The sequence below is a fragment of the Ruegeria sp. BG9 genome (assembly GCF_056538305.1).
This window is the reverse complement of sequence record NZ_JBQFSY010000012.1, coordinates 1-53,047: the sequence shown is the minus strand read 5'-3', so window position 1 is coordinate 53,047 and position 53,047 is coordinate 1. Positions and strand designations below refer to the sequence as shown.

The following is a 53,047-nucleotide window of genomic DNA, read 5'->3' as shown; positions in this document are numbered from 1 at the left end:
CGGGATCGGGCAGTAACTGATCCTCGTAGGCCACCAGATCCAGGTCCAGCGTCCGCATCCCCCAGCGCTGCACCCGTTCACGACCGAACTTGTGTTCGACCTCATGCAGAACCTCCAGCAGCTGTGCCGGCGGAAGGTCAGTCTCGATCAGAAGGGCAGCATTGACATAGTCGGGGCCCGCGCCCGGAGGGAAACAGGGGGTTTCAAAAAACCGGCTTTCAGCGCGAATCACCACACCACGGTCCTCAAGCGCTGTTATTGCGTTGCGAAGTGTCACCTTGGGCCCTAGTCCGCTCAGATTGAGATTTGCGCCCATCGCAACAACTGCATTTGACGTGGTTTTGCCCATTAATACCCCCATATTCGGCCAAATGCATACTTGCGATGCGCATTAAAAGCCCTAATTATAGGCACACTAGCACGCTTAATTTTACACCACTCACTCTTAAACGCGCAGCGGGCTGGATTATACCGGAAGGACCTATTTATGTTTTATAAGGACGAACGGCTAGCGCTGTTCATCGACGGCTCGAATCTTTATGCCGCCGCAAAAGCACTTGGCTTCGACATCGACTACAAGCTTCTGCGGCAGGAATTCATGCGCCGCGGTAAGCTTCTGCGTGCTTTCTACTACACAGCGCTGCTGGAGAATGACGAGTACTCTCCGATCCGACCACTTGTTGACTGGCTGCACTACAATGGCTTCACCATGGTGACCAAACCGGCCAAGGAATACACCGACAGCATGGGGCGTCGGAAGGTGAAGGGTAACATGGATATCGAACTCACCGTCGATGCCATGGAACTGGCGCCACGCGTTGATCATATCGTACTGTTCTCGGGCGATGGGGATTTCCGCCCGCTGATTGCCAGCCTGCAACGTCAGGGCGTACGTGTTTCGGTCGTGTCGACCATCCGCAGCCAGCCGCCGATGATCTCGGACGAGCTGCGCCGCCAGGCCGACAACTTCATCGAACTGGAGGATCTGCGCGACGTGATCGGCCGCCCGCCTCGGGAAATGCCGACCGAACCACGCAGTGTTGCTGCCGCCGGCGGGCACTAGCCCTCGGCGTCACGATTGGGGATGAGATTAGCGCGGTCAGGGTATGAAACCCTGGCCGCGCTTCTTTAACTAAGGTTTGGTACTGAAACACCTAACGGCTATCAGTGATTCATGTCAGATCAATGACGCCGCCCTGTCTGGACCAAGGCCGTGAAAAGACCTACCTGTGGCGCAAGGAGACAGCGACATGACCAAGCCGCCATTGACTTTGTACCTGGCCGCGCCGCGCGGGTTCTGCGCGGGCGTGGACCGTGCCATCAAGATCGTCGAGATGGCGCTGCAGAAATGGGGCGCGCCGGTCTATGTCCGGCACGAGATCGTCCACAACAAATTCGTGGTCGACGGGCTGCGCGCCAAGGGGGCCGTGTTTGTCGAGGAACTGGATGAGTGTCCAGATGACCGGCCGGTGATCTTCTCGGCTCATGGGGTCCCCAAATCCGTACCTGCCACGGCCGCTCGTCGCGAGATGATGTATGTCGATGCCACCTGCCCTCTGGTCTCGAAGGTCCATGTTGAGGCGCAGCGCCACTCGGACAACGGCCTGCAGATGATCATGATCGGCCACAAAGGCCACCCCGAGACCATCGGCACCATGGGACAACTGCCCGAAGGCGAGGTGCTGCTGGTCGAAACCGTCGAAGATGTCGCCACCGTTCAGGTCCGAGACCCGGATCAGCTGGCCTTTGTCACCCAGACCACCCTTTCGGTTGATGACACCAAGGATATCATCGCAGCGCTTGAAGAGCGTTTCCCCAAGATCGTCGGCCCGCACAAGGAAGACATCTGCTACGCCACCACCAACCGGCAAGAGGCCGTGAAAGCCGTTGCGCCAAAAGCGGATGCGCTGCTGGTGGTGGGTGCGCCGAACTCTTCCAACTCCCGGCGATTGGTCGAGGTCGCCTCGCGCGCCGGATGCAACTATGCGCAGTTGGTTCAACGCGCCACCGATATCGACTGGCGCGCGCTTGAGGGAATTTCGAGCATTGCAATCACTGCCGGGGCCTCAGCCCCCGAGGTACTGGTGAATGAAGTCATCGACGCGTTCAGCGATCACTACGAGGTAACCGTCGACCTTGTGGAAACCGCCGTCGAAAACGTCGAATTCAAAGTCCCCCGCGTGCTGAGGCAACCAGCATGAACGGCGTCCCCAAATCTGCGCTCTATCTGGGGTTGGCGGGGCTGATCCCGTTCATTTGGGGGGCGCTGACCTATCTGAACTCGGACCTGCACGATCTGGGCATGCGTGAGCTGGGCTCTCGTTTCGTTGGGCCTTACATCCAGCTGTTATATGGCTCGGTTATCCTGAGTTTCATGTCCGGTGTTTTGTGGGGCTTTGCCACCAAGACCTCGGGCAGCAAGGCGACTGTAGGCTACACCCTGTCGGTCCTTCCCGCCCTTTGGGCCTTCTTCATGACAGGCGGCGGGCCGATCAGCGCCGGCACCAATCTGATGATCGGCTTTGCCGGGCTTTTGGTGTTGGACGCCCTGTTCTGGTATTGGGGCCTCGCGCCGCGCTGGTGGATGCGATTGCGTATCCTGCTGACGGCAATCGTGCTGTTATGCTTGGCTGTCGGGGTATACCTATGAGCGATCGTGAGACGATCTCAGTCTACGACGAACAGGCCGCGCGCTATGCCGACCTGACCGAAGAGGCCAACACCGAGGACCCACAACTGACCCGTTTCATTCAGGCGGTACCAACAGGCGGAAAGGTGTTGGATTTGGGCTGCGGCCCCGGTGCCTCGGCGGTGATCATGGCGCAGGCGGGGCTACGGGTTGTGGCCATGGATGCCTCGGCCGAGATGGTCCGGCTGGCCTCGGCCCATCCTGACGTTTCCGCCCGCCAGGCGGCGTTCTCGGACCTGAAGGACGAGGATGTCTATGACGGCATCTGGGCCAATTTCAGCCTTCTGCACGCCAAGCGCGCGGATTTCTCGAACCATTTGGCGGCCATTCACCGGGCGTTGAAACCCAAGGGCGTCTTCTATATCGCCATGAAGCTGGGACAGGGTGAAGGGCCGGATCGTTTGGGGCGCTTCTACAGCTATTATTCCGAGGAAGACTTGAAAACCTATCTTCAAAAGGCGGGCTTTGCCGTCACCGCACGACGACTTGGCAGCGGAACCGGGCTGGATGGCTCGGTCTCGGACTGGATTGGGATTGCCGCCCATGCCTGAGCTATTTGCCTATACCGATGGTGCCTGTTCCGGCAATCCCGGCCCCGGTGGCTGGGGCGTGCTGCTGCGCGCGATGCAGGGGGACTCGGTCCTGAAAGAACGGGAACTCAAGGGCGGTGAGGCCGAAACCACCAACAATCGCATGGAACTGCTGGCTGCTATCAGCGCGTTAGAGGCGCTGGAGCGCGCGTCCAAAATCACCGTTGTGACCGACAGCGCCTATGTGAAGAACGGCGTGACGGGCTGGATTTTCGGGTGGAAGCGGAACGGTTGGAAAACCTCGAACAAGAAACCCGTCAAGAATGTCGACCTATGGCAGCGGTTGGACGAAGCGCAGGGTCGTCATGATGTGACATGGGAATGGGTCAAAGGCCATGCGGGCCATGCCGAAAACGAAAAAGCGGATGAACTGGCCCGTGCGGGCATGGCCCCCTTCAAACCCGCAAAGGCGCAGGAGTGAGCGCGCTTGCCCTGCTGGACTATGCCTCGGTTCTGGTCTTTGCGCTGACCGGGGCGCTGGTGGCCAGCCGGGCGCAGCTTGATCTGGTCGGGTTTGCCTTTATCGCCTGCCTGACTGCGGTCGGAGGCGGCACCGTGCGGGACCTGCTGCTGAATCGCCATCCCGTCTTCTGGGTCGGCCAGCCGGACTACATCCTGATTGCGGTCGGGGCCGCCGTTCTGGTGTTCTTCACCGCGCATCTGGTCGAAAGCCGCTATAGCTGGCTGATCTGGCTGGACAGTTTCGCTTTGTCCATTGCCGTTGCTGCGGGAACTGGAGCAGCGCTTTCGCTGGATCAATCCGGCATCGTCGTGGTGCTGATGGGCGTAACCACCGGATGTCTGGGCGGATTGATGCGCGATGTGGTCTGTAATGAAGTCCCTCTGGTGCTTAAACAGGGTGAGCTTTACGTCTCATGCGCGTTTGCAGGTGCGTTGACGGCGGTGGTCGCGACACGACTTGGGCTAGAAGGCCTGCCCGCGCTGGCGCTATGTGCCGCGATCTGCTGGGCCTTGCGCGCCGGATCGCTTATCTTTGGTTGGAGGCTTCCTGTCTACAAAGCCCGCCCGCCGCGCCAATAGGGCGTATAACACCGAAACAAACCTAAGGCCCGCTTGTGAAACCTGCCCTGTCTTTGCTCGCCGCCAGTGCGCTTTGCCTCGTCGCTTGCGCGGAACCCTACAGCCCGACCCAATTCGTAGCCCAGGGCGATCAGATCGTTGTCACCGGAGCCATCGACCACACCACCCTTGGTGCCTTTCGAGTGGTGGCCGCCGACAACCCGCAGATCAAAACGCTTGTCCTGCAAAACATAGAAGGATCGGTGGATGACGATGCCAACGTGATCTTCTCGCGCGAGGTACGCAAACGTGGTTTTGACACGGTCGTGCCGTCCGACGGCATGGTCGCCTCGGGCGGGACGGACCTGTTTCTGGCGGGCAACAGGCGCACCTTGCAGCCGGGCGCCTGCGTCGGCGTTCATAGCTGGGGAGGAGGGGGCATCATCGCCACCGAGCTGCCCGAGGACGACCCCGAACACGACCGATATCTGGACTATTATGACGATATCGGCGTGTCCGAGGATTTCTATTGGTACACGCTAGAAGTCGCCTCGGAGGACGAAATGCACTGGATGACAGCCGCCGAGGCCAACAGCCACGACATGGCCACCACTCGCGCGACGCGGCTGGGGTCAGCCTCAACCTGCGATGCGCGCTGAATTCAGCGCGACAACAGCCGCGCGCCGATCTCTTTTACGAATTTCGCGGCCACCATTGCGGTCATGCCATAGGGGTCGCGATGGGGGTTTAGTTCGACAATATCCGCACCGACCAACTGCCCCTCGAACCGATGGATCAGGTCAATCACCTCACGCGTGCTGAGCCCACCGGGTTCGTGATGTGACACACCCGGTGCAAAGGCCGGGTCCAGCGCATCCAGATCCAGCGACAGGTAGACCGGCCCGTCAAAGTTGATCTCCAGATCGGGACGCCAATTGCGCATATCGATCACCTCGACCCCGAACTTGTCCGCCTGCTCCTGTTGGTGCTTGTTCATGGTGCGGATGCCGACCTGCACCAGACGTTTGATCTTGCCGGTCTCCATCACCCGCGCGAAAGGGCAGCCATGGCCCAGCGGGCCGATATCCTGCGTGTCATACAGGTCGGGATGCGAGTCGATATGCAGGATGTTCAGCCCCTCGTACCGCTCGGCATGGGCCTTGATCAGCGGGAAGGCGACCGAGTGATCACCGCCCAGAGACAACAGCCGCGCGCCAGTTTCGATCCGTGCGGTAGCACCGGCCTCGATCCGGTCGATCGGCTCTTGCCCGCGCATCTCGAACACATCCAGATCGCCGGTATCCTTGAACCGATCCGTGGCCCCCAGATCAGTGCCATCCTCGGCCGTCAGGTTGGCCGCACCGGAATGCAACGCCTCGCGAATGCGACCGGGCGCGAAGGCCGGACCCTGCAGAAATGAGGAATGCAAATCCAGTGGAATGCCCATGAGGGCAACATCACCAGCGTTCAGATCATAAGACATGGGTCACCTGCTTGAAAACTCGGCTTGATCTGGCGGCGACCCAAGGGAAAGGTCAAGCCTTAACGGCGCTTTAAACTCTGCCATATCCAGATCACCAGCAACGCGCCCAGCACCGCCCCCACAAAACCGGACAACCAGCCGGAAACGGTGATCAGTGCACGCAACAGGAATCCGCCGACCAAGGCACCGACGATACCGATCAGCATGGTGGTGGGGATGTCAGCCTCAATCCGCATCAGGCGGGTGGCGAGGAACCCTGCGGCGGCTCCGATCACGACAAGGGCAACAACTGGCATGTCATCGCCTCCAATGGGTCGGCACGATGATCAACGCACCGATTGAGGATAGAACCGCGTCCAACCCAGGCGGGCCAAAGCTGATACCGAACATGATGCGCACGAAGTAGAACAGGAATGCTCCGCCGACACAGATGATGATGGACTGCAGGTAACCATTATGGGTGAATTCCGTCTTCTCAGAGAGGTAGCCGACTATCCCGGCAATCACGACGGTGCCCATCAGGACCATGAACATCTGTCTCTACTCCGACGTCAGGCGAGTGCCGACCGGGATGGGCCAGCCCCGTAGAAAGGTTTCCCTATCCTGCGCGCCTTTGCCTGCCCGTTGCAAGCGCAACAGTTCAACCGCGCCCTGCCCGCAGGCGACATGCAATTCGGGTGTCAGGACCTGTCCCGGAGCGCCCTGCCCCTCGGCCACGCGCGAAGCCAGCAGCTTGAGGCGCGCGCCCTCCATCTCGGTCCACGCGCCGGGAAAGGGTGAAAGGCCCCGGATCTGGCGGTCGACCTCAAGCGCGGGGCGGGTCCAGTCGATCCGCGCCTCGGATTTGTCGATTTTTGAGGCGTAGGTGACGCCCTCTTCGGGTTGTGGCTGGGGGGTGAGGTCCGGCAATTGAGCCAGCGCCTCGGTGATCAACGCGGCCCCCATGGTCGAGAGCCGGTCGTGCAGCAGCGCGGTGGTTTCCTCAGGTTCAATCGGCGTGGCCCGACGCATCAGGACGGGACCCGTGTCCAGACCCGCCTCCATCTGCATGATGCAGATGCCGGTTTCCGCGTCGCCCGACATGATCGCGCGATGGATCGGCGCGGCCCCGCGCCAGCGTGGTAGCAGGCTGGCATGGATATTTAGGCAACCCTGCTCGGGTGCGTCCAGAATGGTTTGCGGAAGAAGCAGGCCGTAGGCGACAACTACCGCCACATCCGCGTTCAAGGCGGCAAACGCTGCCAGTTCTTCGGGCGATTTCAGCGAGACTGGGTGCCGGACCTCTAGCCCCAACGCCTCGGCCCGCGCATGCACGGGTGTCGGGCGGTCTTTCTTGCCCCGGCCAGCAGGGCGCGGAGGCTGGCAATAGACGGCGGCGATCTCATGCCCCGCATCGACCAAAGCGTCCAATACCGGGACCGAGAAATCGGGCGTGCCCATGAATATTAGTCGCATGTTCCGCTCCGGTACGATTTCCGGGTGCCGGTCTGAAGCCCGACCTACCCCTGTTTCTTGGCTTTGCGCAGCAGCATGTCGCGTTTGACCTTGCTGAGGCGGTCGAAATACATCCGGCCGTTCAGATGGTCGATCTGGTGCTGCACGCTGGTGGCCTCGATCCCCACAAAATCACGGCGGTCAATAATGCCCTGTTCGTTCAGGAATTTGACCGTCACGGCCCGAGGGCGCTTTACCTTGGCCGACACGCCCGGCAGATTCGGGCTGGCCTCATCATGTTCGCGCAACTCGATCGAGCTGTGCAGGATTTCCGGGTTCGCCAGTCGTACCACCCGACCGCGCTCAGCCGAGCCATCGACAACGGCCAGACGCAGCATCACCCCGATCTGAGGCGCGGCGAGACCTACACCCGGCATCGCCTCCATCGTATCGATCATATCGTCCCAGATGGCGCGGATCTCATCGGTGATCTCGGGCACATCCTCGGCCTTGGTCCGCAAGCGTTTGTCCGGCCATGGCAGGCAGATGCGGACGGTCATGTGCGTGCCTTCTCGCGCTTGAGCTTTTGCATCTTGCGCGTGATCATCTGTCGTTTCAGCGGCTTGAGGTAGTCGATGAAAAGCTTGCCATCCAAGTGATCGATCTCATGCTGCACGCAGGTGGCCCAGAGCCCATCAAAGGTCTCCTGCTGTGCGCTGCCATTCTGGTCCATCCAGGCCACGTCGACGACCTTCGGGCGCGTGATCTCGGCATATTGATCCGGGATCGACAGGCAGCCTTCCTCGTATACATTGGTCTCATCCGAAGAGGCGATGATCTCGGGGTTGAACATGACCAGCGGACGAGGGGCCTCGCCTTCTTCCTTGACGCAATCGAGAACGATCAGGCGATCCAGCACTCCGATCTGCGGCGCGGCCAGACCAATGCCGGGCGCATCATACATGGTCTCAAGCATGTCATCGGCCAGCTTGCGCAGATCATCTGACAGATCGGCAACCGGGGCGCAGACCTTTTTCAGGCGAGGATCGGGATGGATCAGAATAGTGCGTTTCATGAGGCTGATTTAGGGCATCCCGCCCGTCGCCGCAACGCCCCCCTTGCACCCGCCTGATTTGTAGTTAGCTTTCGCCTCGACAGATGGAGCAGACATGACTTTCAATACCCCAACCGACCGCCGCGGCACCCACAGCTCAAAATGGGACAAGATGGAGCAACTCTACGGCGTATCCCCCGAGGATGGGCTGGCGATGTGGACGGCAGATTCCGACTATCAGACCGCGCCTTGCGTGATTGATGCGGTGCGCCGTGCAGCCGAACATGGGGTCTTTGGCTATTCGTGGAAACACCCAGAATATCTGGCTTCGGTTCAGTGGTGGATGCAAACCCGCCATGACTGGCAAATCGACACCGATTGGGTGCTGACCTCGCAGGGCTTGGGCAATGCAATCGCTCTTTGTCTGGATGTCTGGAGCGAACCGGGCGATGGCGCTGTGATTTTCACGCCCGTTTACCATGAGTTTGCCCATAAGGTGAACAAATCCGGACGCCGCGTGGTGGAATGCCCGCTGGTGCGTGAGGGTGACAGCTACGCGATTGATCTGGACGACGCGCAATCGCGCTTGGACGGGTCGGAAAAGCTGCTGCTGTGGTGTTCGCCGCAAAACCCGTCGGGCCGGGTTTGGACGACCGACGAGCTGCGCTCGGTGGCTGAATTCGCCGGGCGCAACGGGCTGATTCTGGTCTCGGATGAGATCCATCATGATCTGGTTTACCCAGGGGCGAAGTTCGTCCCGATGGACGTCGCAGCACCCGAGGCGCGGCCTTGGACCGTGACCCTTACGGCAGCGTCGAAGACGTTCAACATTGCGGGACAGCGCACCGGCAACATGATCATCCCCGACCCGAAGCTGCGCGCGGCCATGCGCCACCGGCTGGATACACTGGACTATGAACCAAGCGCCCTCGGCGTGGCCATGATCACCGCCGCCTACACGCCCGAAGGGGCGGAATGGGTGGATGCTCAGGTCGCGCATCTGGATAAAAACCGCCGGCTATTTGACACCACGATCGCCGAGATTCCCGGCCTTTGGTCGATGCCCCTACAGGCGACCTATCTGGCCTGGGTCGATTTCTCGGGCACCGGGATGAGCCATGATGAGTTTGTTCGACGCCTGCGTCAGGACGCGCGGATTGCGACCTCGTCAGGCCCCGGCTTTGGTGCGGGCGGCGAGACGTTCGAACGCTTCAACCTTGCCACCCAACACGCCCGCGTCGAAGAAGCTTGCGTGCGGCTCAAACAGGCGTTCGGGGATCTGCAATAGCAGATGCGCCTGCTGGCCCGGATCACGCTGGTCTTTCTGATCGCGGCCCTTGGCTGGTTCGGCTGGCAGAGATACGGGCCGCGCCCTCCCGCGCCTGCCATGGCGCCTGACGCCGCTCAGATCGACCACATCCTGATCGAGAAATCTGCCCGCCGTCTGACCGCAATGTTGGACGGCGCCATCGTACTGCAGAGCGAGATCGCACTGGGCTTCACGCCGGAAGGAGACAAGGAGCAGGAAGGCGACGGTAAAACGCCCGTCGGGGTGTTCACCATCGACCGGCGCAACCCGAACAGTGCGTTCCACCTGTCACTTGGGATCGACTACCCGCAACCCGAAGACATCGCCCGCGCACAGCAGCAGGGCATAGACCCCGGCGGAGACATCTTCATTCACGGGCAACCAAACGGCGTTGTTGGCCTCACCCTGCCCGGAGACTGGACGCTTGGCTGCATCGCTTTGTCTAATGAAGAGATGGCCCGGCTTTGGAGCCTGACGCCGACCGGAACAACCGTCGAAATTCGACCCTAGATCGCTTTGCGTTTGATTTGAGGCGACATATGCGGCCTCTCCTTGCGGACGAACGCGCCTTTCGGTGGTCTAGCCTCAGGCAAAACGCAAAACGCTTCAATCCTCGTGCCCCAGCAAGGCAATCGGAGCATCTGGCGCTCGGTAGAAATCCAGCGGCGCCTTGTCGGAAGCAGCGGTGTTGCGCTTGAACTCATAACGCATTTCGCCTGCCTCTTCCTCGTCCGCGACGATCAGGCATTGATATAAATGGTTCGCGCCGTCATGGATATCGACTAACCCGCGCAAACGCGGCGTGGTCTCGGCCTCGACTGTAAAGCCATTCTTCCACAATCTAAGAATTTTGAAGTAATTGTCGCCCATTTCCACCCGCAAACGGCTGGTCTTTTTCAAAGTGGCGATTCGCGCGGCCTCCAACTCAGCGCTCATTTCCTTGGAAACATAGGTACTCATCAAATTTCCCCCCTTCGATATCTCTTATTGTGGAGGCAAAACTGTAAAAATCCAGTGAAGCCGACCACATAACATCACAGCACACGCAGATGTTGCGCCCACATCTCAAGCCGGTGATGTGCGCAGGTGCAGGCTGGATGCGCGCGGGCTGCCATAGGAAGGCCGGGTTCTGCGCCCTATCTTTGCCGAAATTCAGATACGGAGGACGCAACATGGGCCTGTTGGTCGACGGAACCTGGCACGACACCTGGTATGACACCAAATCCACCGGCGGCGCATTCAAGCGCAGCGCCGCTCAATTCCGCAATTGGCTGACGGCTGATGGCAGCGCTGGCGCGTCCGGCAAAGGTAGCTTCAAGGCCGAACCGGGGCGCTATCACCTCTATGTCAGTCACGCCTGTCCTTGGGCCCATCGGACGCTGATCTTTCGGGAGCTCAAAGGGTTGACCGATCTGATCTCGGTTTCGGTGGTGCATCCGGACATGCTGGACAAGGGCTGGAGTTTTGAAACCGATGATCACGGCGCGACCGGAGATGATCTTTACGGCCTGGACTACGCCCATCAGGTCTACACCAAGGCCGACCCTGCCTATTCCGGTCGGGTTACGGTGCCGATCCTGTGGGACAAACAGCAGGAGACGATCGTCTCGAACGAAAGCTCGGAAATCATCCGCATGTTCAACTCGGCCTTCAACGAGATCACGGGCAACTGCGATGACTACTGGCCCGAGGCAATGCGGAACGAGATCGAAGAGATCAACGCGCGGATCTATTCGGACGTCAATAATGGTGTCTACAAATCCGGCTTTGCCACCTCGCAAGAGGCATATGACGCCGCCGTCCACCCACTGTTCGAGACGCTGGATTGGCTCGAGGACCGGCTGGCCCGGGACCGATACCTGATGGGCGACCGCGTGACCGAGGCTGACTGGCGTTTGTTCACAACGCTGATCCGGTTCGATCCGGTCTATCACCTGCACTTCAAGTGCAACAAACGCCGGCTGATCGACTACCCCAACCTCTGGGCCTATACGCGTGAGCTATATCAATGGCCCGGCGTCGCGCAGACCGTGAACATGAACCATATCGTGCGGCACTATCACTACAGTCACGACAGCATTAATCCGCATCGGATCATCCCGGTGAACCCGACGCTTGACTATCTTGAACCGCACGGACGGAATCAGCGCCCCGCTGCGTAGTGTTCCACCATCGCCGCCAGATCCTCGGGCGGGGTGCCGCTTTGCACATAGGCGCAGGCATTGGGACTGTGTGCAAAGATTGACCCGTCCGAGAAGAAGGTGGTGTTGGTGACAAAAATTACCCGTGCATCAGGACGACGGTAGCTGGCGAAATCAGCCACGGCCAAAGCGCTGCCGGTTTCCAGAACCAGATCCAGCACGATGATCTCGAACTCCGAGCCATAGAGCGCCAGTATCGCGGCCTCTTGCCCGGCCACAAGCGTCACCTCGGCACCTTGTCGTTCAAGATGCCTTTTCCAGACCCGACCCAGATCGGGGTTACTCTCAACAATCAAAACTTTCATACTACAACCTCGGCACTTGGTGTGGTGAGTGGTGCCGACCCCCAAGTCCCGTGATCACGTCATTTCCTTAACAAAGTGTTAACTCTGCCTACTGACGGCCCTGATCACCCGGATTTGCTTGTCAAAACGGCGAAAATCCGCTTGAAGCGGGGCGAATACGTCATTTGGGACATGCGGTGGGATGAACGATACCGAATTGAATCCTCGTGCGAAACGTGACCATGGTGGCGGTTTGGATGGGGCCATCGCGCAATATGGCGGCGCACGCAGCGATTGGATCGACCTGTCCACCGGCATCAACCCGCATCCCTACCCGATCGCAGGGCTGCACCCCTCGGATTGGACCGAACTGCCCGATCATGGGGCGTTCGAGCGGCTCAGCATAGCCGCCCGCAAATTCTGGAATGTCCCGGCGGAGGCGGCGATCCTGCCCGCGCCCGGAGCTTCGGCTCTAATCGCGCGCATTCCCCCACTGGCGGCGCAAGGCCGGTTACAGATCACGATGCCCACCTATAATGAGCATGCCGCTGCCTTTCGTGCTCAAGGCTGGTCGGTGCAGGGAAGCGGTCCTGCTGATGCGCGGGTGATTGTACACCCGAACAACCCGGATGGCCGGGTGTGGCAGGCCAGCGACGCCACCGCGCCTTTGACGATCATCGACGAAAGCTTTTGCGACGTGATGCCCGGTGCCTCATTGATCCATCTAGCTGGACAGCCCGGCGTGATCGTTCTGAAAAGCTTTGGTAAGTTCTGGGGGCTGGCCGGGATGCGGCTGGGCTTTGCCATCGGTGCATCGGAACTGATTGCCAGACTGAACGACCTGACCGGCCCGTGGGCTGTCTCGGGTCCTGCTTTGCGGGTCGGAACAAAAGCCCTGCAGGACACGGATTGGGCGAGCGAGACCCGCGTGCGTCTGGAGGAAGAGGCCACCCGGCTGGACGCCATGGTTATTGATAAAGGCGCGCGGCTGGTCGGAGGCACAAGCCTGTTCCGCCTCTACGAGGTCGATGATGCAGCCCTCTGGCAAGACCGTTTGGCGCAGGCACTTATCTGGAGCCGCATCTTCCCCTACTCCGAACGTTTTCTGCGCCTTGGCCTCCCTCCTGCACACGGGTGGGATCGGCTGGAGGCCGCGCTGTGAGCATCCCCTTTCTGTTGGTCTGCGCCATGTGTCTGGACGCGGTATTTGGCGAGCCGGACTGGCTCTGGTCCCGCATCCGGCACCCTGCGGTGGTGATCGGCAATGCCATTGGATGGCTAGACAGACGGCTGAACCGCGGCGCGGCGCGGCGCGCCAAGGGTGTCTGCACTCTGATCCTGCTGGTCGTGGTCGCCCTAGGTGTCGGCTGGGTACTGGCACAGCTGGGCGGAGTTGTTGAGATTCTGGTCTGTGCGATCCTGTTGGCGCAGAAGTCGCTTGTGACCCATGTCCGCGCTGTCGGCGACGGGCTAAGCGCCTCGCTTTCCGAGGGGCGCGCACAGGTGGCCATGATCGTCTCGCGCGATACGCGCGACATGACCGAGGAACAGGTCGCCCGGTCCGCGATCGAAAGCGCGGCCGAGAATCTCAGCGACGGCGTTATCGCGCCCGCTTTCTGGTTTCTGGTGGCGGGTCTACCAGGGCTGTTGGTCTACAAGGCTGTGAATACCGCTGACAGCATGATCGGCTACCGCACCGAGAAACACCGCGATTTTGGCTGGGCCTCGGCCCGGTTCGACGACCTGCTGAACCTGATCCCTGCGCGCCTGACCTGCTTGATGATCGTGGCGCTGTCAGGTCGATGGGCACGTTGGAACGATATCCTGCAGGATGCCCACCGCCATATCTCGCCCAATGCAGGCTGGCCCGAGGCCGCCATGGCCCGCGCGCTCGACGTCGCACTGGCAGGGCCGCGCAGCTATGACGGACAGTTGCGCTACCTGGCCTGGGTCAATGGCGATGCGCGCCGTGAAATCGGCGCGGAAGAGGTTTTCCGCGCATGCGACATGCTCTGGCGCGTCTGGGGGCTTGCGCTTGGCCTCGTCTCGGTGTGGGTTGGGATCAACGTGATCTTCTAGAGGACGCCCCATGCGCTTTCTGTCCGGCCTTTTCGCCGCCGCCCTGATGACCTCACCCGCCTTTGCGCAATGCGGCGGAGGATTCAATTCGTTCGTCAAGGGTCTGAAGGCCGAGGCCGTCCAACAGGGGTTCGACAAACCGACTGTCGATGCTTTCTTCAAGGGCGTCCAGCAGGACAACGCCGTTCTGAGAGCCGACCGCGCGCAGGGCGTGTTCCAGAAACCCTTCATCGACTTTTCGCGCCGTCTGATCTCGCAGAACCGGATCGACCGGGGCAAGGCTATGTCGCAGAAATACGACGCGGTCTTCGACCGGATCGAACGCGAATATGGCATCTCACGCGGGGTCCTGCTGGCCTTCTGGGCGTTCGAGACCGACTACGGCGCGTTTCAGGGTGACTTCAACACCCGCAACGCGCTGGTGACCCTAGCCCATGATTGCCGCCGCCCCGAGCTGTTCCGGCCCCAGATCTTCGCTGCGATCGAGCTGTACAGTCAGGGCAATTTCGACCCTGCCCGCACTACTGGCGCCTGGGCCGGAGAAATCGGCATGGTCCAGATGCTGCCCCGCGACATACTGGAAAACGGCGTGGATGGGGATGGGGACGGCAACGTCTCACTAAAAACCTCGGCCCCGGATGCGCTGATGTCGGGGGGTAAGATGTTGTCCCATCTGGGTTGGCAACCGGGCCAACCCTGGCTGCAAGAGGTGACAGTACCCGCGCAAATGGATTGGTCTCTGTCAGGGCCGGGCAAACCGCGTTCCGTCTCTGACTGGCAAGCGATGGGTCTTCAGGCCCGCAGCGGTTCGTTGGCCAACCTGCCTGCCTCACTGATCCTGCCGCAGGGCCACAAGGGGCCGGCCTTTCTGGCCTACCCGAATTTCGACGTCTATTTCGAATGGAACCAAAGCTTTGTCTACGTCTTGACCGCCGCCTATTTCGGAACACGGCTAGAGGGTGCGCAAATTTACAACGCGGGCAATCCCGAGACGGGCCTGAACGGTGCGCAGATGAAGCAGTTGCAGAGCAAGCTGCAGGAGCGTGGCTATGACGTGGGCAAAATCGACGGGATTCTTGGGGCTGGCACCCGAGCAGCAGTGCAGGCCGAGCAGAAACGATTGGGGCTGCCTGCGGACGCCTGGCCTACGCCTGACCTACTAGACAGACTTTAGAATGCCCGCGCCCCTGCTGACTGAACAGAACGTCAGCCGAGGCGCGTGATGGGCTATTTTCCACCGGTCTGATTTTGTGCGGGAACCTGTTCGGGGTATGATTCCCTATCCATTGCGAAGGAGTTCATTGATGAATATTGAAATACTTCAGCCCCAACCCTTCGACATCGTCGGCCAGACAATCATGATCGCAGGCAACGCCGTTGGCTTTGAAGGCCATCTTTCGATCTCGGTCACCGAAGGTCATGTGGAATTCAATGGAGCCGCGACGGCTGGGGCAATTGCGCTTCGCCAGTTTCAGGCCACGCTGGAAGTCCCTGACAATCCGAATTTCCAACTCGACCGTCTGATCCTGACGGTCAAGGATGACAGCGCCGGTGGGGAGGGCGGGATTCCGACCGTCCATGTTCCGATCTTTTTCGGTCCGCGCATTCTGCCGGGATATGTCGGGTATCGGAACTACACCGTCGCGCCCGGAGATACGCTGACGGCGATCTCTGTATCGCAATACGGCAATGCCGGACAGGTGTCGGTGATCCAACGGGCAAACGCGCATTTTATCAGCGACCCGAATGTGATCTTCCCCGGTCAGGAGTTGAGGATTCCGATCGTCTGATCGCGCGTGAGTAGCGGCAGACAGCTATCGCGCTTCGGGTCTGATCGGATACCGATCGCCTTTTTGATCGATCAGAATCAACCGATCGCCACTGCGCACATAGAGATCGCACCGGCTGAACCCGTTGTGATAGGCGATACAAACGCTGCCATCCTCGGCAATGGAATAGGTGCCAAAGGCGGATTCTCCGCTGGCGTAGGTGTAGGAATAGGCCCCTCCGGCCGAGTATTTGGACTGACCGTCGTCAAAAAAGGTCAAAGTCCGGCCAGCCAAGCCGTTCAGCTCTTCAAAGGTCAAAGGCACGTCTCCGGGCTTTAAGGCCCATTCGGCGGCAGAAAGCGGGCTGGCGGATAGCAGGGCGAGCAATAGAAAACGTATCATGCGGCCACCCTAGCCCGAAGCGGCGTGAAACAGGTATAACGTTGCAGTGAGGGGGTCAGGCGACCATCTGCTCGGCTTTTTTCAAATCGACCGAGACCAGTTGGCTGACGCCCTGTTCCTGCATCGTGACGCCGAACAGCCGATCCATCCGAGCCATGGTCACCGCGTGGTGGGTGATAATCAGGAACCGTGTGTCGGTCTGGCGGCACATCTCGTCCAGCAGGTCGCAGAACCGGGTGACGTTGGCGTCGTCCAGCGGCGCATCGACCTCATCCAGCACGCAGATGGGGGCCGGATTTGCGAGGAAGACGCCAAAGATCAGCGCGGTCGCGGTCAGAGTCTGCTCACCGCCCGACAATAGGCTGAGGGTCGAGAGCTTCTTGCCCGGCGGCTGGCACATGATCTCAAGCCCGGCATCCAGCGGGTCATCGCTTTCCACCATGACCAGATTGGCCTCGCCGCCGCCAAACAGGTGCTTGAACAGCATGGCGAAGTTCGAATTCACCTGTTCAAACGCGGTCAGCAGTCGCTCACGCCCTTCACGGTTGAGACTGGCGATGCCGCTACGCAGAGCCTTGATCGCCTCTTCCAGATCGGCCTTTTCACCGTTCAGAGTATCGAACTCTTCCTGTACTTCCTTGCTGTCTTCTTCTGCCCGCAGGTTGATCGCGCCCATCGCGTCACGTTGACGTTTGTGGCGGTTGACCTCTGCCTCAAGCGCGTCGGCGGCGGGCATCTGATCCGGGTTCACGTCCAACTGGTTCAGTAGCTGGTTCGGGGTCAGCTGCTGATCCTCGGCAATCCGTTCCGCCGCCGCGGTTACGCTTTCCTTAGCCGCATCACAGCGCGCCTCGGCCGCCGCACGGGTTTCGCGCGCCTCCGAGGCCAGACGTTCGGCTTCGCGCTCGGCCAGAACCACTTCTCGCTGCTGGGTTTCCGCCTGAGCCAGCTTGTCGGCGGCCTCGGCCCGGCGGGCTTCGGCGGCTTCGATCAACTCGTTCAGCTCTTCCCGCGCTTCGGCGATTTCTGCGGGGGCGGCCATGGCCTCGGAGAGTTCCTCCTCGGACCCCTCCTTGCGGTCGGCCAGTTCGGAAACCCGCTTTTCGGCGGTCTCCAACCGGTGCTTCCACCCGCTGAGGTCTTTCGTCACCTCCTGGCTGCGACGTGTCCGAGCCTCGCCTTCGCGGCGCAGTTCATCATGGGTCGAGCGGTGGGTCAGCATGGTGATCCGCGCGGCTTCGACCGTTTGCTTGATGTCTTCGACCTGCGCGCGGGCACTGTCGAGGTCGCCCAGTTCGGCCAGCGCGGCTTCGGCCTCACGCAGTTGCGCGCGGGCGGACATGGCGTCGTCCTTGTGGCGATCCACAGACAAGGTCAGAGTTTCCAGCTTGCCCTGCGCCAGATTGCGATCCGCCTCGGCGCGCGACAGGGCACGGGCGGTTTCGGCCATCCGCTGATCCGCAGCGCGGCGGGCTTCGCGCGCACGGCGGTCGGCTTCGGTGACATCGGCCAATTGCTGCGACAGGGCCTCATGCGCGGCGCGGGCGCCTTCGGCCTGCGCCTCGGTGCGGGCGAGTTCCTGTTTCAAGGCTTCCAGCTTGTTCAGCTGCTCCAATCGCAGGGCGGCAGCGCTGGGGGCATCTTCGGCCCAGGCGCGGAATCCGTCCCAGCGCCACAGATCACCCGAACGCGACACCAGCCGTTGCCCCGGTTTCAATGACGCCTGCAACCGCGCGCCTAGCTCTGCATCCACCAAGCCGATCTGCGCGATCCGGCGGCTGAGGCGATCCGGCCCTGACACATGCAGCGCCAAAGGTTCGGCCCCTTCTGGCAGAGGCTGATCCGCGTCGTAGCCCGCGACCTTAACCCAACCCGATGGCCCATCGCCCTCAACCAACGGCGCGCGTAGATCGTCGGCCAAAGCCGCACCCAGCGCCTTTTCGAAGCCCGACGCGACGCGCAGCAGGTCCAGCACCTGCCCGCCTTCGGCGGTGTCTCGTTCGACCAGCTTGGCCAGCGCGGTGGTTTCGGCTCGGATGGCCCCCAACTCACCCTCGGCCTCGGACCGTTGGGCCCGTGCCTCAGCCTCGCGCGCCTGCGTCTCGGTCCGCATCTCATCTGCGGCAGCCAGCGCTTCCTCGGCTGCTTCCGCGGCTTCCCGGGCCTCTTCTTCACCTTCTTGCGCCGCTTCAAAAGCTTCATCCGCGCGCGTCAGGGCAGACTTGGCTTCGTCCACCGCCAGCCGCGCTTTCTCCTCTTCGCCCTCAGACCGGGCTAGGGTCTTGCGGCTGTCTTCAACCAAGCGCTGCGCCGACTGGTGGCGCGCGACCAGGCGGGCCATATCCTCGGTCTGTTGAGACAGGTGGTCTTCGCGTTCCTGCAGGATCGAGGCCGCTTCGCGCGCCACCTCAGCTGCCTCGGCAACCTTTTCATCATGACCTTCCGCAGCCTTGATCAGCTCGCGGGCTTCCCATTCGAGGCGCTCAATCATTTCGCCTGCATCGCGGTTCAGGCCCGTTTCGCGTTCGATATCGTTGCCGAGTTGCTGGATGCGGTTGGTCAGCGTCTCAATGGTCTGGCGCGCGCGGGTTTCCTGATCCGAGAGTTGATCGCGCTGTACCTGCTGGCGTTGCAGGACGGCGGCGGCGATGGCCTCTTCTTCGCGAAGGGGCGGTAAGGTTTCCTCAATCTCCGCGCGTTTGGCAGCGGCCTCTCGAGCAGCGGCTTCAGCGCGTGAAGCCTCTGTGATCCGGTCGCGCAGCTTGTCTTCGGCAACCTGGCGGGCGATATCGGCCTCTTTCCATCGCCGATAAAGCAGCATCCCCTCGGCCTGCCGCAGCTGTTCTCCGATCTCGCGGTAGCGCGCGGCCTGACGCGCCTGACGCGCCAATTGCGCAAGTTGGCCGCCCAACTGTTCCAACACATCATCGACACGGGTCAGGTTGGCCTCAGTGCCTTTCAACTTCAACTCGGCCTCATGCCGCCGCTGATAGAGGCCTGAGATCCCGGCAGCCTCTTCCAGAATGCGGCGTCGAGCGCGGGGTTTGGCGTTGATCAGCTCGGCAATGCGGTTCTGACCCACCAGTGCCGGCGAGTGCGCCCCGGTCGAGGCATCGGCGAACAGCATCTGCACATCGCGGGCGCGCACGTCCTTGCCATTGGTCTTGTAGGCGCTGCCGACATCGCGGGTAATGCGGCGGATGATCTCCAACTGGTCGCTGTCATTGAAGCCCGAAGGCGCCAGACGTTCCGAGTTGTCCATGGTCAGGACCACTTCGGCAAAGTTGCGCGCAGGTCGCGTAGCCGCCCCGGCGAAAATCACATCCTCCATCGCGCCGCCACGCATGGATTTGGGACGGTTTTCGCCCATCACCCAGCGCAGAGCTTCAAGAAGGTTGGATTTGCCGCAGCCATTGGGACCCACCACACCGGTCAACCCGTCCGCAATGATCAGATCGGTCGGATCAACAAAGCTTTTGAAGCCGGTCAGTTTGAGTTTGCTAAAGCGCAAAGGCCGCCTGTCCCATGATTCCTAATACAGGGAAGTCTGCGCAACGGATTGGGGCCGAGTCAACGGATATGCGCAGGATATGGGCGATGGACCCGAGTTATCCACAACATCTTGGCAGTTTCACGCGCAATGCGGCGCGCGCTAATAGGGCGTACACTCAAAGACCTGATAGCCGGAACTGCCGGAATAACCGTAGTTGACGCATTCATAGGGCCGCAAAAGCAGCGCACCAAAGATCAGCTTTTCCCCAAGTTCCTGATCACAGCCCAACACGCCCACCGTCACCGCCGCATCCCCCAACACATCCATCAACGGACAGCCCGAGACCTGCGCCATGGCTAGCGCCGCCCGGTCGCGAACCGGCCCCAGCCGCGGCGCGTATTGAGAGTTCACTCGCACCGCCTCGGCCAATGGGCCGCGCACACGCACGTCAAAGACACTACCATTCACTGCAACCCGCGTCGCAGGCATATCACGGAAATGAGGCGAGCCACCCGAACAGGCAGCCAGCAGCAGGATAGGAAGTAAGCGCATCATGCTGCCGTTCTAACGGCGATATGGTTAACGAAGCCTTACTGACCGCCAGCACGCAGCACCTGCCCAAGGCGCCGAATGCCCTCGCGGATGGTGTCCTCATCGGAGTTTGAGAAACTCAGCCGAAGGGTGTTTTCACCACTGCCATCCGGGAAAAACGCCTGACCGGGAACAAAGGCCACTTTGACCGTGTCCAGAGCTCGGGCCAAAAGCGCAGCACCGCTGGTCCCGGCGGGCAGCGTCAGCCACACGAACATCCCACCCTCGGGTTTGGTCCAGGAGACACCGTCGGGCATATGGGCCTGCAACGCCGTCAACATGGCATCGCGGCGCGCGCGATAGGTCTGCCTCACTTTTGGGATATGGCTTTCGAAACAGGCCTGCGCCACCTGATGCACAGCCATCTGGTTGATCGTGGCCGAATGGAGATCCGCCGCCTGCTTCATCAGAACCAGCTGCGAGATGATAGGTTTGGCCGCCACAACCCAACCAACCCGCAACCCCGGCGACAGGGTTTTCGAGAAGCTGCCGCAATAGATCGTCCGACAGCCCTCAATCGACCCCTTCCGCGCTTGCTCCAGCGCCAGAATCGGAGGGATTGGCGCACCGTCATAGCGCAGCGCCTGATAGGCCCCATCTTCGATAACCACGCAGTCCAGATCCTCGGCCAGATCCAGCAGTGCCTCGCGCCCACGCAGATCGACAGTTTCACCCGTGGGATTGGAAAAGTCCGGCGAGAGATACGCGAATTTGACCCGTCCCTCGCCTGCGGCCTTTCGATATTCCTCGGCCCCTTGATTGCCGGGAATGCTGAGCTGGTCGAAACGCGGCTCATAGGCATTGAACGCGGAGATTGCACCCAGATAGGTCGGCCAGCCGACCAAGGCGGTATCGCCGGGAGACAAGAACAGCTTGCCCAAATAGTCCAGCGCCTGCTGCGAGCCCGAAGTGATCAGGATGTTGTCCATGTCACACGCGACTCCGATTGAGGCCATATGGTCGACCAACCATTCGCGCAGCGGAGCATATCCTTCGCTCACCGAATATTGCAGCGCTTGCGCCTGCCGGTCCGGACCAAGAGCTGCCTGAAAGGCCTGCGCAAACGCGTCCGCCGGAAACAGGGCAGGATCGGGGATACCACCGGCGAATGAGATGATATCTGGCTGATCCAGGAGTTTCAGCAACTCCCTGATCTCGGATGCCTTCATGTTCTGCGTCCGAGTGGCGAATAGCGGATGTGTGGTCATTGGGCTCCTCCGATCTCAATGCGCGCAGCCTATGCGGACGCCAAATAAAGTCAATAATATTGACCTAATGTTTCACACGATGTGAGGCGCTGTTCTTGAACCTGCACGCGCCCTGTGGTCATATGTTTTGACCAATTTCGGACGACCCTATGCCCTTTCAGAAAATTCAGACCGAGAAGCTATCGATTGCAGTGGTCCGGCAGATCGAGCTGCTGATCCTGCGTGGCATCCTGCGCCCCGGCGAGAGATTGCCGTCGGAGCGAGAACTGGCCGAACGGATGGGTGTCTCTCGCCCGTCCCTACGCGACGCCATCGCCGAATTGCAGGAGCAAGGCTTGCTGACCGCAAAAGCCGGTTCAGGAATCTACGTAGCCGAGGTGCTGGGATCTGCCTTTTCGCCAGCGCTGATCCAGTTGTTTGGCAGCCATGAAGAGGCAGTGTTCGACTACCTCTCTTTCCGCCGCGACCTCGAGGGGCTGGCCGCCGAGCGTGCCGCGCGTCTGGGATCGACCAGTGATCTGAAGGTCGTTCAGGCGATCTTTGACCGGATGGAGGCCGCCCATGACCGCAACGCCACCCAAGATGAGGCGCAACTGGACGCGGACTTCCACATGGCAATCATCGAGGCCAGCCACAATGTGATCATGCTCCACATGATGCGGTCGATGTATGACCTTCTACGTCAGGGCGTGTTCTACAACCGCCAGATGATGTTCCAGCAACGCGCAACCCGCGAAGCCATCCTCGACCAACACCGGACGATTAACGCCGCGTTACAAGCGCGCAACCCTGCCGAAGCGCGTTTGGCGGTGGAACTGCATTTGGATTTCGTCGAGCGCTGTATGAAGGATCAGCAAAAGGCAGAACGAAATGATAAGATCGCTCGGCAACGGCTTGAACACAATAATTTCTCTAGATAGCGAGCTACACCAGATCGTCCGTCAGGTTTTGGATTCCCAGATTCGATCGTAGAGAGCCCCGTATTGGCTCGCGACCACCGAGGCGGCATACGTCACCTCAGCATGCGCGCGCGCTGCGGCCCCCATTGGGCTGATCTTCTGTTCCTCGTGCTCGGCCTGATGGTCGATTACTTTTGCCAATCCTAGCGCAAATTCCGCCGCTTCAAACGGAGTTGCGAGATGACCGCAGGATTCGGTTGGAACCAGATCAGGTAAGCCGCCAATGTTGAACCCGACAACGGGAACACCGCAGGACAACGCTTCTACGCCCGTATTCGGCAGGTTGTCCTGGCGAGAAGGCAAGGCAAACACGTCGGAGCTGGCGTAAACTTGACGCAGTTCAGCAGGTTCTGTCAAAGAGCCGGTGAAGTGAACAGGAAAAGGCAGATCAACACTGTGTGTGTCGGCCCCGAACACCAGTACGCGCACAAATTTACCCGAGTCATGCAAAGCCAGCAATGAGTCGCGCAGATGCGAGAACCCTTTACGTGGATCGCTGTCCCCGCCCATGGCTCCGAACGCGACGATCGGCGCATCGTCTGGCAAACCAAGTTTACGCCGGGCTTCACTGCGGTGCATCGGCTTCCAGACATCGATATCGATGGCATTTGGGATAACATGTACCGGCCAGTCCTCCATCAGCGCACTGGACGAGACGCATTCCCCCAACCAGCGACTTGGCGTCACAACATGAAAGGGCCTCCGCCAATTGCGCTTTTTGCGTTGCCACACCCAGCGGTTCAGATCGAACCCCCGGTCACGCGAGGCGTAGCCGTCCTGCCATCGCTGGCCTTCGGTGTAGTGTTCAGCTCCGCAGAACGGCCACATATCGTGCATTGTCCAGACAACCGGATGGACCAACGCCCCGACCTCTCTAATCGACATCAAATCCGAATTGATCCAGTGGAGGTTCAATATCTGACGCGGCTGTGCGTTCAGATGTTTACCGACCCCCGAAGCCACCGCACCAAGCGACGCCAGCCCATCGACTTGATCCTGTTGTTTGCGCCGCAGGTGACGCGCAATTTCGCGTTGAAGCACCCTACGCAGAGTCTTTCGCCCGGAAAAACGATGAATTTCCACCCCGGGCGCCCCACTGGCAACCGTCATCTGCGACTGCAACCCGGCTTGAAGGCAAGCAAAATGCAGCCGCCGCGCCGCAATTGCAGCCCCGCCTTCGCTGCTACTGAAACTGATGTGGTTGATTGTTTTCAATCTTCAATCTCTGAACAATTGCAATAAACGACGACGTAAAATCTTTGTTAAGCGGTGGGCCAACTGGGCAGTACCTTCGATCCTGAATTCAGATCAAAAATCCCTGACGAACGCACTGGCAACGGCTGCTCGACTAAGACAACAAGTAAAGGTAGTCCGTGGTCCCATTGCCGTAAACGCAACGATAACCTGCCGCGCAAAGGGCAGCATCTGCCTTGTCCACTCGCTCAAAGGCTATCTTACACGGAACGTTGAGTTCGTCATATTCCACACAAATCTGCCGGGGTCTCAACCCGTCAGCCAAAAGCTGTTGAAGAACTTCAACTTCAGCCCCTTCGATATCCATTTTCAGTAGCGCTACATCGTTTGGATCGAGTTTGTTCTGCTCGAGCAACTCACGCATAGTGCAGGCTTCGACCGTGATGAAATCAGTGTCCGTCCGATAGTCATTCTGGAAGTTGACGATGGAGTGAGAGACATGCTCGGGGCTTGCTGGTTGATAGAACCGCAAGTTCGTGTGTTCGATCCAAAGCGCGACGGGTTCTAAATGCAATTGGCCCTCTTTGACGTCCTCCAAATCGTAGGCTTCGACTGGCTGGCATCCACCTTCGGCATATCCCTGCTCGCGCGACATTCCGAGGCGCTCTTTAAGCTCCTCGAAATGCGCAACTGCACGCGGCGTTGGGTCGGCAATAATGACGCGAGCGCCAAACTTGCGCGCGAACTCCACATCAAAGGAAGCATCTTCTCCCAGACCGGCGCTGACGATGGTCGATCCCTGCAGTTGCCCGTCATCATGAAACGTCCAAGCCCCGTAGTCTGAGCCAATTGTTACGAGGTTCAGTCCGGGAGCCGTCTTTACCGATTGCAATCGATGCTTGCGATACTTGCGACGATTGAATTTTTGAACAATCGACTTGATCATTTTGAAACTCTCCTGAGCAACCTGTGCCATTCCCGAGCCAGTTTCTCCGTCAATCCTGGACGTCGGGTGTAATAGGCCTTGAGCCTCGCCAGGGCGTCTGCGTCCTCGACAATGATGTCGGGAAACGGTGGCTCCGGATCGAGGTTCAGACTTTCGCGAAGATATGAATCGTTAACCACACCATGGCTACCAGACCCGTCAAAGCCGATGTTCTTCGCATAAGAAAAATGCGGAGACAAGCACAGACCTTCGTTCTGAAAAATCGTGGCATACCAGAACACAGCCCATGTTTTTAGTTCGCCACGTTCGTTGCCAAGGACCTGCGACCAGAAATCATGGGCGCCGTCTAGATTGAAACGACGTATATCCTCATCCAAGAACTGGTCGATCAGTACCGCTGGATCACGCCTGAAATTACTCCAGCGATCAGCCCAACTTCCCCAGCCCCAACAACTCATGAAACGCCACAACGCTGCCCCTCTTAAATTCCGGTTTTCCGCGATATCCTCGTTATAGCCGGCGATGTGCCAGACCCGTGGCTCATCCTTATAACGGTCAAGGGCAAGGTTCATGTAACTCAGAAAAGCCGGAGAGGTCACAACGTCATCCTCAACCACAATGGCCTTGCCATAGGCTTGCATGGTGGCTGTTACGCCGTCCTGAATAGACCGCGCCAACCCGGCGTTTTCTTCCCGCGCGTTTAAAGTCACCGACGCAAAACCGGTTTGCGCCTCGATCACTTTGCGCGTTTCTGCAACCTGTTGCTCTTCGTCTTGCGTGCGGGCACCGTCCAAATACGCGGTCAGCACAGTGCGCTCCGCCAATGGTGACGCCGCAAGCGCCCGTAGTGTCCGCGCTGTATGATCTGGTCGATTAAAAGCGAACAGGCAGATCGGGGCCGGATCGGAAATCGCAGGCTTTGCGTCAGTCACAGCGATTCTCCGCCGGGTTTTGTTTCGGGTATTTCATGGCAAAACTGCCTATATTCAGACTATCAATAAAGGAAACCCGAAAGCCAATGGCTTTCGGGCGCAGAGTCTTACTTGGTGCAATGTCTAGCCGGATCAGTGCAGCTTTTCACCGACATCAGCAATGGCCGCGTCGATCAGCTTGTTCGCCTGCGTCGCAGTCATCTGTTTCGCCAGAACGGCGTTTGCAGCAGATACCGCAACCGAGATCGCCTGATCGCGAACTTCCTTCACGGCCGAAGCCTCAGCCGAAGCGATCTGATCCTGCGCGGCCGCCAAACGGCGTGCGATGGATTTTTCCAGATCGACCTTGGCCTGTTCCGCTGCCAGAGCCGCATCGTCCTTGGCCGCAGCCACGATGGCATCTGCCTGCGTCTGCACTTCACGCTGCTTACGCTCATACGAGGCCAGCAGGCTGCGCGCTTCTTCATGCAAGGCGCGGGCTTCGTCCAGCTCGGACTTGATGCCCTCGGCACGGTTGTCCAGGGCGCCACCGATCATGCCGGGGACCTTGAAGTAGAACAGAACCGCGATGAAGACGATGAAGCCCAGAAGAACGACAAAGTCAGTGTTACCCAGCGAGAAAAACGGGCCTTTGGCTGCCAATGCGGGGCTGGCTGCGCCGAAGGTCAGGATAAGGGCAAGAGTGTTCCGCATGTCACTTATCCTTTCATCTGCGCGTCAACGGCACTGTCGATGGCTTTGGCATCTGCCTCGCCGCCCAGTGCTGTCACCAGTTCGGCCGCCGTATCCTTGGCAACCACTTGAATGCTTTCCAGCGCACCGGCACGGATGTCGGCAATTGCCTTTTCCGACTCAGCCGCCTTTGCAGCGATTTCCGCATCCGCTTTGGCAATCGCGTCATCCAGACCAGACTGGATTTCGGCGCGGGCTTCCGCTGCGATACGCTGAGCCTCAGAACGGGCATCGGCCAGCGCCTTGTTATAGGCCTCTTCGGCCTCGACCGCCTTGGCCTTCAGATCTTCGGCCGCAGCCAGGTCATTTGTAATGGTCCCCTGGCGTTCAGCCAGGATTGCCGCGATGCGGGGCAGAGCCACGCGGGACAGGACCAGAAAGATGACGACCAGCGTAATGACCAGCCAGAAAATCTGGTTGGGGAACCAATCGAAGCAGAGCTGCGGCATCCCGATGGCAGAGCCATAGGAGTCGACGCACGAGCCAGCTACCTCGTCTGTAAGGGGTTCAGTCGCCATGATATCCTCCGTCGGAAACTTGTCTTTACAACAGGTGGGCCGCTATGGCTTGGACCCACCTGCGCGTAAGGATCAGGTTCCGCAGATTATACGGCGAACATCAGCAGCAGCGAGACCAGGAATGCGAAGATCCCCAGGGCTTCTGCGAACGCGATACCGATGAAGAGTGTTGCGGTCTGCGAAGCAGCCGCCGAAGGGTTGCGCAGGGCGCCGGCCAGGAAGTTGCCTGCTACGTTGCCCACCCCGATTGCGGCTGCGCCGGAACCGATTGCTGCCAGGCCTGCGCCGATGTGTGCGAGATCGCCTTCCATGATGTATCTCCTTACGAATTGGAAGTTTCGATGTTGGGTGTTCGGACCTTAGTGCGACGGATGCAGCGCATCTTTCAGATAAACACAGGTCAGAATGGTGAATACGTAGGCCTGAATGAAGGCCACCAGGACCTCAAGACCATACATTGCGGTGATCGCCAGAACGGACACGGGCGAGATCACGGCAACCGCAGCGAAGCCTGCGAAAACCTTGATAACTGCGTGGCCAGCCATGACGTTACCGGCAAGACGAATGGAGTGGCTGACGGGGCGCACGAAGTACGAGATCAGCTCGATGATCGCCAGGATCGGGCGCAGTGCCAGAGGCGCGCTGGAAACCCAGAACAGACCCAGGAACGCGGCACCGTTTTTGACAAAACCCAGAACAGTTACGGTCAAGAACACAGCCAGCGCCAGCGGGATGGTGACCGCGAAATGCGAGGTTGTGGTGAACGAGGTCGGGATCAGGCCCAGGAAGTTGGCGCAGACAATGAACATGAACAGGGTCATGACATAAGGGAAGAACTTAACGCCTTCCTTGCCGCAGATGTCTTCCAGCATCTTGTAGACGAAACCGTAGGTCAGCTCTGCGATCGACTGCATACGCGTCGGAACGATTGCGCGCTTCGATGTGGGCAGAACCAGCAGCAGAACAACCGCGACGATCGCAAAGAACAGCCACAGGGTCACGTTGGTGATAGTGAACATGCCAACAGCGCCGTCTCCAAACAGCGGTTTGACGATGAACTGATCCATTGGGTGGAATACCAGGCTGCTGCCCTCTGCTGCGGTGGTCTCAGTTGCCACGTTCAGTCCCTCTCGTCCTTCTCGGCAGCCGTCGCCGCCATTTGTTTCTCTTGGGCCTCTTTCGCGCTGCGGAGCATAACCTTCACGCCCGCGACAAGACCCAGCAATGTGAACAGCACCAGAAAAATCGGGATTGTCCCGAACAGGCTGTCCAGCCCGTATCCGATGCCAAATCCGATCCCCAGACCGGATACCATTTCGATGACCATCCTCCAGGCAAGCTCGCCTCCGGATACGTCAGCATCTGCACGGGGTTTGGGCTGTTTCGCCTTTTTCGCCGCGTCGATCTTGGCCTCAAGCTGCGCCATACGCTGCTTTTGGTCGTCATCGGTCACGGGCGTTTCCCTCGTACAGTCTTGAGGCTAGGTGCTAAGGGGCAAGGGGCTTAGAGTCAACGGGCTTGCGCGCCCGAATTGACGCAGGATAAGTACCTGTTTTTAAGTTATTAAATCACCTAGGTAAAATCGCTCTACTGGACAGGCAAAGGCCAAAATCAGGCAATCCGCCTAAAATGCCATATTCAACCCTTTGGTTGATCTTTGACTTCCGCGCCTTGGCGCATCCGCCGAACAATGCGCCCATCGATCAGCAACAGCCCGACAAGGATCGCCGCCATACCAAACATATGCTCGGGGCGCAGGGCCTCTTGCAACACCCACGTTCCCAGAACCAACGCCGAGACCGGCGCGATGAGGGTAACGGTTGAAATGTTCGTCGGACCCACTTTGGGCAGCAACCAATAGAACACGATGAACGCTGCCGAGGTCAGGACAAATCCGATCATCAGCAGTGACGCCCAGGTCTCAAACCGGGTGACATGGGGCAACCCCTCTTGCCAGAGGGCAAGCGGAGTTATTGCCAGTGTTGCTCCGGTCAGAGCCAAGGCCACCAGAACCACGGGCTGCATATCCCGGAACGCGCGCGCGAAGTTGACCGAGAAGGCATAGCATACCGGAGCCAGCAGGATCAGCAAAATGGCCCAGAACTGGGAACCGGCCCCAGAGTGCAGAACCGGCAGCGACAGCACGACAATTCCCGCGAACCCACAGACCACGCCCAGAGACTTCAAGAAGGTTGCCCGCTCACCCCCTGGCCAGAAATGCGAGACGATGACCGCGAAGGCAGGCGTCGTTGCGTTCACGATACCCGCTACACCCGCGCCGATATGCTGCTGGCCTAGCGCATAAAACGCGAATGGCGCGGCATAGCTGAGCGCACCAAACCCCAGCAAGGCAATCGCGCGGGTTACTGACAGGCGTACATTAAGACGAGCGCCGAGCACGTAGATCCAGCATCCCAGTGCTCCGAACCCGACCCGCCCCATGGACACGGACAGCGGCCCGAGTTCGCGCAGCAAAATGGCGTTGAACATGAAAGACATGCCCCAGCCGATGCCGAGGATACAGATCACCAGCCAGTATTTCAGCGGCATTGAGACACCCATTTGCAAGTCACGGCGCAGCATCGCAATGGGCTGCAAATTGTCAAACCGGTTCCTGCGTATTAGGAACGTGACATGTCAAACGACCTCGATACTGTTTTTGCCGCTTTGGCCGATCCAACCCGCCGCACCATCCTTGCGATGCTGCTGGAGGATGACATGGCCGTCACCGATGTGGCCGAACCGTTCGAGATGTCATTGGCCGCGATCTCGAAACATCTGGTCATTCTGACCCGAGCCGGGCTGATCAGTCAGGAAAAACGTGGGCGGGTGAAATGGTGCAAGCTGGAGCCGGACGCCCTGCGCGCGGCCTCGGTCTGGATGCAGGGCTTCGGGCAGTTCGAACCCGTCAATCTGGACGCGTTCGAACGGTTTTTGGAAGTCGAGCTACCGTCGGGGGACGACCCTTAAGTCATCTGACCACGAAGACCGACATTTTTGAATGCTGCGCCAGTTTCCCGGCGTGGCTCGTGAAGATGTAGTCGGTGATCCGGGGGGCATGTGTGCCGACGACGATCAGGTCTGCGCCAATCTCTTCGGCGGCTTTCGCAAGATCCCCGTCTACTTCGGCGGCGACATCGACAGAGTGGATATTGCGCGTCTCAACCTCGGTGCCACTTAGTTTGCCGATCTCGTCTGCCAGAGCCGATAGGCTTTCGGCAATCGCCTCATCCGTTTGCAAGGCCTCGCCAGGCTGCATACCCGTCACGCTGACGAGAGTAACCTTGGCGCTCTGCCATTTGGCAATTTCTGCCGCGACTGCAGTTGCCTTCTGGACCTCAGGCGGCATATGCAAGTCGACAGGGATCATGATGTGATTGTACATGAATTCCTCCTCTCTCCAGGTTTGAGATTAGAGGACACCGCAATTTGAGGCCTTGATCTGGCTCAACCCCTTAGAAACGGCCGGTTTACCCCTCCTGACTGTACTCTACATCGGTAATCACACCGGTCACATCCGCCCGACAAATCCAAGGTGCTTCAGCACCCGCCACAGAGACGCTCACCACAGTTCCCGTCGCCTCTGACTGCGTTGAGGTCGTCTGAACATCGCCAGATGCCACCCCTGTTTCCGCCGAGACCAGCGCCTCGCAACTGGCCTGCAGATCTGATCCCTTCTTGTCAGAGCCGCTCGGGGCACAGGCACAGAGGAAAAGGGCCGTTCCAATCACGAAAACTCGGGTCATTTTTGCGTTCCTTTCGTGCAATGGTCGAATTCTGCCACAGCTGGGATCAAGCACAAGAGTCACTCCGGCGCTGTTTGCGGAGCAGGCGCTTCGTCTTTCAAGAGCATGAGAAGCGCGAGGATGGTCAGCCCGACCCCACCAAGAATAAGGCCTGTCGGGATGCCGTTGCCCAGCGCGATCTCCCACAGGATCACCCAGCTTGGGACGAGATAAGTATACGCCATCACTTTGGCCGAGGGCAGGCGCAAAGCTGCGAACTGCACCAGCACGAAACTGACAGCTGTTGCAAAGAAGGACAGGTAGAACAGGCCCAGCCAAACGATACCCGGAAGGTTGGCCCAGTCGGTTGCAAGGATGTCGCGCCAGCCAAAGCCGGTCAGCAACAGGCACCCTGCGACGAGCGTGCCGAAGGTGAACACCACGGCCGGCTCGCCCCGGTTCAATTTGCGCACCATCGGGGTGTAGATCGCATGGGCGACACAGCCCCAGAAATAGATGATCTCACCTCCTCCGATCGAGAACGCCCGGAACGCCTGCCAATCAGCGCGAAAGATCACCCAAAGCGCACCTGCCGCGCCGACCACCAAGGCCAGTGCCATCCGGGGCGTTGTGACTTGACGCAACAGCGCCCACCCAGCGAAAGCGGCAATAACGGGCGTAAGGGTAAATACCGCAGCCGCACTGACCGGAGGGGCGGTTTGCAGCCCGTAGAACATCAGCACAAAATAGGTGGCGAACAGCCCGCCAAGCACAAGATACCGCCAAGGCGCCTGCGCCGCGCTTCGTGGCAAACCGGTGGTGGCCAATGCGGCAAGGCCGATCACACCCGCTGCTATCCCGAACCTCACCGCATTCAGCGCCGCCGGGGCGATCTCATTGGCAATGATCGACCCCAATGAGAAACTGCCCGCGACCAGGGCCGAGAAGACCAGCATGGCCAGATGGCCACGCGCTTGTGGGCTCATGGCAGCCAGCCCTTGGACTGGTCCTTCAGGAATTGCAGGAAAGACTGCACCTTGGTCGTGCGATGCAGATCCACATGGGTCACCAGCCACAGCTTGCCGGACCATTCCGGCAATGGCTCCATGACCTCTTCGAGTTCGGGATGGCGCGCGGCCTCCCACCGGGCCATGAAGCCTATCCCTGCCCCGGCCAGAACCGCTTCACCACAGGTGAAGTTGTTGGAACACAGGAAGGTCATCGCCTCAACCGGTGCATTTGCCCGCAGCCAGCGCGAAAATGGCGCACGGCTGTTTTCGTCGTCATTTCCAACAAAGGCGTGGTTGCCAAAATCCTCGACGCCCGAAGGTTTGCCGCGCCGCGCGATATAATCCTTGCTAGCGTAGAGCCCGACTTCCTGCGCGACAAAGGGCTGTACCACGTTGTCTGGTTGATCGGGTGCGGCACCGGCACGAATGGCCACATGTGCCTCACCATATTCCAGTCGAAACAGACGATCCCCGGTCAGATAGCGCACGATCAGGCCCGGATGTGACTTCTGAAACTCGGTCAATGTCGGCACGACCAGAGGGGCCAGCGACGCCAGAGAGGTTACGACCAACTCGCCCGAGACGTCATCGCCGCGCCCTTTCATGCGACCAACCAATTGGTTGAACTGATCTTCTGTGGCTTGGGCCACGCGCAACAGGTCCTCACCCGCTTCGGTCGGGGTGTACCCCCGCGCATGACGCTGGAACAGCTTCACTCCGAGGCGCGCCTCAATGGCGTCGATGTGGCGAATGACCGTTGCATGATGCACGCCCAGAACCTCGGCCGCGCCGCTGACTGTTCCCATACGGGCCACCTGATACGCGGTTCTGACTTCGTCCCAATTGTCCATCACGACCTCATAATGTGCAATTTCAAACACTCAATGTTGACTTAGCCGAGTTTTGTTCGCCAGCGCAACGCTCATATTGGGAGCAGAACAAAAATTCCCCAATGAGGACATCATGACCAAAACAATCCTGCATATCGACGCCTCGGCCCGCCGCACCGGATCAGCAACCCGCGACCTGTCGCATCGCGTCGTCCAGCATCTTGGCGCGGAACGCATCATCCGCCGCGACCTGGCCAGCCCCCTACCCCTGCTGACCGAGGACTGGATCGCCGCAAACTTCACCCCGGCAGACCAACGCGATGCCGTTCAGCGCGATCAATTGGCCCTGTCCGACGAGCTGGTGAACGAACTGCAACGCGCCGATACCATCGTGATCGGCCTGCCCATCTACAACTTTTCGGTCCCGGCGGCGTTCAAGGCATGGATTGATCTGGTTGCCCGAGCCGGTCTGACATTCTCCTACTCCGAGAACGGCCCCAAAGGCCTGCTGGAAGGCAAACGCGCCGTTCTGGCAATCGCATCAGGTGGCACAGCAGTCGGGTCTGAAATCGACTTTGCAACCGACTACGCCAAGCATGTTCTAGGCTTCATAGGCATCACTGACGTCGACGTCGTAGCTGCAGATCAATTGGCCATTGATGCCGACTCGTCGGTCAAAAATGCCCACAAAGCCATTGGTGAACTGGCAGCCTGATCAGGCTCTGGCCAAAGCAAAGCGAAACGTCCAATCTGCACAGCAGTAGCTTTCTGCGGATTGGGCGTTTGTCATGAAAAAGATCGGAATTCTTGGGGGCGTCGGCTGGGCCTCGACGGTGGATTACTACCGCGCGATTTCCGAAGGGGCGAGCCGCCACTTCGCCGCGCGTGGACACGGGTCCCCCCTACCCATTCCACCGATGACAATCGAGTCCGTCACGCAAGCCAAAACACGTGTCTTACGCGGAGTGGCCGGCGATGAGGCCAGTTGGGCCGCATTCGACGCAGTGTTTCGCGAAGCGCTTCTGACCTTGGAGAATGCGGGATGCGACTTTGGAATCATCGCCTCAAACACTCCACACGCACGTCTTAATGCGATCCGGCAGGGCGTGTCGATGCCCATTCTCAGCATCTTCGACGCGACGGCCGAGGTCACCGCGTCAACAGGCGCGTCACGGGCGCTGGTTTTGGGTACAACCGTGACCATGCAGGCGACCAACTACGCAGACAGGTTGGCCGATGAGGGCATCGCCGCGAATGATCGTCTGCCCGAAGTCGAAATCGCCGAGATGCAGGCCATGATCGACAGCGATTTTTATGGCGGTGCGTCAGAATCCGCTCATGACCGGCTACTCACCTTTTGTAACAAGCATGCAGAACCGGGCACGGCCATCCTGCTGGCTTGCACAGAACTGCCACTGGCTTTCCCCAACCATCTGGACGACCCGGTGTTCGAAGCCGATGGACATTTGTTCATCAACCCGTCAGCGGCCCATGTCGCTGCTGCACTGAAACAGGCGTTGGAGGAGTGACTAAGGCAGCCAGGTCACGTCGCATGCGATCCGGTCGAAGAACGCCATCAAATCGGACTGCGTCATCGCGACGGTTCGATCATTGACCAGCGGGTGCATGTAGATCACGTCGGCCTGCTGCGCCGCTGCGTCCATGAAGAAACTCACGTTATTTTGCACCCCGTTGATCATCGCCAGCGGGCTTACTGCACCTGGGCGGATCCCAAGGTTCTGCAACAAGCGATCCGCCGAGCCGAAAGACAGGTTACCGATCCCCAATTCAGCGCCCAGCGCTTTGAGGTCAATCTCGCGGCTCTGTTCAAGCGTCACCAGATAGTTGCGCTTTTTCTTGTCGCGCAGGTACAGGTTCTTCAATCGCAAGGCATTCTCGCCCGGCACCATGAACTGGTCTTCGACGGCCTTCGCATCCTCAACCGTGCGCAGCGGCACATGAGAATGCAGCCGATACTCCAACCCCCAATCATCCAGCTGCGCCAACAACGCATCGGAACTGAGCGGCAATGTGTCCTGAAAAGCGGATGATGCGTCCATGAGACCCTCCTGTTTGACGCGCTCATCGCGCAACACGCGGGCGAATTCAAGCCACGACAGCCCTAGAATTCGATGCTAGCGTGCTGCCATGAAAGTCACGCGCAACACCCCGGACCAATTGATCCTATCCAATACACCCTGGCTGATGGGCATCATGCTGGTTGTCTTCATCCTCTGTTTCGTCGGCGCAGGCCTCTTCATGGCCACCGAAGGGGGTGAGGGCATCTTCTTCGGCATTTTCTTTGCCCTGGTCGGTGGCGGTTTGGGCTTTGGCGCCTTCTGCGTCTTTGTGCGTCGCGTGCAGGTGATACTGGACCGTCGCACAGACAGCATCGTGATCCGTCGCCAATCGATCTTTGGTTATGACACCGTGGAACATGATCTGTCGAACCTCTCCCACGCTGAGGTGGAGACCACCACCTCGAGCCGCAAAGGAAACTCGTCCAAGATGCATCGCCCCGTTTTGATTCTGGAAAAGGGCATGAGTGCTGGCCGTCACCCGATTGTCGAAGCCTATGTGAGCGGAGGCGGCGCACAGCGGATGGTCGATGCGGTCAATGTCTGGCTTCCGGCGCGCAAGGTTGACTCTGACAGCCAATCCGCCTAAAGCCCCATTCAAACATCCGGAAGCGTATGACCTTCCGGTCCCTTGAGTCGTTCAGGGATCGCCCCCCACCAGCGAGTTTCGCCCGTGGGGGCGTTTGTGCATTTAACCGGCGCATCCTATGTAGGGCACGCCATCAGATAACCGGCATAGGAGGCCGAAGGCATGTTTGAAAATCTATCCGAACGCCTCTCTGGCGTCTTTGACCGGCTGACGAAACAAGGCGCGCTGTCCGAGGAAGACGTTAAAACGGCCCTGCGCGAGGTTCGTGTTGCCCTGCTTGAGGCCGACGTCTCGCTGCCCGTGGCACGCGCATTCGTCAAGAAGGTGCAGGAACAGGCGACCGGTCAGGCGGTTACCAAGTCGATCACCCCCGGTCAGCAGGTCGTCAAGATCGTGCATGATGCTTTGGTCGACACGCTGCGGGGCGAGGAAGACCCCGGCAAGCTGAAGATCGACAACCCGCCTGCCCCGATCCTGATGGTCGGTCTGCAGGGCTCGGGTAAGACGACCACCACCGGTAAGCTTGCAAAACGCCTGAAAGAGAAAGAGGGCAAGAAGGTCCTGATGGCCTCGCTCGACGTCTATCGCCCGGCGGCGATGGATCAGTTGGCCGTTCTGGGTACGCAGGTCGGTGTGGATACGTTGCCGATCGTTCCGGGCCAGTCGCCCGTCGACATCGCCAAACGCGCCAAGCAGCAGGCGACGCTGGGCGGCTATGATGTATACATGCTCGACACCGCGGGTCGTCTGCACATTGACGAAGTCCTGATGGACGAGGTCGAGCAGGTCCGAAATGTGGTTGATCCGCGCGAAACCCTACTGGTCGTCGATGGCCTGACCGGTCAGGTCGCGGTTGAAGTCGCCGAGGAGTTCGACGCCAAGGTTGGCATCTCGGGCGTGGTTCTGACCCGGATGGACGGTGACGGGCGCGGTGGTGCGGCGCTGTCGATGCGCGCGGTCACCGGCAAGCCGATCCGCTTTGTCGGTCTGGGTGAGAAGATGGACGCGCTCGAAACCTTCGAGCCGGACCGGATCGCCGGTCGTATTCTGGGCATGGGCGACATCGTTGCTCTGGTCGAAAAAGCCCAGGAAACGATGGAGATGGAACAGACCGAGCGCATGATGAAGCGCATGGTCAAAGGTCAGTTCAACATGAACGACCTAAAAATGCAGCTGGAACAGATGATCCAGATGGGCGGCATGCAGGGCATGATGGGCATGATGCCCGGCATGGGCAAGATGGCCAAGCAGATGGATCAGGCCGGTCTCGACGACAAGATCCTGCGCCAGCAGATCGCCATGATCCAGTCGATGACCAAACGCGAACGCGCCAACCCGCAGCTGCTGCAGGCCAGCCGCAAGAAACGGATTGCGGCGGGTTCTGGGATGGAGGTCAGCGACCTCAACAAGCTGCTCAAGATGCACCGACAGATGTCGGACATGATGAAGAAAATGGGCAAGATGGGCAAAGGCAAGATGCTGAAACAGGCCATGAAGGGCATGTTCGGCAAAGGCGGCCCCTCGCCCGAGGAAATGGCAGCAGGCATGGACCCCAAGGCGCTGGAACAGGCGGCCAAGGCCATGGGCGGCAAGATGCCCGGTGGTCTGCCCGGACTGGGCGGTGGCATGGGCCTGCCTCAGGGCCTCAGCGGGTTTGGCAAGAAGAAGTAAATGACTGCCCTCACGCATCATATCCCCCAGCTTGAGACCGAGCGCCTGATCCTGCGCGCGCCGTCCGAGGCTGATCTTGACGCCGACACTGCGTTCTTCGCCAGCGAAGCTGCGAAGTATGTCGGCGGTCAGATGCGCCGAGATGAAGTGTGGCGTGTGATCGCTGCTCTACTGGGCCACTGGTCGCTGCGCGGCTACGGGTACTGGAGCGTCGATGAAAAAGACACCAGCGAATATCTTGGTCGTGTCGGTCTCTGGTGCCCCGAAGGCTGGCCTGAACCCGAGGTTGGCTGGACGCTGCTGAACCACGCCACTGGCAAGGGATACGCGACTGAGGCCGGGTTTGCAGCGCGCAGCTACGCATACGATGTTCTGGGTTGGGACACTGCGATCTCGCTGATTGACCCCGAAAATCACGCTAGCATCGCCGTTGCCAAACGTTTGGGCGCACAGTTCGAATACAATTACGAGCATCCCAAATACGGGACCTCAGAAATCTGGCGGCACCCTGCCCCGGCGGATCTGGTGAACGGTGGAATGGAGGCCTACGCATGACCTCTTTCACTATCCCCACTGTCGAAACCGAACGTCTGATCCTGCGCGCACCGCATCAGGACGACCTGCCCGCGATGACTGCGTTCTTCAAAACAGAACGCAGCTATATGGTGGGAGGCCCGAAGGATGAGCTGGGCAGCTGGGACTCTCTGGTTAAACGGTTGGGTCATTGGGCGCTCAACGGCTTTGGACTGTGGCATCTAACCGAAAAATCGAGCGGCGCGTTCGTCGGCTGGGCGGGTATGATCTTTGCTCCGGGCTGGGATGAGCCGGAATTGGGCTGGACCCTGATGGAGCAGGCCGAAGGCAAAGGTCTGGGCTTTGAGGCCGCACAAGCCGCGCGCCGCTACGCTGCCCAGCATCAAAGCCTGAACGGCGTGATGTCCTACATTGCCCATGCAAATGACCGCTCGCGCGCTTTGGCCGAGCGTCTTGGCGCCACCTATGAGCGCGAAGCCGAGCTGCTGGGCAAGAAAGCCCAGATGTGGCGTCACCCGCTTATCAACGTTTCTAACACTGCTTTGACCTCCGAAAGGATCGGCCAATGACGAACCCCGTGACACAGGCCGCAACGCTGCTGAAAGAGCATCGCGAAAGCATCGACCGGCTGGACGCGATCCTTGTCTACACGCTGGGCGAGCGTTTCAAGCACACGCAGGCCGTTGGCAAGCTCAAGGCCGAACACGACCTTCCCCCGTCCGATCCCACGCGCGAAGCCGCGCAGATCGCACGGCTAGAAGACCTGGCGAAAGAGGCCGATCTGGACCCCGACTTCGCCAAGGCTTTTCTGAATTTCATCATTCAGGAAGTCATCCGACACCACCGGAAACATCAAGAGTGAACCTCCGGTTCAACAAACACCAGAATTGACCGGGCAATTCCCGGCACACGCCATCTAAAGGAGATACCACCATGGCAATGAAAATTCGTCTCGCCCGCGGCGGCTCGAAAAAACGTCCTTTCTACCGCATCGTAGCTGCCGACAGCCGCATGCCCCGTGACGGCCGTTTCATCGAGAAACTCGGTACCTACAACCCGCTGCTGCCGAAAGACAGCGAAGAGCGCGTGAAAATGAACATGGAGCGCATCCAGTACTGGCTGGATCAGGGCGCTCAGCCTACCGACCGTATCGCGCGCATGTTGGAAGCTGCCGGCACTCGTGACAAAGCCGAGCGCAACAACCCGAACAAGGGTACTCCTGGCAAGAAAGCCCAAGAGCGCGCGGAAGAGAAAGCTGCAAAGGCTGCTGAAGCGACCGAAGCTGCTGCTGCACCGGCTGAAGAAGCTGCAGCAGAAGAATAAGCAGGCTGACGCGTGCAGGATCAGGCTTTCACCGAGGATTTTCGCACGCAGTTTGATCTGTTGATGCGGCTCCGGCGCGATGTGCGTCGGTTCCGCACCGACCCCGTGGACGAGGCAGTGCTGACGCGCTGCCTCGACGCGTTTCTGCTGGCCCCTTCGGTGGGGCTCAGTGAACCCTGGCGCGTGATCCGCGTCGAAAGTGAGGCCGCGCGCGACGCGGCGCTCAAGAATTTCCAAACCGCCAATTCGGACGCTCTGGCCGGGTATTCCGGTGAGAAAGCACAGCTGTATAGCGGCCTCAAACTTTCGGGCATGCAGGAAGCGCCAGTGCAATTGGCGGTGTTCTGCGATGACACAACCAGCAAAGGCCAGGGTCTGGGCGCGGGCACCATGCCCGAGATGCGGCGCTATTCGGTTGTCTCGGCCATCACTCTGTTCTGGCTGGCTCTGCGCGCGCAGGGGCTGGGGCTGGGCTGGGTTTCGATCCTGGACCCCGACCAAATGAACACCGATCTGAACGTCCCGGACAACTGGCGGCTGATCGGCTATTTCTGCGTGGGCTGGCCGGAAGAAGTGTCCGACACGCCCGAGCTGGAACGGGCCGGTTGGGAAGACCGCGACGAGACTCTGCCGATCGAGGTGCGATAGGCCGATGTTCGGATTGTTTCGGCTTCCCATCCTGTTGCTGATCGCTTTTATTGTCGGCGTGTTCTTTGAGCGCAATAACCAGCGTGAAGCCTGCGAAGTGATCGGGCAATGGCGGAACGGACTATGTATAACGGAAGGCTCAAATGAGTGATCTGATCTGCGTCGGCAGCATTGCGGGCTCATACGGTGTGCGCGGCGAGGTGCGGTTGAAAAGCTTTTGCGCCGTGCCAGAAGACATCGAAGCCTATTCGCCACTGACCGACGAAGACGGCAAAGAGCGATTTCCCGTGGTACTCACCCGCGCGATCAAAAACGGATTTGCGGCGCGTCTGGGCGGGGTCGAAACCAAGGAAGAGGCGGACGCCCTGAACGGCCTGCGCCTGTATGCTCGGCGGGATCAACTGCCTTCGCTGCCGGATGACGAGTTCTATCACACCGATCTGATCGGGCTGGAGGTGTATGACACCGGCGGCACCCTGCTGGGCCGGGTCAAATCGGTCCAGAACCACGGCGCGGCGGATTTGTTGGAATTGCACGGGCCGGGTCTGAAATCGACTGTCCTGCTGCCCTTCACTCTGGACGCTGTTCCGACCGTTGATCTGGAGACCGGTCGCATCGTCGCTGATCCGCCAGAAGGCCTGATCTGATGCGGCGCGTTCTGCTGCATCTGGGGTTGCACAAGACAGGCACCACCGTTGCGCAGTCGTTTCTCTACAAGAACCGTCAGCTGATCTGGCCGCATTTTTCACTGATCCTGCCCTACAAAACCCGCAAAACCGGACTTTCAGACATCGCCACGCGGCATTCTGTCTATCGGATGAACAGCACACTGGCCGAGTTCGAAACAGGTGTCCGCGCGCTTCTGGACCCGATCGATTTTGGCACCAGTCGCGGCCTGATCCTCAGCGAGGAGAATTTCGCCGGCCTGCGCCCCAGTCGCAACAGCGCCGAAGGCTACTGGGCGACCCCGGAATTGGCGACGACGCTGGTTGAGCAGGTGACAGACCGTCTGGGGCCTGAGCCGGTCGACCTCACGATCTATCTGTCCTTGCGACAGCGTGAGGATTGGATGCGCAGCCTCTGGGCACATGATCTGCGGCGGACACGGCTGGTGCAGGACTATGACGGCTTCCGAGACGCGCTGAACGACCTCCCCTCCCCAAAAGAGACAGCCGATATGCTTCAGGACCGGCTGCCGCTGGTCAAGGTCCAGACCGAGTGGATGGAGGACCTGCGCAAGCGGCGCTTTGGTCCAGGCGCTCCGTTTGCGGCATTTCTGAATCTACCACGCGACAAGATGTTCAAACTGGTCGCGCCGGAGCCGCACAAGGCCCGTCCGACTGATGATGTTCTGCTAGAATTGCTGGAGTTGAACCGTTCCGCGCTGGACGATGCGGCTTTGATGGCGCAAAAGAAGGCCCTCATCAAACGCGCCAAGGACGATCTGGTTGCCCAATCATGACAGATACACCAAGCAAATCCCACGGTCGCAAGGCCATCCGACCCACTCTGCAACCGCGCGAGTTGATGACTCCGACGCCGGATCTGCACGGCGTATGGAAAGCCAAGATCATCACCTTGTTTCCCAGCGCTTTCCCCGGCGTTCTGGGCGAAAGCCTGACAGGTAAGGCTCTGCAGGAAGGGCTTTGGCAGCTGGAAACTGTTGATTTGCGACAATTCGGGATCGGTAAACACCGCAATGTGGATGACACACCCGCAGGCGGGGGCGCTGGTATGGTGCTGCGGGCCGACGTGTTGGGGCCAGCCATCGAACAGACCATGGCCGGTATCCGCGGCAACTGGCCGCTGATCTACCTAAGCCCACGCGGCAAGCGTATGGACCAGCGGATGATGCGGAACCTCGCGCGCTGCGACGGGATGACCTTGCTCTGCGGCCGGTTCGAGGGCGTGGACGAGCGCGTGTTGGAGCATTACGGCGTGCAAGAAGTCAGCCTCGGCGACTTCGTCATGACCGGCGGCGAGATCGCGGCGCAAGCCCTGATCGACGCCACCGTTCGGCTGATCCCCGGCGTGCTGGGCAATCAGGCCTCGACCGAAGAAGAGAGCTTTTCCTCGGGCCTGTTGGAACACCCGCAATACACGCGCCCCGCAGAATGGAACGGCCGCCCGATCCCCGAGGTCCTGATGTCCGGTCACCACGGCCGCATCGCCGAATGGCGCCAAAAGATGGCCGAGGACATAACGCGGAAACGGAGGCCTGATGTGTGGGACGAATACGTTCGCGCCAGGCAGAAATCTATCAAATGACACAGGCTACTGTGGCCCGCAAACCGCAGGTCCACAGATAAAGCTGGTGCTAATTGCAGTTGAAGAAATCGCGGTCTACTCATCCCAGAGTATTGCGAACGACGCAAAAGAATCGCACATTTGAAAGAACGGCAATTCATGAAAAAGCTATTACTTTTGTGCTGCGTACTTGTCTCGGCATGCGCGACCAGTGCTTTGGAAGACTCCGTGCCAACTCAGGCCGGACATAATATGGCTTCCGCCAGAAACGCGGTGTTGTCTTGCTCAAACGAAGCCGACATCGGCGGTAATGCCGCAGTGATCGGAGCCTATCCCGCCTTCATCCTGATGTCGTCACCTTTGGTCGGGTCTGTGCTTGCATATGGCAGCCGACACGAACTCAGGGCGCAAGGCGAGATGGATCAGGTAGACCGCTGCCTGAGCGAGCGCGGCTTTGACCGCCGCGTGCTGACCCAAGGAGAAGCGTTCTGGCTGCGCAATGCCTACGGTGAGGAACGCGTGCGCAGGCTCGATCACCTTGTCGCAGGTGGTACCGTGGAAAACTACGCGGCGCCTCAATCCTAAGGCGTCTACCCTTTCCACTGCGCCCAAATCTCGGGCGGGCCGCTAAAAACATTGATGTCGACCTTACCCTGAACGCCCGGCACCAGCCCGGTGCCAGTGTATTGCCAGAACCTCCAGACCGCGCCGGGATAGACCTGACGGGGATGTCCCGCGACCGAGCGCAACCAGAACTCGGTCTTTGACAACCGTCCGATATCGGTATCCTGGTAGAAATCCACAGTCGTGTAGACGATGGGTCGGCGGCCATAGTGCCGCTCGAGGATATCGAGGAACTTTTGCGCCTCGGCCCGAACGATTTTGCCATCAGGGCGAAGGGTGCAGGTTTTCGAATGCGGCGTCCATTCCATGTCCAGCACATGCGGCAGGTCCGCACCTTTTGGGACATTCTGAATGAACCACTGCGCCTGTTCACGCGCCGGGCGGCAGAAATAGTAGTAGTGATACGCCCCCCAAGGCACACCTGCCGCCTGCGCGCCGCGGCGATGTTCGTCGAACATCGGGTCGGTAAAATCACCCCCCTCGGTCGCTTTCATGAACACAAAGCTGACGCCCGAGGCCTTGGCCTGCCGCCAGTCAATCGGCCCTTGCCAACGCGACACATCCAATCCGTGAACCGGGTACAGCCCGGGATGTCGCCCATCCCAGTCATGGGGGTCGGCATCGCCAAAATCGGGGTAGATCACGGCGGGCGCGGTCCGGTCCACGCCCGGCGTGGCCTCTACGACCTGCGGCGGAGGTCCTCTGCGTCCGCAGGACATCAAAACAGCGGCCGCCAGGACCAGCATGATTGCAAATCGAGTCATTGTTTCAGCCTGAAATAACTGCTCTTGTAATTGACCTCAGAATGCCTGATCCAACGCACAAAGCAACGTCGCATTCGGGAATTGGCAAAATCCCACCGCCAGTGCCTGCGATTTGGGCTTGATCCCTGTCCGCAAACCCCCTAAAGCAGCGCAATCCGGTGCCGCGTGATGCGACTCCGGTGTTTTGGTTTGTTTCATGGCGCACCGCTTAGCTTTCTTCGGCCAACGCGTGTCAGGGCAGACCGGACCAAAGGAACATTCGATCTGACCTCTGGCGGGCTGTACGCAGGACCCGGTGAAGACCAAGAGCTCTCAGGCCGTGCCCAAACTTCGTGGACCAACCACGAGCAGATAGGAGTGAATGCGATGGACCTGATCGCACAGCTTGAGGCGGAACAGATTGCCGCCCTGGGGAAAGACATCCCCGATTTCAAAGCCGGTGACACCGTTCGTGTCGGCTTTAAAGTGACCGAAGGGTCGCGTACCCGTGTGCAGAACTACGAAGGTGTCTGCATCGCGCGTAAAGGTGGCAACGGCATCGCCGGTTCGTTCACCGTCCGCAAAATCTCGTTCGGCGAAGGCGTGGAGCGTGTGTTCCCGCTGCATTCGACCAACATCGACAGCATCACCGTTGTTCGCCGTGGCCGCGTTCGTCGCGCCAAACTGTACTACCTGCGCACCCGTCGTGGTAAATCCGCACGTATCGCAGAGGTCACCAACTACAAGCCCAAAGCTGGCGCCGAAGCGTAAGGAACGGAAAGATGAAAAAAGACATCCATCCCGATTATCACGTCATCGACGTCAAAATGACCGATGGCACCGTTGTTCAGATGAAATCCACCTGGGGCAGCGAAGGCGATCAGCTGGCTCTGGAAATCGACCCCTCCGTGCACCCCGCATGGACCGGTGGCTCGTCGCGCCTGATGGACGCCGGCGGCCGCGTGTCGAAGTTCAAAAAGAAATACGAAGGTCTGGGCTTCTAAGCCTTATCGCGTTCGGTTTCGAAAGGCCGTCCCTTGGGGGCGGCCTTTTTTGTTTCCGACTAAATGCATGATGCACGCCACGCTGACTTGTTTCCAAAATGAAATCGGATCGATAACTGTCTTACTTCGTCAGTTCCACTGCACTGTGCAGCGGCGGCACTGGTCCGCGCAGAAGCAGCAGCGCCAAAACCATCCCGATCAGAGCGGCAATCGCGGCGACCACCATCGCGCTGTCAAAGGCGTTGTCCTGCAAGTCCCTTAGAGCCTCAGCCAGAGCTGTTCCTGCCGTCGGTTCTAGGCTGGTGAGTAACTGCTGGACCTCGCCAGGTTTGCCGTGGGTCAGCGCATGTGCCAGATCAGCACGCTGCGTTGATCCGGAGGGCAGTGCGTCAATCACTTCGGACAGGCCCCGGCGTGTGGTAATGGACTCTGCCAACCCACCGACCACTGCCCCCAAGGTGGCTCCGAAATAGAGACAGGCGTTGATCACGCCTGAGCCCTGTCCAACATGCTCTTCGGGCAACAGGCGAAGGCCGAGGCGTGGCAGAAGCGAGAAACAGATACCCAACCCGATCCCGACGATCAGCAGCTTCCACCAAATCTCGGAATATTGCGTGGTATTCGAAACTGTCGTCAGCAACAGGAACCCACATGCCATTGCGCCCAGCCCAATCGCAACCGGCCACTGGAAACTGTAGGGCGCCAGAAAGCGAGGCGCGGTGACAGATATGACAAACATGCTTAGGCTCAGCGGCATGATCGCCAAACCAGCTTCGATGGAGGTATAGCCAAAGGCATCCGGCGATTGCACAAATGTGTTGAAATAGACAAAGAAACAGAAAAGCGTGAAACCGGTAAAGAACATTCCCGCGGCGGCCATGAAGTAACGCGGATGGCGGAAATACCGCAGTTCGATCAACGGGTCGTCACTGCGACGCGAGACAATGAACAGCAGGACGGTCGCCAGGGCCGCCACAGCCAGCGGTATTAGCGTCAGCGGTGTGCTCCATCCGCCGCTTTCCCCATTTCTAAGCGCAAAGGACAGCGGCCCGAGAAACAACAGAATGGCAACTGCTCCGGGATAGTCGAATCGTGCCCCGGCAAGGCGTGTGTCAGGCACGTACTTCCGTTTGCTGACATGCAATCCAATGGTGAAGGCCACGACCAGCAGAACCAGATCGGCGGCAAACACCGCGCGCCAGCTAATGTAATGCCCAAAGGCACCGCCTACGATGGGACCAACTCCGATAGCCAGCCCGACAATCGCGCCCCAGAAACCGGTGACACCGGCTCTCTGTTCCTCAGGTGTCGCCGCTGTCAGCAGGGAAAGAGAAGTTCCGAACAACGCCGCCGCCCCCGCGCCTTGCGCACCGCGCCCGATTAACAGCATGGTTGCGTCTTGCGCAAACAGGACCGAGCCTGATCCGAAGGCAAAGACGACCATACCAAAGAAGAAAACTCCCATTTTGCCGGTGATATCACCCAGACGACTGACGATGGTAACAAGCGAGGCGCTGGCGACGGTATAGATCGCCATTACCCATTGCAGGCCGGACGGTGTCAGGTCGAATTCGGCTTTCAGGTTGGGCAGGATCGTCGCAACGGCGGTGGTGTTAAACCCCACAACCATCATGCAGATTGCTGTCATCGCCAGCACCACGCGGGCGCGGGCTTGTGGGGTTACGTCTGTCGGCGTGTTTCCGTTCATCGTGTCACCCTGAGCTTGTGGCTCTTTACCGCAATTTATCAGTAGATTACCGATTTTTACCGCTGGGCATAGGGTTTACGTCAAATCCAGTAGGTCAAGGCCAGCGGTAGAACGAGTATGGTTGTCAAGGTAGACACAAGGATGAACCCGGCGACATCCGGCCCGTATTCCGGTACGTGCTGGTCGATGAACAGGTATGTCGCCACCGAGGACGGCATCAGGCAGCACAGGATCAGGGCGCCGCGCTCTGCACCTGTGAAGCCGAAGAGCCAGACCAGACCCATGGCGATGCCCACAGCCATGACCAGATGCAGCCCGGTCAGCAAGACGGCGCGCCCCAGACTGGCGATCCGCAGCGTTGCCAGCGTGTGGCCCAGTGTCAGCAACATCAGCGGGATCGACAACCCGCCGAGGATATCGAAGGACTTGGCAATCGGTTGCGGCAGGCTGGTCCCTGTAGCCATCAGGATCAGCGACAGGGCCACGGAATAGATGATCGGCGATGTGACCAGCTTTCTGACCGAGAACACTCCGGCCGGGATCCACATGCCAACAGTAAAGATGCTGATCAGCACAACGACGACAAAGGCCATTGTGTAGGCCATCCCCGCATCGCCCAGCGCAAGCAGAGTAATCGGTAGGCCAATATTGCCCACATTCCCATGCATCAGAGGGGTCAGAAACGCCCTTACAGGCAGGCGCAGAAGCCGCAAAGCCACAAAGCCCAGAACGCCAAAACTGGCCACAGCCAGCGCGGCGGCGCTCATCATATCCAGAAACGTGCCCACATTCAGCTTGGTGCCCGCAAGATGCGACAGGATCAGGGTCGGATAGCCGACCCGCGAGACGATCCCTCCGACCACCTTATTGTCAAACGGAGACTTGGCAAGAGCCAGCCCATACCCGATGCCCACGCAAATCAGGACCGGTAAAACCACATTCAGAACGCTCAGGAACAGCTGCTCCAACCGGTATCCTCCTGTCCGATCCCCGATTAAAGAGTGAATCACGGACCCGGTTTTGGCAAGCATGGCGTTCTAAACTGCGAAAGCGATTGGGTTTTCCAAATTAGAGCCTGATATTGGTCGAAACAACGCCCCGAGGTTCTTTTCTTCCCCGCTGACACAACATATAGTGGCTAATAACAACGTGTGGACAAACACGGCAGGGCTTGGGAACGACGGCATGGCACATATCATCGTAGTGGGGAACGAAAAGGGCGGCGCAGGCAAATCGACCGTTTCCATGCATGTGGCCACCGCTCTGGCGCGTCTGGGTCGCAAGGTCAGCACGCTGGATTTAGACCTGCGCCAGCGCAGCTTGGGACGCTATTTCGAGAACCGGGCGAATTTCTTGAAAAACGCTGAGGCGACCCTGCCCAGCCCGCGCCACCACGACCTGCCTGAGATCGATGCCAGCACCCTGAAACCAGGCGAGAACATCTATGACCATCGTCTGTCGGCGGCTGTTTCGCAGCTTGAGAACGACAGCGATTTTATCCTGATTGACTGCCCTGGCTCACACACCCGCCTCAGCCAAGTGGCGCATTCGCTGGCCGATACGCTGATCACACCATTGAACGATAGTTTCATTGATTTCGACCTGTTGGCCCGGATTGATTCCAAGGGTGAAAAGATTCTTGGCCCGTCGGTCTATTCCGAAATGGTGTGGAATGCGCGGCAATTGCGGGCGCAGGCTGGTTTGAAGCCGATCGACTGGGTCGTCGTGCGCAACCGCGTGGGTACTCAGCGCATGGTCAACAAGGAAAAGATGCAACGCGCGATCGAGATGCTGTCGCAACGCATCGGGTTCCGTGTCGCTTCGGGCTTTTCGGAACGGGTCATCTTCCGCGAGCTCTTTCCCCGCGGCCTCACTCTGTTGGACCTTAAAGATATTGGCGTCAAACAGCTGAACATCTCGAACATCGCCGCGCGTCAGGAGCTGCGCGACATGATGCGAGAGCTGAACTTGCCCGGCGTCGAAATCGACTTCTAAGCGCTATTTGAACCGCTTACTCGCCAGACCTGGCAACCCCCATCGGGCACTACAGCCTAAGACGCGCGGCGGTAGCGCTCGAATGTTATCCAGACAGTGTCACGAGAGATCTCGGCAAAGCGGCACTTCTTGAGGATCGATTGAGACGCAATATTGCTCTCGTGCACAACCGCAAACAGCCGATCAATCTCAGGGTTTTGGCGCAAGCACTGCGTGCAGAATTGCGCTACGATGGAGCCGGCGTACCCTTTGCCCCAATGCTGCTCGCCGATCCAATAGCTAATTTCGGCGCTGTCTTGTCCCACCCTCAGCATTCTGGCTTGTCCGATGACATTGTCGTCTACCGTGGCGGCCAATACTTCGTGATGGTCTTCACCCGTCAATTCGATCAACTGTCGCGCGTCATCCTCGCTGATTGCACCCGGGTATCGATCGGGCAAATATTGCCACAAGCGTTCTGACGAGAGCATGGCAGCATAGTTAGCTGCATCCTGCGCCTGCCAGGGACGCAACCGAATTTGCCGAGATTGAGGCCGGCTGGAGGCTTCAGATATGTCATCCTCACAGAGCAGAGGCACCCATCCAATTTGCACAGGATCATATGCCAACTCGATGCCACGCATCTTGCACCAGTCAATTTCGTCCCGTGAAAGGACACCCTGCGATCGCGAAGTTGGCAAGTGGACTGAGGCTAGAAACGCGCGGACATCGTCCGTTTTGGCAAATTCGTTTTGAATATTCATGAAATCCTCCGAGCAAACGCACCAAAAACAAGCGCTCTAAAACAGGTCACTATCTAATGATGGTTGTTTCAGCTCAATAAAATAGCCTATTGTGCAAGAAACTTTGATTGGAAAAACCTATCAATGAGCTTGCAGCTGACACTAAAACAACTGGCTTACTTCCGAGCGCTGGCCGAAACTGGTCACTACAGAAAAGCCGCTGAGCGGATAGGCATCAGCCAGCCATCTCTCAGCCTGCAGATTGCCAATCTCGAAGCCGCGCTTGAACTGAAACTGGTCGAGCGCGGCAGAGCCGGAGCAGTGCTGACACCAGAGGGGCGCGAAGTACTGGAAAAAACCCGAAGCATCTTGTCAGAGGTCGCTTCGCTACAAGAGACGTCCGGCCGGATGAAATCCGAGCTTGCGGGCACGTTCCGACTGGGATCATCACCAACCCTCGGTCCGTACCTTTTGCCGCGTGTTTTTCACCACCTGCATGAAAACCACCCGAACCTAAAACTGACAGTGCGAGACGGAGCGCCATCCGAACTGATGCAGGAGCTTCTAAGCGGGGTACATGATTTCATTCTGACGCAATTGCCCGTGAACTCGTCAGACGTCACGATCCTGCGCCTGCTTCGGGAACCTCTGAAACTTGCGGTGGCCCGAAATCACCGACTTGCCCACAAGGAAATGGCCAATGACCAAGATCTGAAGGGTGAGAGCATTCTGGCGCTCTCTCGTCGTTTCACGCTTCACAACCAAGTTGCAGACCTCGCAAGTACTGTAGGGGCCAACCTCCTTTACGACTACGAGGGCACAAGTCTAGACGCAATTCGGCAGATGACAGCTATGAATATCGGCGTGTCCTTTCTTCCCTCGCTTTACGCTGCATCTGAAATCCCAGAGATCGGCGGAGATGTGGTTCTGGTGCCCTATCGCCCGGGACGGTTGAACAGGTCCATCGGTCTGGTTTGGCGAAAATCTAGCGGTCACCATAAGACGTTCGCTTTCCTTTCGGAGATTATTCTCAGTGTCGCGAGAAAAGAGTTTTCGGGATTGGTCAGCATCGAAGGCTAGAAGGAGTGCGTATGGACCGATTTGCCTGCGAGCAGGTGGTTCTTCTTCAGGATAGAACCCGATTTTGCCAATCCGCTCTGGAATCGCTTTTCAGAGATCGACGCGACAGGTCTGAGCAAGAGGAAAACCTGCGACCGCCGTCTGTACGCTGCAGCAGCTCAGCCGTCACCCACAGCCGCAATCAGAGCCTTGGCCAAAGGCAGTGGCGAGTATCCTAACCGTGACGGCGTCAGCCCCAAACGCACCACGACCATATCTTGTGAAGGAAAAATGCCAACGGATTGGCCGTCATGGCCCTGCAGCCAGACGGTGTCCTCGAATTGCGGCTCACCACGTGGGCCGTCCAGCCACATATGCCCTTTGGCATAAGCTCCGTCCGAGATTGCGACGGGTTCAAACATCCAATCGGTGTAACCTTCGGGCAAGATCTGTTGCCCTTTCCAAACACCGCCCTGCAGCAGAAACTGCCCAAAGCGCGCCCAGTCGCGCGCGGTGGCGTACATGTAGCTTGAACCCACGAATGTATCTGCCCCATCGGTCTCCATCACAGCTGAGTGCATGCCCAGAGGGTCGAATAGTGCTGTGCGCGGGTAGCCAAGGTCGCCCTCTTCAAGCTGGCCCTGCCACACCCGCGACAGAACTGTGGACGTGCCCGAGGAATAGCTGAACTCGGTCGCGGTGGGATAGGCGGCGGGGCGTCCAGCTGCGAAATCGACCATGTCATCCTTGAGATACAGCATCCGCGTTACGTCCGAGACATCACCATACTCCTCATCCCATTGCAGGCCACTGGACATGGCCAGCATGTCCTCGACCGTGATGTTGCGGCGCGAGTCCCCGGCAAAATCGGGGAAGACATCCGTCAGATCATCGCCCAGCGCCATGTCGCCCGACTGGATCAGCGTACCAATCAAACCTGCGGTGATCGTTTTGGTCATGGACCATCCCAGCAAGGGGGTTTCGGAATCAAAGCCATCAGCATAGGCCTCGGCAATGATGCGCCCGTCCTTGACCACAACGACGGCGCGGTAGCCTTCGCCCAGCAAGGACGGGTCCGACAATACATCAGCCAGCGCGGGGTTCTCGGACAGAACCACCTCATTTCCATGCGGCCAAAGACCGTTGGGTACGGGCGCGGGTTCGGGCAGCGTTTGATCTGAAAGCTGCGCGTCGTGCACATTGGTGCATCCCAAACCGGGCCGATACTGCGATGTGGCCGGAGCAAAGAAGCCAAACATCCGCGCCTCAACCGATTGGGTCTGCTCGTCGACGCTGACCGAAACCTGTTTCAGCAAAGGGTGCCCTGGCGCCTGAACATCGCTTTGCAGCACGGTCTCTGCGTCGCGCCCGGCAAGGAACACGTTCGAACAGACGATCTTGGCCGAATAGTTGGTGCCCACTTTCAACAGATCCGGAGGCGCCATCCACAGGTAGCCACCTGCTGCGACAACAGCCAATACCAACGCCCCAACGGCGTATTTTAGAACCTTCCCGAACATGCGCCCGTTTCGGACCTAGACGGCCCGCCCCTTTATTCCATTTGATCAGAGGGTTTCACCCTCGCGAACACAGCGCCACCGTTACGTTGCGTTCTTGACCTCTGTCTCTTTGGCGCCGCTTGAGTGTTTGTATATGGTGAAAAGTTCTTTCGGTTCGTTAACACCACGCAACATGTAGCGCCCGACCGAAATCAGCTCCTGGCTGCAGGGTTGTGCAGCGCGGGCGACATCATCGGAAACGAGAATCCTCTGGCCCAACGACCGGTGCATCCCGGCAATCCGGGCTGCCTGATTGACCGCAGGGCCAATCACCGTGAAATCCAGCCGGGTTTCCGAGCCGATATTGCCATAGAGGATCTCACCCGAATGCAGCGCCAGGGTGAAATTCGCCACCCTCTGCCCATCTGCCAATCGTTGCGCGTTCAGCTCTTCCATCCGGCTTTGCAGCATGGCGACAGCGGCCAGAGCCGCGCGGGCATCGGCGTCGCTCTCGCCCACGTCGAACATGGCCATCAGCCCGTCACCCATGAATTTCAGGATGTTGCCGCCATTGTCGTGCACGACGCCCACGGCAACGGCGAGATAGTCGTTCAGCATGTCGATGATTTCGTGACCCGGCATATCCTCGGACAGGGTGGTGAAGCCTTCGAGGTCGAAATTCCAGATCACCGCATCAATCTGTTGCAGCGAACCGCGACGGATTTCGCCAGACAGGACACGCCGCCCCGCATCGCGCCCCAGATAGACGCGCATCAGATCCTTGGCCATGGTCTGGTTCTTGGCGGATTTCAACGCGAGCCCCAGATGCGGCAGCGCGACATGGATTTTCCCCAGATCGCTGTCATCGAAACCGGTCGGAGCGTCGCTGGTCCAGGACATCAGCACTCCGTCACCGATCTTTTTCTCACCGGCCGGGCGCACCTGTTCGGAGCGTTCAAACGAAACACCCGTTGCATAGTAATCAGTCGCTCCGATCTCTCGCAGGTCATTCAGCAGAGGAAACCGGCTTGGTTCGTTCTGGTCCACCAACCGCACACGAAGGTCATCCATATCCTCATGCAAAAGCGCATAGAGAGGGCTGCGTTGCCAGACTTCGCTGGGGGTGTCGGTGTTTGCGAACCGCTCGGATTCTCCGCCGGAATCCCGATACCAGCTATAGCCAGTACCGCCGTAAAGCGGATGCAGCGTCGATTGCGCCGCGTGGAATCGCATCAGGGGAAGGCCCAGATCAATCAGGCGGTTGCAAAAGCCATCCAGCAATTCTTCCTGACCAGCCCCTTCAAGCCCTTTGGAAACAAGCCAGTCGATAAGGTCAAAAATGGGATCTGAAGAGGTCATGGAACTGTCCGTCAAACTACTGCCCTGAATGTGGGCCGCGTCTTGGAAATTACCAGACCTTAGGCCATCCCTGCCAGCCGCCGCAGCATTTTCCTTAGCATCGCGGCCTCGTCTTCCGAGAATGCGCCAGCCAGTTTCGCGTCATAGCGCTCTGCGATACCGCTCAGTTCACGATAGACGGCCTGACCGGCGGGTGTCAGCGTCAGCCATTCGACCCTTCGGTCATCCGCATCCCTGGTGCGCTTGAGGTAACGGCTTTGTTCCAGCTTATGAACCGCGCGGCTGATCTTGGTTTTGTGCAGTTTCGCGCGCGCGCCAATCTCTTTCGCGGTCAGAGTGCCGAAGACACCCAGATGGAACAGCACCCGCCATTCGCTGCGCAGCATGCCATAGCGTTCCTTGTAGAGGCGCTGAAACTCTAACGAGGCTGCCTCAGCTGCCTGATTCAACAGAAACGGCAGAAAACTCTGCAGATCAAAATCATCTTTTTCTTGGGACATGCTTGTTAGTTACAAAAACAACTAATATTTCACAAGCAGAAAACCGAGGAGTTCACGATGTCCAACAAGGCTGCACCGCATGGTCTTACGCAGGCCGTCACACCGGTCGGAACGCATCCCGGCTATATGCCGGGCTTCGGCAATGACTTTGAGACCGAGGCGCTGCCCGGCGCGCTGCCGCAGGGCATGAACAGCCCACAGCGCTGCAACTATGGCCTCTATGGCGAACAGCTCAGCGGCACAGCATTCACCGCCAACCCGCCCGAGCGGACGTGGTGCTATCGCATTCGCC

68 protein-coding genes (1 of these 68 cut by a window edge) are annotated in these 53,047 nt (G+C 59.2%); 34 read left to right on the top strand and 34 right to left on the bottom strand.

Annotated features, from left to right (window positions below; translation table 11 throughout):
- Positions 1 to 349, bottom strand: partial view of a 2-amino-4-hydroxy-6-hydroxymethyldihydropteridine diphosphokinase gene (gene folK, locus ACR0I8_RS19705; RefSeq protein ID WP_170692828.1) — the 5' portion only. The gene continues 221 nt to the left of window position 1, outside the view; only the first 349 of its 570 coding nucleotides appear in the window; the start codon lies at positions 347 to 349; its stop codon lies beyond the left edge, outside the window.
- 138 nt (positions 350 to 487) lie between these two features.
- Here folK and ACR0I8_RS19700 point away from each other — a divergent pair, with 138 nt between their 5' ends.
- From ACR0I8_RS19700 to ACR0I8_RS19670, 7 genes are all read left to right on the top strand, one after another.
- The gene (locus ACR0I8_RS19700; RefSeq protein ID WP_039541714.1) at positions 488 to 1,063 is read left to right on the top strand and encodes a LabA-like NYN domain-containing protein; all 576 of its coding nucleotides are present in this window, start codon (positions 488 to 490) and stop codon (positions 1,061 to 1,063) included.
- Positions 1,064 to 1,250: 187 nt separating this feature from the next.
- The gene (ispH, locus tag ACR0I8_RS19695; protein ID WP_170692839.1) at positions 1,251 to 2,201 is read left to right on the top strand and encodes a 4-hydroxy-3-methylbut-2-enyl diphosphate reductase; all 951 of its coding nucleotides are present in this window, start codon (positions 1,251 to 1,253) and stop codon (positions 2,199 to 2,201) included.
- A complete protein-coding gene (locus ACR0I8_RS19690; RefSeq protein ID WP_170692842.1) occupies positions 2,198 to 2,650 on the top strand; it encodes a DUF3429 domain-containing protein in 453 nt (150 codons plus the stop codon). The genes ispH and ACR0I8_RS19690 overlap by 4 nt, the downstream gene beginning before the upstream one ends.
- Positions 2,647 to 3,240, top strand: coding sequence for a methyltransferase domain-containing protein (locus ACR0I8_RS19685; RefSeq protein WP_170692844.1), 594 nt, complete (start codon positions 2,647 to 2,649; stop codon positions 3,238 to 3,240). The genes ACR0I8_RS19690 and ACR0I8_RS19685 overlap by 4 nt, the downstream gene beginning before the upstream one ends.
- The gene (gene rnhA, locus ACR0I8_RS19680; RefSeq protein WP_170692847.1) at positions 3,233 to 3,700 is read left to right on the top strand and encodes a ribonuclease HI; all 468 of its coding nucleotides are present in this window, start codon (positions 3,233 to 3,235) and stop codon (positions 3,698 to 3,700) included. Before ACR0I8_RS19685 ends, rnhA begins: the two co-directional genes overlap by 8 nt.
- Positions 3,697 to 4,320, top strand: a complete 624-nt coding sequence (locus ACR0I8_RS19675; RefSeq protein WP_170692850.1) for a trimeric intracellular cation channel family protein — start codon at positions 3,697 to 3,699, stop codon at positions 4,318 to 4,320. The genes rnhA and ACR0I8_RS19675 overlap by 4 nt, the downstream gene beginning before the upstream one ends.
- 35 nt (positions 4,321 to 4,355) lie before the next feature.
- The gene (locus ACR0I8_RS19670; protein WP_170692854.1) at positions 4,356 to 4,958 is read left to right on the top strand and encodes a Clp protease/crotonase-like domain-containing protein; all 603 of its coding nucleotides are present in this window, start codon (positions 4,356 to 4,358) and stop codon (positions 4,956 to 4,958) included.
- A 2-nt stretch (positions 4,959 to 4,960) separates the two neighbouring features.
- On the opposite strand, the gene speB is transcribed toward ACR0I8_RS19670, so the two are convergent.
- Genes speB through def (ACR0I8_RS19640) form a run of 6 tightly spaced genes read right to left on the bottom strand, consistent with a single transcriptional unit; the run spans position 4,961 to position 8,291 of the window.
- Entirely contained in the window at positions 4,961 to 5,782 is an 822-nt protein-coding gene (speB, locus tag ACR0I8_RS19665) for an agmatinase (protein WP_170692863.1), read from the bottom strand.
- 59 nt (positions 5,783 to 5,841) lie between these two features.
- Positions 5,842 to 6,078 (bottom strand): GlsB/YeaQ/YmgE family stress response membrane protein, encoded by a 237-nt coding sequence (locus tag ACR0I8_RS19660; protein WP_170692865.1) that lies wholly within the window; start codon positions 6,076 to 6,078, stop codon positions 5,842 to 5,844.
- Between the two features lies 1 nt (position 6,079).
- Positions 6,080 to 6,316, bottom strand: a complete 237-nt coding sequence (locus ACR0I8_RS19655) for a hypothetical protein (RefSeq protein ID WP_170380460.1) — start codon at positions 6,314 to 6,316, stop codon at positions 6,080 to 6,082.
- 6 nt (positions 6,317 to 6,322) lie between these two features.
- Positions 6,323 to 7,237 (bottom strand): methionyl-tRNA formyltransferase, encoded by a 915-nt coding sequence (fmt, locus tag ACR0I8_RS19650; RefSeq protein ID WP_170692867.1) that lies wholly within the window; start codon positions 7,235 to 7,237, stop codon positions 6,323 to 6,325.
- A gap of 44 nt (positions 7,238 to 7,281) precedes the next feature.
- Positions 7,282 to 7,776, bottom strand: a complete 495-nt coding sequence (gene def / locus ACR0I8_RS19645) for a peptide deformylase (protein ID WP_170692869.1) — start codon at positions 7,774 to 7,776, stop codon at positions 7,282 to 7,284.
- Positions 7,773 to 8,291 carry a peptide deformylase gene (gene def, locus ACR0I8_RS19640; protein ID WP_170692871.1) on the bottom strand — a complete coding sequence of 173 codons (519 nt, stop codon included), beginning with the start codon at positions 8,289 to 8,291 and terminating at the stop codon, positions 7,773 to 7,775. The genes def (ACR0I8_RS19645) and def (ACR0I8_RS19640) overlap by 4 nt, the downstream gene beginning before the upstream one ends.
- 94 nt (positions 8,292 to 8,385) lie before the next feature.
- Between def (ACR0I8_RS19640) and ACR0I8_RS19635 the strand changes: the two genes are divergently transcribed.
- On the top strand, positions 8,386 to 9,558 hold the full coding sequence (locus tag ACR0I8_RS19635; RefSeq protein ID WP_170692873.1) for a PatB family C-S lyase: 1,173 nt from the start codon (positions 8,386 to 8,388) through the stop codon (positions 9,556 to 9,558).
- A gap of 3 nt (positions 9,559 to 9,561) precedes the next feature.
- Positions 9,562 to 10,089 (top strand): L,D-transpeptidase family protein, encoded by a 528-nt coding sequence (locus ACR0I8_RS19630; protein WP_170692875.1) that lies wholly within the window; start codon positions 9,562 to 9,564, stop codon positions 10,087 to 10,089.
- A gap of 96 nt (positions 10,090 to 10,185) precedes the next feature.
- Here the strand turns inward: ACR0I8_RS19630 and ACR0I8_RS19625 are convergent, their stop codons facing one another.
- Positions 10,186 to 10,539, bottom strand: a complete 354-nt coding sequence (locus tag ACR0I8_RS19625) for a hypothetical protein (protein WP_170380466.1) — start codon at positions 10,537 to 10,539, stop codon at positions 10,186 to 10,188.
- A 212-nt stretch (positions 10,540 to 10,751) separates the two neighbouring features.
- Here ACR0I8_RS19625 and ACR0I8_RS19620 point away from each other — a divergent pair, with 212 nt between their 5' ends.
- Positions 10,752 to 11,741 (top strand): glutathione S-transferase family protein, encoded by a 990-nt coding sequence (locus ACR0I8_RS19620; RefSeq protein WP_170692948.1) that lies wholly within the window; start codon positions 10,752 to 10,754, stop codon positions 11,739 to 11,741.
- On the opposite strand, the gene ACR0I8_RS19615 is transcribed toward ACR0I8_RS19620, so the two are convergent.
- Positions 11,723 to 12,085, bottom strand: coding sequence for a hypothetical protein (locus ACR0I8_RS19615; protein WP_170380467.1), 363 nt, complete (start codon positions 12,083 to 12,085; stop codon positions 11,723 to 11,725). The genes ACR0I8_RS19620 and ACR0I8_RS19615 overlap by 19 nt on opposite strands.
- A 181-nt stretch (positions 12,086 to 12,266) precedes the next feature.
- Here ACR0I8_RS19615 and ACR0I8_RS19610 point away from each other — a divergent pair, with 181 nt between their 5' ends.
- From ACR0I8_RS19610 to ACR0I8_RS19595, 4 genes are all read left to right on the top strand, one after another.
- A complete protein-coding gene (locus ACR0I8_RS19610; RefSeq protein ID WP_170692877.1) occupies positions 12,267 to 13,226 on the top strand; it encodes a threonine-phosphate decarboxylase in 960 nt (319 codons plus the stop codon).
- Complete coding sequence (cbiB, locus tag ACR0I8_RS19605) at positions 13,223 to 14,143, top strand: adenosylcobinamide-phosphate synthase CbiB (RefSeq protein WP_170692879.1); 921 nt, start codon at positions 13,223 to 13,225, stop codon at positions 14,141 to 14,143. The genes ACR0I8_RS19610 and cbiB overlap by 4 nt, the downstream gene beginning before the upstream one ends.
- Positions 14,144 to 14,153: 10 nt before the next feature.
- Positions 14,154 to 15,317, top strand: coding sequence for a lytic murein transglycosylase (locus ACR0I8_RS19600; RefSeq protein WP_170692881.1), 1,164 nt, complete (start codon positions 14,154 to 14,156; stop codon positions 15,315 to 15,317).
- Between the two features lie 130 nt (positions 15,318 to 15,447).
- Positions 15,448 to 15,933 (top strand): LysM peptidoglycan-binding domain-containing protein, encoded by a 486-nt coding sequence (locus ACR0I8_RS19595; RefSeq protein WP_170692883.1) that lies wholly within the window; start codon positions 15,448 to 15,450, stop codon positions 15,931 to 15,933.
- 24 nt (positions 15,934 to 15,957) lie between these two features.
- On the opposite strand, the gene ACR0I8_RS19590 is transcribed toward ACR0I8_RS19595, so the two are convergent.
- The 4 genes from ACR0I8_RS19590 to ACR0I8_RS19575 form a co-directional block, all read right to left on the bottom strand.
- Positions 15,958 to 16,314 (bottom strand): hypothetical protein, encoded by a 357-nt coding sequence (locus tag ACR0I8_RS19590; protein WP_170692885.1) that lies wholly within the window; start codon positions 16,312 to 16,314, stop codon positions 15,958 to 15,960.
- Positions 16,315 to 16,369: 55 nt separating this feature from the next.
- Positions 16,370 to 19,825 (bottom strand): AAA family ATPase, encoded by a 3,456-nt coding sequence (locus tag ACR0I8_RS19585; protein ID WP_170692887.1) that lies wholly within the window; start codon positions 19,823 to 19,825, stop codon positions 16,370 to 16,372.
- Positions 19,826 to 19,966: 141 nt separating this feature from the next.
- A complete protein-coding gene (locus ACR0I8_RS19580) occupies positions 19,967 to 20,362 on the bottom strand; it encodes a hypothetical protein (protein WP_170692889.1) in 396 nt (131 codons plus the stop codon).
- Between the two features lie 35 nt (positions 20,363 to 20,397).
- Entirely contained in the window at positions 20,398 to 21,606 is a 1,209-nt protein-coding gene (locus tag ACR0I8_RS19575) for an aminotransferase-like domain-containing protein (RefSeq protein WP_170681292.1), read from the bottom strand.
- A gap of 149 nt (positions 21,607 to 21,755) precedes the next feature.
- On the opposite strand from ACR0I8_RS19575, the gene ACR0I8_RS19570 reads away from it, so the two are divergent.
- Entirely contained in the window at positions 21,756 to 22,526 is a 771-nt protein-coding gene (locus ACR0I8_RS19570; protein ID WP_170380476.1) for an FCD domain-containing protein, read from the top strand.
- A gap of 21 nt (positions 22,527 to 22,547) precedes the next feature.
- Here ACR0I8_RS19570 and ACR0I8_RS19565 read toward each other — a convergent pair whose 3' ends face one another.
- The 9 genes from ACR0I8_RS19565 to ACR0I8_RS19525 all read right to left on the bottom strand — a co-directional run bounded on the left by ACR0I8_RS19565 (position 22,548) and on the right by ACR0I8_RS19525 (position 29,437).
- Positions 22,548 to 23,606, bottom strand: coding sequence for a glycosyltransferase (locus ACR0I8_RS19565; protein ID WP_480703529.1), 1,059 nt, complete (start codon positions 23,604 to 23,606; stop codon positions 22,548 to 22,550).
- A gap of 307 nt (positions 23,607 to 23,913) precedes the next feature.
- Positions 23,914 to 24,705 (bottom strand): FkbM family methyltransferase, encoded by a 792-nt coding sequence (locus tag ACR0I8_RS19560; RefSeq protein WP_170380477.1) that lies wholly within the window; start codon positions 24,703 to 24,705, stop codon positions 23,914 to 23,916.
- On the bottom strand, positions 24,702 to 25,637 hold the full coding sequence (locus ACR0I8_RS19555) for a glycosyltransferase family protein (RefSeq protein ID WP_170692891.1): 936 nt from the start codon (positions 25,635 to 25,637) through the stop codon (positions 24,702 to 24,704). The genes ACR0I8_RS19560 and ACR0I8_RS19555 overlap by 4 nt, the downstream gene beginning before the upstream one ends.
- Before the next feature lie 132 nt (positions 25,638 to 25,769).
- Positions 25,770 to 26,330: a F0F1 ATP synthase subunit B gene (locus ACR0I8_RS19550; protein WP_170380479.1), complete on the bottom strand. Its 561-nt coding sequence runs from the start codon at positions 26,328 to 26,330 to the stop codon at positions 25,770 to 25,772.
- Positions 26,331 to 26,335: 5 nt separating this feature from the next.
- Complete coding sequence (locus ACR0I8_RS19545) at positions 26,336 to 26,887, bottom strand: F0F1 ATP synthase subunit B' (protein ID WP_170692893.1); 552 nt, start codon at positions 26,885 to 26,887, stop codon at positions 26,336 to 26,338.
- Positions 26,888 to 26,973: 86 nt separating this feature from the next.
- Complete coding sequence (locus tag ACR0I8_RS19540; RefSeq protein WP_005981269.1) at positions 26,974 to 27,198, bottom strand: F0F1 ATP synthase subunit C; 225 nt, start codon at positions 27,196 to 27,198, stop codon at positions 26,974 to 26,976.
- 48 nt (positions 27,199 to 27,246) lie between these two features.
- Complete coding sequence (locus ACR0I8_RS19535; RefSeq protein WP_170380481.1) at positions 27,247 to 28,005, bottom strand: F0F1 ATP synthase subunit A; 759 nt, start codon at positions 28,003 to 28,005, stop codon at positions 27,247 to 27,249.
- A 2-nt stretch (positions 28,006 to 28,007) separates the two neighbouring features.
- The gene (locus tag ACR0I8_RS19530; protein ID WP_170692895.1) at positions 28,008 to 28,340 is read right to left on the bottom strand and encodes an AtpZ/AtpI family protein; all 333 of its coding nucleotides are present in this window, start codon (positions 28,338 to 28,340) and stop codon (positions 28,008 to 28,010) included.
- A 185-nt stretch (positions 28,341 to 28,525) separates the two neighbouring features.
- Entirely contained in the window at positions 28,526 to 29,437 is a 912-nt protein-coding gene (locus ACR0I8_RS19525) for a DMT family transporter (RefSeq protein WP_170692952.1), read from the bottom strand.
- An 84-nt stretch (positions 29,438 to 29,521) separates the two neighbouring features.
- On the opposite strand from ACR0I8_RS19525, the gene ACR0I8_RS19520 reads away from it, so the two are divergent.
- Positions 29,522 to 29,857, top strand: coding sequence for a metalloregulator ArsR/SmtB family transcription factor (locus tag ACR0I8_RS19520; RefSeq protein WP_170556359.1), 336 nt, complete (start codon positions 29,522 to 29,524; stop codon positions 29,855 to 29,857).
- Position 29,858: 1 nt separating this feature from the next.
- On the opposite strand, the gene ACR0I8_RS19515 is transcribed toward ACR0I8_RS19520, so the two are convergent.
- From ACR0I8_RS19515 to ACR0I8_RS19500, 4 genes are all read right to left on the bottom strand, one after another.
- Positions 29,859 to 30,272 (bottom strand): universal stress protein, encoded by a 414-nt coding sequence (locus tag ACR0I8_RS19515; protein ID WP_170681308.1) that lies wholly within the window; start codon positions 30,270 to 30,272, stop codon positions 29,859 to 29,861.
- Between the two features lie 85 nt (positions 30,273 to 30,357).
- The gene (locus ACR0I8_RS19510; RefSeq protein ID WP_170692897.1) at positions 30,358 to 30,633 is read right to left on the bottom strand and encodes a hypothetical protein; all 276 of its coding nucleotides are present in this window, start codon (positions 30,631 to 30,633) and stop codon (positions 30,358 to 30,360) included.
- A gap of 59 nt (positions 30,634 to 30,692) precedes the next feature.
- A complete protein-coding gene (locus ACR0I8_RS19505) occupies positions 30,693 to 31,598 on the bottom strand; it encodes a DMT family transporter (RefSeq protein ID WP_170692899.1) in 906 nt (301 codons plus the stop codon).
- Complete coding sequence (locus tag ACR0I8_RS19500; RefSeq protein WP_170692901.1) at positions 31,595 to 32,473, bottom strand: LysR family transcriptional regulator; 879 nt, start codon at positions 32,471 to 32,473, stop codon at positions 31,595 to 31,597. The genes ACR0I8_RS19505 and ACR0I8_RS19500 overlap by 4 nt, the downstream gene beginning before the upstream one ends.
- A 112-nt stretch (positions 32,474 to 32,585) precedes the next feature.
- Between ACR0I8_RS19500 and ACR0I8_RS19495 the strand changes: the two genes are divergently transcribed.
- Together ACR0I8_RS19495 and ACR0I8_RS19490 are read left to right on the top strand one after the other, a co-directional pair.
- Positions 32,586 to 33,167, top strand: a complete 582-nt coding sequence (locus ACR0I8_RS19495; protein ID WP_170692903.1) for an NAD(P)H-dependent oxidoreductase — start codon at positions 32,586 to 32,588, stop codon at positions 33,165 to 33,167.
- A gap of 73 nt (positions 33,168 to 33,240) precedes the next feature.
- Positions 33,241 to 33,981: an aspartate/glutamate racemase family protein gene (locus tag ACR0I8_RS19490; RefSeq protein WP_170692905.1), complete on the top strand. Its 741-nt coding sequence runs from the start codon at positions 33,241 to 33,243 to the stop codon at positions 33,979 to 33,981.
- Here ACR0I8_RS19490 and ACR0I8_RS19485 read toward each other — a convergent pair whose 3' ends face one another.
- The gene (locus tag ACR0I8_RS19485; protein ID WP_170692907.1) at positions 33,982 to 34,512 is read right to left on the bottom strand and encodes a prolyl-tRNA synthetase associated domain-containing protein; all 531 of its coding nucleotides are present in this window, start codon (positions 34,510 to 34,512) and stop codon (positions 33,982 to 33,984) included.
- Positions 34,513 to 34,600: 88 nt separating this feature from the next.
- Here ACR0I8_RS19485 and ACR0I8_RS19480 point away from each other — a divergent pair, with 88 nt between their 5' ends.
- The 11 genes from ACR0I8_RS19480 to ACR0I8_RS19430 all read left to right on the top strand — a co-directional run bounded on the left by ACR0I8_RS19480 (position 34,601) and on the right by ACR0I8_RS19430 (position 42,127).
- Positions 34,601 to 35,119: a hypothetical protein gene (locus ACR0I8_RS19480; RefSeq protein WP_170692908.1), complete on the top strand. Its 519-nt coding sequence runs from the start codon at positions 34,601 to 34,603 to the stop codon at positions 35,117 to 35,119.
- Between the two features lie 162 nt (positions 35,120 to 35,281).
- Entirely contained in the window at positions 35,282 to 36,790 is a 1,509-nt protein-coding gene (gene ffh, locus ACR0I8_RS19475; protein ID WP_170692910.1) for a signal recognition particle protein, read from the top strand.
- Complete coding sequence (locus ACR0I8_RS19470; RefSeq protein WP_170692912.1) at positions 36,791 to 37,345, top strand: GNAT family N-acetyltransferase; 555 nt, start codon at positions 36,791 to 36,793, stop codon at positions 37,343 to 37,345. It abuts the gene before it with no gap.
- On the top strand, positions 37,342 to 37,893 hold the full coding sequence (locus tag ACR0I8_RS19465; protein WP_170692914.1) for a GNAT family N-acetyltransferase: 552 nt from the start codon (positions 37,342 to 37,344) through the stop codon (positions 37,891 to 37,893). Before ACR0I8_RS19470 ends, ACR0I8_RS19465 begins: the two co-directional genes overlap by 4 nt.
- Complete coding sequence (locus ACR0I8_RS19460) at positions 37,890 to 38,186, top strand: chorismate mutase (RefSeq protein ID WP_170380494.1); 297 nt, start codon at positions 37,890 to 37,892, stop codon at positions 38,184 to 38,186. The genes ACR0I8_RS19465 and ACR0I8_RS19460 overlap by 4 nt, the downstream gene beginning before the upstream one ends.
- A gap of 71 nt (positions 38,187 to 38,257) precedes the next feature.
- The gene (gene rpsP, locus ACR0I8_RS19455) at positions 38,258 to 38,647 is read left to right on the top strand and encodes a 30S ribosomal protein S16 (RefSeq protein ID WP_170692916.1); all 390 of its coding nucleotides are present in this window, start codon (positions 38,258 to 38,260) and stop codon (positions 38,645 to 38,647) included.
- Between the two features lie 12 nt (positions 38,648 to 38,659).
- Entirely contained in the window at positions 38,660 to 39,295 is a 636-nt protein-coding gene (gene bluB / locus ACR0I8_RS19450) for a 5,6-dimethylbenzimidazole synthase (RefSeq protein WP_170692918.1), read from the top strand.
- A gap of 143 nt (positions 39,296 to 39,438) precedes the next feature.
- On the top strand, positions 39,439 to 39,942 hold the full coding sequence (rimM, locus tag ACR0I8_RS19445) for a ribosome maturation factor RimM (RefSeq protein WP_170692920.1): 504 nt from the start codon (positions 39,439 to 39,441) through the stop codon (positions 39,940 to 39,942).
- The gene (locus ACR0I8_RS19440) at positions 39,942 to 40,757 is read left to right on the top strand and encodes a hypothetical protein (RefSeq protein ID WP_170692922.1); all 816 of its coding nucleotides are present in this window, start codon (positions 39,942 to 39,944) and stop codon (positions 40,755 to 40,757) included. Before rimM ends, ACR0I8_RS19440 begins: the two co-directional genes overlap by 1 nt.
- Entirely contained in the window at positions 40,754 to 41,563 is an 810-nt protein-coding gene (gene trmD, locus ACR0I8_RS19435; protein WP_170692925.1) for a tRNA (guanosine(37)-N1)-methyltransferase TrmD, read from the top strand. Before ACR0I8_RS19440 ends, trmD begins: the two co-directional genes overlap by 4 nt.
- Before the next feature lie 231 nt (positions 41,564 to 41,794).
- Complete coding sequence (locus ACR0I8_RS19430) at positions 41,795 to 42,127, top strand: hypothetical protein (RefSeq protein WP_170641496.1); 333 nt, start codon at positions 41,795 to 41,797, stop codon at positions 42,125 to 42,127.
- Between the two features lie 5 nt (positions 42,128 to 42,132).
- On the opposite strand, the gene ACR0I8_RS19425 is transcribed toward ACR0I8_RS19430, so the two are convergent.
- On the bottom strand, positions 42,133 to 42,930 hold the full coding sequence (locus ACR0I8_RS19425) for a glycoside hydrolase family 25 protein (RefSeq protein ID WP_170692927.1): 798 nt from the start codon (positions 42,928 to 42,930) through the stop codon (positions 42,133 to 42,135).
- Positions 42,931 to 43,296: 366 nt separating this feature from the next.
- On the opposite strand from ACR0I8_RS19425, the gene rplS reads away from it, so the two are divergent.
- Complete coding sequence (rplS, locus tag ACR0I8_RS19420; protein ID WP_170380501.1) at positions 43,297 to 43,680, top strand: 50S ribosomal protein L19; 384 nt, start codon at positions 43,297 to 43,299, stop codon at positions 43,678 to 43,680.
- Between the two features lie 11 nt (positions 43,681 to 43,691).
- The gene (gene rpmE / locus ACR0I8_RS19415) at positions 43,692 to 43,913 is read left to right on the top strand and encodes a 50S ribosomal protein L31 (RefSeq protein ID WP_170380502.1); all 222 of its coding nucleotides are present in this window, start codon (positions 43,692 to 43,694) and stop codon (positions 43,911 to 43,913) included.
- Between the two features lie 121 nt (positions 43,914 to 44,034).
- Here rpmE and ACR0I8_RS19410 read toward each other — a convergent pair whose 3' ends face one another.
- Complete coding sequence (locus ACR0I8_RS19410; RefSeq protein WP_170692929.1) at positions 44,035 to 45,621, bottom strand: MFS transporter; 1,587 nt, start codon at positions 45,619 to 45,621, stop codon at positions 44,035 to 44,037.
- A gap of 80 nt (positions 45,622 to 45,701) precedes the next feature.
- A complete protein-coding gene (locus ACR0I8_RS19405) occupies positions 45,702 to 46,589 on the bottom strand; it encodes an AEC family transporter (protein ID WP_170692931.1) in 888 nt (295 codons plus the stop codon).
- 217 nt (positions 46,590 to 46,806) lie between these two features.
- Here ACR0I8_RS19405 and ACR0I8_RS19400 point away from each other — a divergent pair, with 217 nt between their 5' ends.
- Positions 46,807 to 47,616 carry a division plane positioning ATPase MipZ gene (locus tag ACR0I8_RS19400; RefSeq protein WP_170463159.1) on the top strand — a complete coding sequence of 270 codons (810 nt, stop codon included), beginning with the start codon at positions 46,807 to 46,809 and terminating at the stop codon, positions 47,614 to 47,616.
- 56 nt (positions 47,617 to 47,672) lie between these two features.
- Here ACR0I8_RS19400 and ACR0I8_RS19395 read toward each other — a convergent pair whose 3' ends face one another.
- Complete coding sequence (locus ACR0I8_RS19395) at positions 47,673 to 48,359, bottom strand: GNAT family N-acetyltransferase (RefSeq protein ID WP_170692934.1); 687 nt, start codon at positions 48,357 to 48,359, stop codon at positions 47,673 to 47,675.
- 123 nt (positions 48,360 to 48,482) lie between these two features.
- On the opposite strand from ACR0I8_RS19395, the gene ACR0I8_RS19390 reads away from it, so the two are divergent.
- Positions 48,483 to 49,418 (top strand): hydrogen peroxide-inducible genes activator, encoded by a 936-nt coding sequence (locus ACR0I8_RS19390; protein WP_170692936.1) that lies wholly within the window; start codon positions 48,483 to 48,485, stop codon positions 49,416 to 49,418.
- A 158-nt stretch (positions 49,419 to 49,576) separates the two neighbouring features.
- Here the strand turns inward: ACR0I8_RS19390 and ACR0I8_RS19385 are convergent, their stop codons facing one another.
- From ACR0I8_RS19385 to ACR0I8_RS19375, 3 genes are all read right to left on the bottom strand, one after another.
- A complete protein-coding gene (locus ACR0I8_RS19385; RefSeq protein ID WP_170692938.1) occupies positions 49,577 to 50,917 on the bottom strand; it encodes a serine hydrolase domain-containing protein in 1,341 nt (446 codons plus the stop codon).
- 81 nt (positions 50,918 to 50,998) lie between these two features.
- Entirely contained in the window at positions 50,999 to 52,255 is a 1,257-nt protein-coding gene (locus ACR0I8_RS19380; protein ID WP_170692940.1) for an adenylate/guanylate cyclase domain-containing protein, read from the bottom strand.
- Between the two features lie 59 nt (positions 52,256 to 52,314).
- On the bottom strand, positions 52,315 to 52,755 hold the full coding sequence (locus ACR0I8_RS19375; protein ID WP_170692942.1) for a MarR family winged helix-turn-helix transcriptional regulator: 441 nt from the start codon (positions 52,753 to 52,755) through the stop codon (positions 52,315 to 52,317).
- A 57-nt stretch (positions 52,756 to 52,812) separates the two neighbouring features.
- Here ACR0I8_RS19375 and ACR0I8_RS19370 point away from each other — a divergent pair.
- Positions 52,813 to 53,047: homogentisate 1,2-dioxygenase (locus tag ACR0I8_RS19370; RefSeq protein WP_480703523.1), on the top strand; the 235-nt coding region annotated here is incomplete at its 3' end.

Coding starts and splice junctions, on each gene's coding strand:
- ACR0I8_RS19410 (WP_170692929.1), bottom strand. CDS start 45,621: ATGAACGGAAACACGCCGACAGACGTAACCCCACAAGCCCGCGCCCGC.
- ACR0I8_RS19395 (WP_170692934.1), bottom strand. CDS start 48,359: ATGAATATTCAAAACGAATTTGCCAAAACGGACGATGTCCGCGCGTTT.
- ffh (WP_170692910.1), top strand. CDS start 35,282: ATGTTTGAAAATCTATCCGAACGCCTCTCTGGCGTCTTTGACCGGCTG.
- ACR0I8_RS19375 (WP_170692942.1), bottom strand. CDS start 52,755: ATGTCCCAAGAAAAAGATGATTTTGATCTGCAGAGTTTTCTGCCGTTT.
- ACR0I8_RS19540 (WP_005981269.1), bottom strand. CDS start 27,198: ATGGAAGGCGATCTCGCACACATCGGCGCAGGCCTGGCAGCAATCGGT.
- ACR0I8_RS19520 (WP_170556359.1), top strand. CDS start 29,522: ATGTCAAACGACCTCGATACTGTTTTTGCCGCTTTGGCCGATCCAACC.
- ACR0I8_RS19470 (WP_170692912.1), top strand. CDS start 36,791: ATGACTGCCCTCACGCATCATATCCCCCAGCTTGAGACCGAGCGCCTG.
- ACR0I8_RS19575 (WP_170681292.1), bottom strand. CDS start 21,606: ATGACCACACATCCGCTATTCGCCACTCGGACGCAGAACATGAAGGCA.
- rpmE (WP_170380502.1), top strand. CDS start 43,692: ATGAAAAAAGACATCCATCCCGATTATCACGTCATCGACGTCAAAATG.
- rnhA (WP_170692847.1), top strand. CDS start 3,233: ATGCCTGAGCTATTTGCCTATACCGATGGTGCCTGTTCCGGCAATCCC.
- ACR0I8_RS19380 (WP_170692940.1), bottom strand. CDS start 52,255: ATGACCTCTTCAGATCCCATTTTTGACCTTATCGACTGGCTTGTTTCC.
- ACR0I8_RS19515 (WP_170681308.1), bottom strand. CDS start 30,272: ATGTACAATCACATCATGATCCCTGTCGACTTGCATATGCCGCCTGAG.
- rpsP (WP_170692916.1), top strand. CDS start 38,258: ATGGCAATGAAAATTCGTCTCGCCCGCGGCGGCTCGAAAAAACGTCCT.
- ACR0I8_RS19580 (WP_170692889.1), bottom strand. CDS start 20,362: ATGATGCGCTTACTTCCTATCCTGCTGCTGGCTGCCTGTTCGGGTGGC.
- ACR0I8_RS19690 (WP_170692842.1), top strand. CDS start 2,198: ATGAACGGCGTCCCCAAATCTGCGCTCTATCTGGGGTTGGCGGGGCTG.
- ACR0I8_RS19425 (WP_170692927.1), bottom strand. CDS start 42,930: ATGACTCGATTTGCAATCATGCTGGTCCTGGCGGCCGCTGTTTTGATG.
- ACR0I8_RS19440 (WP_170692922.1), top strand. CDS start 39,942: ATGCGGCGCGTTCTGCTGCATCTGGGGTTGCACAAGACAGGCACCACC.
- ACR0I8_RS19465 (WP_170692914.1), top strand. CDS start 37,342: ATGACCTCTTTCACTATCCCCACTGTCGAAACCGAACGTCTGATCCTG.
- trmD (WP_170692925.1), top strand. CDS start 40,754: ATGACAGATACACCAAGCAAATCCCACGGTCGCAAGGCCATCCGACCC.
- ACR0I8_RS19660 (WP_170692865.1), bottom strand. CDS start 6,078: ATGCCAGTTGTTGCCCTTGTCGTGATCGGAGCCGCCGCAGGGTTCCTC.
- ACR0I8_RS19480 (WP_170692908.1), top strand. CDS start 34,601: ATGAAAGTCACGCGCAACACCCCGGACCAATTGATCCTATCCAATACA.
- ACR0I8_RS19510 (WP_170692897.1), bottom strand. CDS start 30,633: ATGACCCGAGTTTTCGTGATTGGAACGGCCCTTTTCCTCTGTGCCTGT.
- ACR0I8_RS19485 (WP_170692907.1), bottom strand. CDS start 34,512: ATGGACGCATCATCCGCTTTTCAGGACACATTGCCGCTCAGTTCCGAT.
- ACR0I8_RS19500 (WP_170692901.1), bottom strand. CDS start 32,473: ATGGACAATTGGGACGAAGTCAGAACCGCGTATCAGGTGGCCCGTATG.
- def (WP_170692871.1), bottom strand. CDS start 8,291: ATGAAACGCACTATTCTGATCCATCCCGATCCTCGCCTGAAAAAGGTC.
- ACR0I8_RS19610 (WP_170692877.1), top strand. CDS start 12,267: ATGAACGATACCGAATTGAATCCTCGTGCGAAACGTGACCATGGTGGC.
- ACR0I8_RS19385 (WP_170692938.1), bottom strand. CDS start 50,917: ATGTTCGGGAAGGTTCTAAAATACGCCGTTGGGGCGTTGGTATTGGCT.
- ACR0I8_RS19460 (WP_170380494.1), top strand. CDS start 37,890: ATGACGAACCCCGTGACACAGGCCGCAACGCTGCTGAAAGAGCATCGC.
- ACR0I8_RS19625 (WP_170380466.1), bottom strand. CDS start 10,539: ATGAGTACCTATGTTTCCAAGGAAATGAGCGCTGAGTTGGAGGCCGCG.
- ACR0I8_RS19400 (WP_170463159.1), top strand. CDS start 46,807: ATGGCACATATCATCGTAGTGGGGAACGAAAAGGGCGGCGCAGGCAAA.
- ACR0I8_RS19615 (WP_170380467.1), bottom strand. CDS start 12,085: ATGAAAGTTTTGATTGTTGAGAGTAACCCCGATCTGGGTCGGGTCTGG.
- ACR0I8_RS19635 (WP_170692873.1), top strand. CDS start 8,386: ATGACTTTCAATACCCCAACCGACCGCCGCGGCACCCACAGCTCAAAA.
- ACR0I8_RS19630 (WP_170692875.1), top strand. CDS start 9,562: ATGCGCCTGCTGGCCCGGATCACGCTGGTCTTTCTGATCGCGGCCCTT.
- ACR0I8_RS19390 (WP_170692936.1), top strand. CDS start 48,483: ATGAGCTTGCAGCTGACACTAAAACAACTGGCTTACTTCCGAGCGCTG.
- ispH (WP_170692839.1), top strand. CDS start 1,251: ATGACCAAGCCGCCATTGACTTTGTACCTGGCCGCGCCGCGCGGGTTC.
- rimM (WP_170692920.1), top strand. CDS start 39,439: ATGAGTGATCTGATCTGCGTCGGCAGCATTGCGGGCTCATACGGTGTG.
- ACR0I8_RS19570 (WP_170380476.1), top strand. CDS start 21,756: ATGCCCTTTCAGAAAATTCAGACCGAGAAGCTATCGATTGCAGTGGTC.
- ACR0I8_RS19505 (WP_170692899.1), bottom strand. CDS start 31,598: ATGAGCCCACAAGCGCGTGGCCATCTGGCCATGCTGGTCTTCTCGGCC.
- ACR0I8_RS19490 (WP_170692905.1), top strand. CDS start 33,241: ATGAAAAAGATCGGAATTCTTGGGGGCGTCGGCTGGGCCTCGACGGTG.
- ACR0I8_RS19655 (WP_170380460.1), bottom strand. CDS start 6,316: ATGTTCATGGTCCTGATGGGCACCGTCGTGATTGCCGGGATAGTCGGC.
- ACR0I8_RS19550 (WP_170380479.1), bottom strand. CDS start 26,330: ATGCGGAACACTCTTGCCCTTATCCTGACCTTCGGCGCAGCCAGCCCC.
- ACR0I8_RS19560 (WP_170380477.1), bottom strand. CDS start 24,705: ATGATCAAGTCGATTGTTCAAAAATTCAATCGTCGCAAGTATCGCAAG.
- ACR0I8_RS19685 (WP_170692844.1), top strand. CDS start 2,647: ATGAGCGATCGTGAGACGATCTCAGTCTACGACGAACAGGCCGCGCGC.
- ACR0I8_RS19700 (WP_039541714.1), top strand. CDS start 488: ATGTTTTATAAGGACGAACGGCTAGCGCTGTTCATCGACGGCTCGAAT.
- ACR0I8_RS19545 (WP_170692893.1), bottom strand. CDS start 26,887: ATGGCGACTGAACCCCTTACAGACGAGGTAGCTGGCTCGTGCGTCGAC.
- def (WP_170692869.1), bottom strand. CDS start 7,776: ATGACCGTCCGCATCTGCCTGCCATGGCCGGACAAACGCTTGCGGACC.
- ACR0I8_RS19595 (WP_170692883.1), top strand. CDS start 15,448: ATGAATATTGAAATACTTCAGCCCCAACCCTTCGACATCGTCGGCCAG.
- ACR0I8_RS19525 (WP_170692952.1), bottom strand. CDS start 29,437: ATGCCGCTGAAATACTGGCTGGTGATCTGTATCCTCGGCATCGGCTGG.
- ACR0I8_RS19430 (WP_170641496.1), top strand. CDS start 41,795: ATGGCTTCCGCCAGAAACGCGGTGTTGTCTTGCTCAAACGAAGCCGAC.
- ACR0I8_RS19620 (WP_170692948.1), top strand. CDS start 10,752: ATGGGCCTGTTGGTCGACGGAACCTGGCACGACACCTGGTATGACACC.
- ACR0I8_RS19600 (WP_170692881.1), top strand. CDS start 14,154: ATGCGCTTTCTGTCCGGCCTTTTCGCCGCCGCCCTGATGACCTCACCC.
- ACR0I8_RS19590 (WP_170692885.1), bottom strand. CDS start 16,314: ATGATACGTTTTCTATTGCTCGCCCTGCTATCCGCCAGCCCGCTTTCT.
- rplS (WP_170380501.1), top strand. CDS start 43,297: ATGGACCTGATCGCACAGCTTGAGGCGGAACAGATTGCCGCCCTGGGG.
- fmt (WP_170692867.1), bottom strand. CDS start 7,237: ATGCGACTAATATTCATGGGCACGCCCGATTTCTCGGTCCCGGTATTG.
- ACR0I8_RS19495 (WP_170692903.1), top strand. CDS start 32,586: ATGACCAAAACAATCCTGCATATCGACGCCTCGGCCCGCCGCACCGGA.
- speB (WP_170692863.1), bottom strand. CDS start 5,782: ATGTCTTATGATCTGAACGCTGGTGATGTTGCCCTCATGGGCATTCCA.